General features: G+C 62.0%; 49 protein-coding genes and 4 pseudogenes (2 of these 53 only partly in view). 26 read left to right on the top strand and 27 right to left on the bottom strand.

Annotated features, from left to right (window positions below; all coding sequences use genetic code 11):
* The 9 genes and pseudogenes from N7E02_RS11650 to N7E02_RS11605 all read right to left on the bottom strand — a co-directional run.
* Positions 1–2,178: the 5' portion of a tetratricopeptide repeat protein gene (locus tag N7E02_RS11650; protein ID WP_286582087.1), read on the bottom strand. 555 nt of this gene lie to the left of the window's left edge; the window shows 2,178 of its 2,733 coding nt (coding positions 1–2,178); it begins with the start codon at positions 2,176–2,178; its stop codon lies off the left edge, out of view.
* On the bottom strand, positions 2,175–3,281 hold the full coding sequence (locus tag N7E02_RS11645) for an alginate lyase family protein (protein WP_286582085.1): 1,107 nt from the start codon (positions 3,279–3,281) through the stop codon (positions 2,175–2,177). The genes N7E02_RS11650 and N7E02_RS11645 overlap by 4 nt, the downstream gene beginning before the upstream one ends.
* Positions 3,274–6,894, bottom strand: a complete 3,621-nt coding sequence (locus tag N7E02_RS11640; RefSeq protein WP_286582084.1) for a NosD domain-containing protein — start codon at positions 6,892–6,894, stop codon at positions 3,274–3,276. Before N7E02_RS11640 ends, N7E02_RS11645 begins: the two co-directional genes overlap by 8 nt.
* A 145-nt stretch (positions 6,895–7,039) precedes the next feature.
* Positions 7,040–8,311 carry a mannose-1-phosphate guanylyltransferase/mannose-6-phosphate isomerase gene (locus N7E02_RS11635; RefSeq protein ID WP_286582082.1) on the bottom strand — a complete coding sequence of 424 codons (1,272 nt, stop codon included), beginning with the start codon at positions 8,309–8,311 and terminating at the stop codon, positions 7,040–7,042.
* Entirely contained in the window at positions 8,308–9,423 is a 1,116-nt protein-coding gene (locus N7E02_RS11630) for an HlyD family secretion protein (RefSeq protein WP_286582081.1), read from the bottom strand. Before N7E02_RS11630 ends, N7E02_RS11635 begins: the two co-directional genes overlap by 4 nt.
* Before the next feature lie 27 nt (positions 9,424–9,450).
* On the bottom strand, positions 9,451–10,587 hold the full coding sequence (locus N7E02_RS11625; RefSeq protein ID WP_286582080.1) for a glycosyltransferase: 1,137 nt from the start codon (positions 10,585–10,587) through the stop codon (positions 9,451–9,453).
* Entirely contained in the window at positions 10,527–10,949 is a 423-nt protein-coding gene (locus N7E02_RS11620) for a hypothetical protein (RefSeq protein WP_286582079.1), read from the bottom strand. The genes N7E02_RS11625 and N7E02_RS11620 overlap by 61 nt, the downstream gene beginning before the upstream one ends.
* Positions 10,933–12,242 (bottom strand): annotated as a pseudogene (locus tag N7E02_RS30300) (nucleotide sugar dehydrogenase). Before N7E02_RS30300 ends, N7E02_RS11620 begins: the two are co-directional and overlap by 17 nt.
* 140 nt (positions 12,243–12,382) lie before the next feature.
* Positions 12,383–13,078, bottom strand: a complete 696-nt coding sequence (locus N7E02_RS11605; protein WP_286582077.1) for a Crp/Fnr family transcriptional regulator — start codon at positions 13,076–13,078, stop codon at positions 12,383–12,385.
* A 372-nt stretch (positions 13,079–13,450) separates the two neighbouring features.
* On the opposite strand from N7E02_RS11605, the gene N7E02_RS11600 reads away from it, so the two are divergent.
* The 13 genes from N7E02_RS11600 (at position 13,451) to N7E02_RS11540 (ending at position 26,164) form a co-directional block, all read left to right on the top strand.
* Positions 13,451–14,545 (top strand): AGE family epimerase/isomerase, encoded by a 1,095-nt coding sequence (locus N7E02_RS11600; protein ID WP_286582076.1) that lies wholly within the window; start codon positions 13,451–13,453, stop codon positions 14,543–14,545.
* Positions 14,521–14,721 (top strand): hypothetical protein, encoded by a 201-nt coding sequence (locus tag N7E02_RS11595; protein ID WP_286582074.1) that lies wholly within the window; start codon positions 14,521–14,523, stop codon positions 14,719–14,721. The genes N7E02_RS11600 and N7E02_RS11595 overlap by 25 nt, the downstream gene beginning before the upstream one ends.
* The gene (locus tag N7E02_RS11590; protein WP_286582073.1) at positions 14,718–16,223 is read left to right on the top strand and encodes a phosphomannomutase; all 1,506 of its coding nucleotides are present in this window, start codon (positions 14,718–14,720) and stop codon (positions 16,221–16,223) included. The genes N7E02_RS11595 and N7E02_RS11590 overlap by 4 nt, the downstream gene beginning before the upstream one ends.
* Before the next feature lie 103 nt (positions 16,224–16,326).
* The gene (locus N7E02_RS11585) at positions 16,327–16,728 is read left to right on the top strand and encodes a Ros/MucR family transcriptional regulator (RefSeq protein ID WP_286582072.1); all 402 of its coding nucleotides are present in this window, start codon (positions 16,327–16,329) and stop codon (positions 16,726–16,728) included.
* 5 nt (positions 16,729–16,733) lie between these two features.
* Positions 16,734–18,518 (top strand): type I secretion system permease/ATPase, encoded by a 1,785-nt coding sequence (locus N7E02_RS11580; protein WP_286582071.1) that lies wholly within the window; start codon positions 16,734–16,736, stop codon positions 18,516–18,518.
* On the top strand, positions 18,518–19,030 hold the full coding sequence (locus N7E02_RS11575; RefSeq protein WP_286582069.1) for an HlyD family secretion protein: 513 nt from the start codon (positions 18,518–18,520) through the stop codon (positions 19,028–19,030). Before N7E02_RS11580 ends, N7E02_RS11575 begins: the two co-directional genes overlap by 1 nt.
* Positions 18,951–19,838, top strand: a complete 888-nt coding sequence (locus N7E02_RS11570; protein ID WP_286582068.1) for an HlyD family type I secretion periplasmic adaptor subunit — start codon at positions 18,951–18,953, stop codon at positions 19,836–19,838. Before N7E02_RS11575 ends, N7E02_RS11570 begins: the two co-directional genes overlap by 80 nt.
* Positions 19,839–20,310: 472 nt before the next feature.
* Positions 20,311–21,543 (top strand): glycine betaine/L-proline ABC transporter ATP-binding protein ProV, encoded by a 1,233-nt coding sequence (gene proV / locus N7E02_RS11565; protein ID WP_286582067.1) that lies wholly within the window; start codon positions 20,311–20,313, stop codon positions 21,541–21,543.
* A gap of 37 nt (positions 21,544–21,580) precedes the next feature.
* A complete protein-coding gene (locus N7E02_RS11560; RefSeq protein ID WP_286582066.1) occupies positions 21,581–22,462 on the top strand; it encodes an ABC transporter permease in 882 nt (293 codons plus the stop codon).
* Between the two features lie 158 nt (positions 22,463–22,620).
* Positions 22,621–23,436 carry a glycine betaine ABC transporter substrate-binding protein gene (locus N7E02_RS11555; RefSeq protein WP_286583778.1) on the top strand — a complete coding sequence of 272 codons (816 nt, stop codon included), beginning with the start codon at positions 22,621–22,623 and terminating at the stop codon, positions 23,434–23,436.
* A gap of 87 nt (positions 23,437–23,523) precedes the next feature.
* Complete coding sequence (locus N7E02_RS11550; RefSeq protein ID WP_286582065.1) at positions 23,524–23,763, top strand: helix-turn-helix domain-containing protein; 240 nt, start codon at positions 23,524–23,526, stop codon at positions 23,761–23,763.
* 190 nt (positions 23,764–23,953) lie between these two features.
* Positions 23,954–25,318 carry an FAD/NAD(P)-binding protein gene (locus tag N7E02_RS11545; RefSeq protein ID WP_286582064.1) on the top strand — a complete coding sequence of 455 codons (1,365 nt, stop codon included), beginning with the start codon at positions 23,954–23,956 and terminating at the stop codon, positions 25,316–25,318.
* A gap of 186 nt (positions 25,319–25,504) precedes the next feature.
* Positions 25,505–26,164 (top strand): peroxiredoxin, encoded by a 660-nt coding sequence (locus N7E02_RS11540; protein WP_286582063.1) that lies wholly within the window; start codon positions 25,505–25,507, stop codon positions 26,162–26,164.
* A gap of 177 nt (positions 26,165–26,341) precedes the next feature.
* Here N7E02_RS11540 and N7E02_RS11535 read toward each other — a convergent pair whose 3' ends face one another.
* From N7E02_RS11535 to N7E02_RS11500, 9 genes and pseudogenes are all read right to left on the bottom strand, one after another.
* On the bottom strand, positions 26,342–27,283 hold the full coding sequence (locus N7E02_RS11535; protein WP_286582062.1) for an ABC transporter substrate-binding protein: 942 nt from the start codon (positions 27,281–27,283) through the stop codon (positions 26,342–26,344).
* 16 nt (positions 27,284–27,299) lie between these two features.
* Entirely contained in the window at positions 27,300–28,325 is a 1,026-nt protein-coding gene (locus tag N7E02_RS11530) for a FecCD family ABC transporter permease (RefSeq protein ID WP_286582060.1), read from the bottom strand.
* Positions 28,322–29,317, bottom strand: a complete 996-nt coding sequence (locus N7E02_RS11525) for a FecCD family ABC transporter permease (protein WP_286582059.1) — start codon at positions 29,315–29,317, stop codon at positions 28,322–28,324. Before N7E02_RS11525 ends, N7E02_RS11530 begins: the two co-directional genes overlap by 4 nt.
* Complete coding sequence (locus N7E02_RS11520) at positions 29,314–29,883, bottom strand: ABC transporter ATP-binding protein (RefSeq protein ID WP_286582058.1); 570 nt, start codon at positions 29,881–29,883, stop codon at positions 29,314–29,316. The genes N7E02_RS11525 and N7E02_RS11520 overlap by 4 nt, the downstream gene beginning before the upstream one ends.
* A gap of 20 nt (positions 29,884–29,903) precedes the next feature.
* Positions 29,904–30,026 carry an ATP-binding cassette domain-containing protein gene (locus N7E02_RS29620; protein WP_353622907.1) on the bottom strand — a complete coding sequence of 41 codons (123 nt, stop codon included), beginning with the start codon at positions 30,024–30,026 and terminating at the stop codon, positions 29,904–29,906.
* A 95-nt stretch (positions 30,027–30,121) separates the two neighbouring features.
* The gene (locus N7E02_RS11515; RefSeq protein WP_286582056.1) at positions 30,122–32,485 is read right to left on the bottom strand and encodes a TonB-dependent siderophore receptor; all 2,364 of its coding nucleotides are present in this window, start codon (positions 32,483–32,485) and stop codon (positions 30,122–30,124) included.
* 95 nt (positions 32,486–32,580) lie between these two features.
* Positions 32,581–33,537: a FecR family protein gene (locus tag N7E02_RS11510; RefSeq protein WP_286582054.1), complete on the bottom strand. Its 957-nt coding sequence runs from the start codon at positions 33,535–33,537 to the stop codon at positions 32,581–32,583.
* Between the two features lie 81 nt (positions 33,538–33,618).
* Positions 33,619–34,131 carry an RNA polymerase sigma factor gene (locus N7E02_RS11505; RefSeq protein ID WP_286582052.1) on the bottom strand — a complete coding sequence of 171 codons (513 nt, stop codon included), beginning with the start codon at positions 34,129–34,131 and terminating at the stop codon, positions 33,619–33,621.
* 195 nt (positions 34,132–34,326) lie between these two features.
* A pseudogene (locus tag N7E02_RS11500) lies at positions 34,327–36,887 on the bottom strand (GcvT family protein).
* A 256-nt stretch (positions 36,888–37,143) separates the two neighbouring features.
* Between N7E02_RS11500 and N7E02_RS11495 the strand changes: the two are divergent.
* The 5 genes and pseudogenes from N7E02_RS11495 to N7E02_RS11475 all read left to right on the top strand — a co-directional run bounded on the left by N7E02_RS11495 (position 37,144) and on the right by N7E02_RS11475 (position 42,273).
* Positions 37,144–38,010: a metallophosphoesterase family protein gene (locus N7E02_RS11495; protein WP_286582050.1), complete on the top strand. Its 867-nt coding sequence runs from the start codon at positions 37,144–37,146 to the stop codon at positions 38,008–38,010.
* A complete protein-coding gene (locus tag N7E02_RS11490; protein ID WP_286582049.1) occupies positions 38,007–39,176 on the top strand; it encodes an ABC transporter ATP-binding protein in 1,170 nt (389 codons plus the stop codon). Before N7E02_RS11495 ends, N7E02_RS11490 begins: the two co-directional genes overlap by 4 nt.
* 1 nt (position 39,177) lies before the next feature.
* Positions 39,178–40,110, top strand: coding sequence for a carbohydrate ABC transporter permease (locus N7E02_RS11485; protein WP_374730717.1), 933 nt, complete (start codon positions 39,178–39,180; stop codon positions 40,108–40,110).
* Positions 40,107–40,954 (top strand): annotated as a pseudogene (locus N7E02_RS11480) (carbohydrate ABC transporter permease). Before N7E02_RS11485 ends, N7E02_RS11480 begins: the two are co-directional and overlap by 4 nt.
* Before the next feature lie 50 nt (positions 40,955–41,004).
* A complete protein-coding gene (locus N7E02_RS11475; protein ID WP_286582044.1) occupies positions 41,005–42,273 on the top strand; it encodes an ABC transporter substrate-binding protein in 1,269 nt (422 codons plus the stop codon).
* A gap of 532 nt (positions 42,274–42,805) precedes the next feature.
* Here N7E02_RS11475 and N7E02_RS11470 read toward each other — a convergent pair.
* Positions 42,806–43,762: pseudogene (locus N7E02_RS11470) on the bottom strand (substrate-binding domain-containing protein); the annotation flags it as partial.
* A gap of 58 nt (positions 43,763–43,820) precedes the next feature.
* On the bottom strand, positions 43,821–44,621 hold the full coding sequence (locus N7E02_RS11465; RefSeq protein ID WP_286582042.1) for a potassium channel family protein: 801 nt from the start codon (positions 44,619–44,621) through the stop codon (positions 43,821–43,823).
* A 182-nt stretch (positions 44,622–44,803) separates the two neighbouring features.
* Here N7E02_RS11465 and N7E02_RS11460 point away from each other — a divergent pair, with 182 nt between their 5' ends.
* Both N7E02_RS11460 and eutC read left to right on the top strand, forming a co-directional pair.
* The gene (locus N7E02_RS11460; protein ID WP_286582040.1) at positions 44,804–46,195 is read left to right on the top strand and encodes an ethanolamine ammonia-lyase subunit EutB; all 1,392 of its coding nucleotides are present in this window, start codon (positions 44,804–44,806) and stop codon (positions 46,193–46,195) included.
* A 2-nt stretch (positions 46,196–46,197) separates the two neighbouring features.
* Complete coding sequence (gene eutC, locus N7E02_RS11455) at positions 46,198–47,001, top strand: ethanolamine ammonia-lyase subunit EutC (protein ID WP_286582038.1); 804 nt, start codon at positions 46,198–46,200, stop codon at positions 46,999–47,001.
* Positions 47,002–47,004: 3 nt separating this feature from the next.
* On the opposite strand, the gene N7E02_RS29615 is transcribed toward eutC, so the two are convergent.
* The 3 genes from N7E02_RS29615 to leuC form a co-directional block, all read right to left on the bottom strand.
* Positions 47,005–47,238 (bottom strand): 3-isopropylmalate dehydratase small subunit, encoded by a 234-nt coding sequence (locus N7E02_RS29615; RefSeq protein WP_353622874.1) that lies wholly within the window; start codon positions 47,236–47,238, stop codon positions 47,005–47,007.
* Positions 47,239–47,258: 20 nt separating this feature from the next.
* On the bottom strand, positions 47,259–47,534 hold the full coding sequence (locus tag N7E02_RS29610) for a 3-isopropylmalate dehydratase small subunit (protein WP_353622873.1): 276 nt from the start codon (positions 47,532–47,534) through the stop codon (positions 47,259–47,261).
* Positions 47,535–47,616: 82 nt separating this feature from the next.
* Entirely contained in the window at positions 47,617–49,032 is a 1,416-nt protein-coding gene (gene leuC, locus N7E02_RS11445) for a 3-isopropylmalate dehydratase large subunit (RefSeq protein WP_286582037.1), read from the bottom strand.
* Between the two features lie 148 nt (positions 49,033–49,180).
* Here leuC and N7E02_RS11440 point away from each other — a divergent pair, with 148 nt between their 5' ends.
* Positions 49,181–49,915: an SDR family NAD(P)-dependent oxidoreductase gene (locus N7E02_RS11440; RefSeq protein ID WP_286582036.1), complete on the top strand. Its 735-nt coding sequence runs from the start codon at positions 49,181–49,183 to the stop codon at positions 49,913–49,915.
* A gap of 61 nt (positions 49,916–49,976) precedes the next feature.
* On the opposite strand, the gene N7E02_RS11435 is transcribed toward N7E02_RS11440, so the two are convergent.
* From N7E02_RS11435 to N7E02_RS11420, 4 genes are all read right to left on the bottom strand, one after another.
* Positions 49,977–50,405, bottom strand: coding sequence for an organic hydroperoxide resistance protein (locus N7E02_RS11435; RefSeq protein WP_286582035.1), 429 nt, complete (start codon positions 50,403–50,405; stop codon positions 49,977–49,979).
* A gap of 19 nt (positions 50,406–50,424) precedes the next feature.
* Entirely contained in the window at positions 50,425–50,976 is a 552-nt protein-coding gene (locus tag N7E02_RS11430) for an NAD-dependent epimerase/dehydratase family protein (protein WP_286582033.1), read from the bottom strand.
* Positions 50,977–50,981: 5 nt separating this feature from the next.
* Positions 50,982–51,389, bottom strand: coding sequence for an NAD-dependent epimerase/dehydratase family protein (locus N7E02_RS11425; protein ID WP_286582031.1), 408 nt, complete (start codon positions 51,387–51,389; stop codon positions 50,982–50,984).
* Positions 51,390–51,569: 180 nt separating this feature from the next.
* Complete coding sequence (locus N7E02_RS11420; RefSeq protein ID WP_286582029.1) at positions 51,570–53,387, bottom strand: oxidoreductase; 1,818 nt, start codon at positions 53,385–53,387, stop codon at positions 51,570–51,572.
* 172 nt (positions 53,388–53,559) lie between these two features.
* Here N7E02_RS11420 and N7E02_RS11415 point away from each other — a divergent pair, with 172 nt between their 5' ends.
* From N7E02_RS11415 to N7E02_RS11395, 5 genes are all read left to right on the top strand, one after another.
* On the top strand, positions 53,560–54,147 hold the full coding sequence (locus tag N7E02_RS11415) for a GntR family transcriptional regulator (RefSeq protein WP_286582028.1): 588 nt from the start codon (positions 53,560–53,562) through the stop codon (positions 54,145–54,147).
* A 205-nt stretch (positions 54,148–54,352) separates the two neighbouring features.
* On the top strand, positions 54,353–55,564 hold the full coding sequence (locus N7E02_RS11410) for an ABC transporter substrate-binding protein (RefSeq protein ID WP_286582027.1): 1,212 nt from the start codon (positions 54,353–54,355) through the stop codon (positions 55,562–55,564).
* Between the two features lie 131 nt (positions 55,565–55,695).
* Positions 55,696–56,565 (top strand): branched-chain amino acid ABC transporter permease, encoded by an 870-nt coding sequence (locus tag N7E02_RS11405; protein ID WP_286582026.1) that lies wholly within the window; start codon positions 55,696–55,698, stop codon positions 56,563–56,565.
* The gene (locus N7E02_RS11400) at positions 56,565–57,554 is read left to right on the top strand and encodes a branched-chain amino acid ABC transporter permease (protein ID WP_286582024.1); all 990 of its coding nucleotides are present in this window, start codon (positions 56,565–56,567) and stop codon (positions 57,552–57,554) included. The genes N7E02_RS11405 and N7E02_RS11400 overlap by 1 nt, the downstream gene beginning before the upstream one ends.
* A 10-nt stretch (positions 57,555–57,564) precedes the next feature.
* Positions 57,565–57,671, top strand: partial view of an ABC transporter ATP-binding protein gene (locus tag N7E02_RS11395; protein WP_286582023.1) — the 5' portion only. 640 nt of this gene lie beyond the right edge of the window; the window shows 107 of its 747 coding nt (coding positions 1–107); its start codon is at positions 57,565–57,567; its stop codon lies beyond the right edge, outside the window.

Raw genomic sequence — 57,671 nt, 5'->3', positions numbered from 1 at the left:
TGCCGCCCTGGGGTTTCTGTCGACCGCCGAAAACGCGAGCCAGTCCGCTGCGAGCATGGTGGCCTTGGGATTGCGATACTCGCCTTCGGCCCGGATGCTGGTGATGAGATCGGATGCCTGGCGGGCATCGCGCTTGGTGCCGAGACCGACCAGATAGGCTTTCGACAGCAGAAGACGGGCGTCGGGATCCTGCGGATTGTCCTTCAGCACATCCCGCAGGACGCTGACCGCATATTCCTGTTTGTCCTTGTAGGTAACCGAGGAAAGATAGGTCGCCGCAAGAGCGACACGGGCCGGAGCCGCGCCGGTATCCGCCGCCTTCGAAAGAAATTGCAGGCTGCGTTTGGTGTCGGCATCGGATGTGGCCGTCAGCGACAGCAGCCGTCCGTAGGATATCAGCGCTTCCGTATCGAGTTCGCCCTCGTTCAGGGAGGCAAGCATATCCTTGCCGGCAGCCACTTGGGCATCCAGACCGCTTGCGATGAGCAGGGAAGCAAGCTCGATCACATCACGCGGTTCCTGCACTGCCTGCCGTGCCTGCGCCAGCGTGGCAGCGTCAAGATCGTTGTCCTGCAGCCGGTAACCGACCATGGCCAGCGCAGCACGAGGATCTCCGTCGTCGAGCCTTTCGAGATAGAAGCGTTCGCCGGCCGTTCGTTCGCTTTGGTCGTCGCCCTTGAGTTGCAGAGCCGCCAGATCCCATGAGGCGCGTTCGACGGCCTGTGCCTTGGCACCGGCCAGCCAGCGCTTGGCGAAGGTGACGCTCGGGGCGAGCTGGTCGCCTTGCAGGTAGAGCTGGCCGAGCTTCCACATGGCCTGGCCGACCTTGGCATCGGCGGCATTCATGAGAAGCTCCGTCGCCTCGGCCTTGGAAACCAATTCTTCAGAGAGCCTGCCATCGAAGGCGAGATTGGCGATCGAGAAATTCGAGAAACCGGCCGTACCCAGGCGGTTGTTGCGCAGGCTGCCGACCAGTGCTTGGGCGACGTCTTCCGGTAAAGCTTCACCGTTGGCCTGCAGCCAGGCATTATAGGCAAGACCGGCAGCCGGGCTACCCGCCAGGGCCTGTTCTCTCAGGAGCGGTAAAAGGGAAGGACCGATGAGCTTGGAGTTCGCCGTCTTCCAGTGGCGATTAGCAAGGCTGGCCAGGGCATCTGGATCGCGTGCGATCGGCACGAGGGCCGCCTCGATCAGCCGCGCCTTTTCCGCAGGCGAGGCGTTGGAGGCGAGTGCCAGCCCAAGATCGATGCTGGAAATTTCGACGGCCGCACCGCGCATGCCGACTTCCGCCGCCCGTCGTAGCCAGAGGCGTCCTTCCTCGACGCTGACGCCTGTCGCCGGCCCGGCATTGCGGCCGAGCGCCATGGCCGCGGTGGTGCTACCCGCCTCGGCCGCCGTCCTGAAGAGCGTTGCGGCACGGATCGGATCGGCTGCGACATCGGTGCCACGCAGAAGGTGTTCCGCATAGCGCTCGATCGCGGCCACATGGCCCTGATCACAGGCGAGAGACAGCCATTTCATGGCAAGTGCCGGAGACCGCTCGACGAGCATGCCCTGGCGGTAGATCTGGTAAAGCGCGAAGGATGCCGGCGCCGACCCTGCTTCGGCACGCTGCTGCAATGTCTCGACCGAGGTTCGGGCGATCGTCCCGCCGGACGCCTCACCGCTGGCTGCGAGATCCAGTACGGCGGACATGCTGCCCATCATCGCCGCCGCCTCCAGCCGGGGTACGACCTCGTTTGGCGGGAGTTTCTGGTTCTGGGCCGCATCGAGTGCCAGAACATAGGCAGCATCGCCATTGCCCTGCAGCATCAGTTTGCGCAGAAGCGGCATCAGGGCGGTCAGGCCGTCGCTGTCGTTCTTGCGCAGCAACAGGCGTGAGAGGGCGACGGCGGTGGCGGCGGAATCGTCTCCGGCGGCCATGGCGCGGCGGTAGGCGGCGATTGCGCCGTCACGATCCGCGCGCCGAAGCGGGTTGTCGATGCTGACGACCAGCCCTTCGCGCAGAAGTTCGGCAAGCTCACGCTGGTCTTCCACCGCCCCGCTGGCGCCGAGCCGCGCGACGAGCGCCTGCTCGTCGGCAAAGTCGAGCGAGGGCGCCGGTGTCTGCGCTGCAAGCGGCGATACGGAAATCATCCAAACGATGCTGCCGATAAGGCCGTGACGGATAGCTTTCATGGCTGCCCCCAGAAACAAGTTGCGTTGCCGCCTGCAAATTCGTCGATGAGCGGGCGTTGCTTGGCGATCGTGCGTGAAAACATGCCGTTCAGCCGCTGGTATGCGATGCCGTCGCTGGCAACGATCGCGGCCTCGGCCCAAGCCATGTAGTGGCGACCGTGACCACGGGTCTCGAGGAAGCCGAGATCCGGTTTCAGGTAGTTCTTCTCGGGGCCGGGAATGTGGTTTTCCGCCGAATAGACCGCGACCAGGACCGGTGCGTTCAGGCCGTTCATCAGCGCGCCGATCAGCGTCGCAAGATCATGGCCTTTCGGGCTCGCCCGGCCGTAGAGATCGATGCCGGCACCCTTGGCCGTTTCAGCCAGAACGACCATGCTGGACAAGGTCTGCCGCTGATACCAGAGCGCCCGCGCGCCGCGGCGTGCCTCTAGCTCGAGCGTTCCGTCCGGTCGGGTCTCCGAAAGGATGATGTCGTATCGGGAGAGGCCCTTCGTCATCATCGCCTCATCGTCGGTGATCGCTCCCCAGACGGCAAGCACGCTGTCGGCGAGCACGCGGTGATTGTTGCGATCGACGTCGCCGTCGAACTCCCGGTCGATGCGCCTGACGAGCGGATCTATCCAGTTCTTCAACCTCGTGGCGCGGCTCTCGTCGAGCGAGGGGAGCAGAATCTCGTAGGCGACCGCGATAGGCAGCAACTGCCGCTTCAGGGCGTAATAGGCGTCGTTGACCTGTTCGGTCTGGGCAAAGGCATTAGCGTCGGCCCAGCGCAGCATCAGCTCGGTCAATGCGGTTCTGGCCGCCGCGTCCCCTGCCAAGGTCCGGCCGGACAGGACCATGACGGCCCAGGAGAAATCCTCCGCCCGGTTGTCGGAACCGTAGCCTTCGGTCGTCGACAGGCCGAGTACGGGGGCGAGCCTTGTCCATTTTCGATCGGCCGCGATCTTCAGGCAGGCGTTGCGGATCGAGGCATAGCGCGGCGTCTTCAACGCTTCAGCGCGCGCCTGGACATCCAGCAGACCCTTCCATTCGTCGGCCTGGGCGGGAGCGGCGGAGAAAGCCGCAATCCCGGCCAGGGTCATGAGTGTTGCCCACTTAGCCATTGTTCGCCACTCCACCCGTGACAGCGCCGTTTGCAGGCGGCGACATGCCGGTGCACATGACATTCGGGCGTTCCAAGCGCATCAGGTCGCCGAAGCGGCACTCGTCCACCTTCGGCTGCGGCTGGCAGGCCATGCCGACCAGCATCGCCGAACTCTCGCCGATCTGCAGCAGATAGGGGGCAAGCGGGCGCAGGTCTCCGCCGTAGATATAGCTGCGCTGGTCGCGGAAGCTGTTGCCTTCGAGGATGGTCTCCAACGCGCCGGCCACGTTGATCGCATTGCCGTTGCCTGTGAAGCTATTGCCGCTGATGACCGTGCTTGAGATCGGCTGATACGGATCGAGGTCGAAGTTCCTGCTGCGGCCTTCGGGCGACTGGCGCAGGTCGCTGACATAGACGTCGGCACCATTGATGCGGTTGCCGTGGATCTGGTTGTCGTAGACTCCCACGTCGGTGCTGTTGCGCACCTTGATCCCCGCGCGCTTGTTGCCGCTGAATTCGTTGGCGACGGCGATGTTGCAGCCGCTTTCGTAGAAGGTCAGACCGTCACCGCTATTGGCCATGCCGGTATTGGCATAGACGACGTTACGTCTGCTGGTACGGTCCAGCATCAGGCCCGAGCCCTTGTTCCAGACCGAGACGTTGCCGACGATGAAGCTGTCATCGACCTCGCGGGAAACGATGATCCCGTGCTTCTTCTGTGAGCCATAGGCGGTGTTGAGGGCGATCAGCAGGTTGTGCGACCGATCGTGCGGGTCGATGCCGTAGACGATGTTGTCGCGATATTCGTTGCCGATCAGCTGAACGTCGGTCGCCTCGTAGCTGTAATAGCCGTAGCGCAGGTTCTCGAACGTGTTGTCGATCAGGTTGCCCTTGGGCCGGTTTTCTTCCAGCGTATAGAGCGACTGGACCGCCGCGCCGCTGGATTGGGTCACGCCGAAAGCCTTGCTGGAATCGTAGCCGAGCATGGCGAGCCGGCTACCCGCGATCTGCAGGTCACTGCCGCCCCAGCCGGTTATGAACGGGCGGAAATTCGCCTTGGTGGCCTCAGTCGCCTTGGCCGGTGCGTTGGTCTGTTCGTCGTAGCCGACGAGATCGGCGTCCTGCACCACGAGCTTTCCTGCAACGGCCAGGAAAGCGCCGGACTGGGCGCCCAGCTGATACTGGGAAAATTCCTTGCCGGACAGAAGAAGTGTGGCCCCCGGCAGCACGATGATCGGCACGCGGACCAGCAGCACGTCTCCCTTGTCGACCAGGAGGTTGCGGCTCGTCGTTTCCGGCAGGTCGCGCATCAGTTCCCCGAGGGTGACGACGCCACCTTCGACGGCGATGTAATGCGGCCAGGTCAATTGCTGGGAGATCTGAACCTGATGGATGGCGGCGGTGCCGCCGCTGGTCAGCTTGAACGCTTCCAGGCTGAACGGGCTGAAGCCGAGAATGGCGAGATGTGCGACACCTCGGCTGGGAGAGGGCGCCTTCGCGCGCATCGCAGCGGTATCAAGCGAGAAGATGTCCGGCATGCGGATGCCGTCGGTCGAGCGGGTGGAGGGCGCGGGCGCTTGCACGATATGCTGCCCGACGAGGAAATTCGCTTTCTGCAGCACGTCGGGCTTGTATTCGACGGCCAGCGGATCGATCGCGGGATTGGTCAGCCAATTCTTCTTGTCGAGAAGGCGGGCGCGGGCTTCGGCCATCTGCCGCAGGGCTGGAACGCGGATGGTATGGGGCAGGTCATGGACGGCGGAGATCAGGGTATCCACCTTGCCATCCTGCTTGAACTGGGCAAGAGCAATCGCTGCAAGCATCTCCGGCCGGCTCTCTTCCGAAAGCCCCGCCAAGCGGGATTTCGCATCGTCGAGCGCACCCTTCTGGACGAGGAATTCCGCTATCCGTCGGGCTGTTACATCGCGCAGCTTGCTGTCCGATATGCCTTCGAGGATCGTGTCCGCCCGGGGCATATCCCCGATCTGCGCATAAGCGACGGCGATATCCGCCAGATCCCTGGGAGCATCCTGGTCCTTGAAGAGATCCTGGGCCTGTTTCAAAGCCGCACTTGCGGCGGCGTGGTCGGTCTCGTCGAGAGCAAGCGCCAATGTGATCAGGATGCGGCTTCGAGCGCCGGTCGTCGTCACCTCGGAGAGAGATTTGCGCAGCTCGTCGATACGGCCGGCCTTGGCGTCGAACCTTGCAAGGTCTTCCAGGACTTCGTCACGCCCTTCGCCGGCTGGCATGCTCTGCAGGATCGGCTGGACGGCCTCCGGTCCCTTGGTTTTGAGAAGAGCCTTGGACAGAGCCGAGCGGGCAAACGAAAGATCCTCCTCGTCCGTCACCTGAGGCAGGAGTGCTTCGGCCTGCTCCAGTTTGCCATCCTCGGCATAGCTTTTGCTCAGACGAGAGTAGGCGAAGGAACGCTCCTTCTTGTCAATGATCCTTTCGGCCAGCGCTTCGGCCTTGTCATGTAGCCCGAGCTTGCCGAATGCGGCCACCAGTTCTGCCGCGGAATCGGCATCGTCGGTCGGAGAAACCGTCAACGCCGTCAAGATGTCGAGTGCCGCCTGCCGATAGCCCTCGCGATCGAGCGCGGTTGCGATAGCAATCTGCGCATCGTTGCGGGCATTGTCCGTCAGCATCAAAGGCACGAATTCCATCGCCCTGATCGGCCTGTCGCGCTCAAGGCGCAGGCCCACGAGCTTGCGCAATGCGCGGTTCTGATCGCGGTCCCGGGACATCGACTTCGCAACCTGAACGCCCAGTTTTTCGTCGCCATTTTCCAGAGCCGTCTTGAAGAGGGTGTCGAGCAGGTCAGCGCGGCGGTCGTCGTCGCGCTCCATGGCCTGGGCCGCCTGCAGCGCCTGCGCGTAGCGATCGCCGGAAAGCGCCTCTTTCGCGATGTCCGCCAGGTCATCGCGCGAAAGCTTGCGGTCGCGGGAGAGCGCTGCCAGGGCCTTGAGGCGCAGGATTTCCGAACGCGCATTGGCCGTTGTCATCGCGTTGGTTGCAATCTCGATGATACCGGGCCGGGCTTCGCTAGCCGGGAAGACCAAGACGGCGGCGCGTAATGCACCGTCGCGCGTCTGGCGGCGTTCGATGTGGCGGGCCTCCTCGACGGCGCGCGTGGCAAGCCTTTCCGCTTCTGCCTCCTGCCCGGCATTCATGTGGGCGCGTGCGAGCTGCGTCCACGCGGCCGAGCGATAGGCGGCGTCCTTGATACCCTCAATCATCGCCTTCGCATCGAGATCGCGCTTGAGGCCATCGGCACCAGGACCGATCCCGGCGCCAAGTGCTTCTATCAGGCTCAGCCGCAGGACATCGACAGTGATCGCTTGTTTCTCAAGGTCTGCCAGCGCCTGTCTCGCGCTCTCGTTGCCGATCGGGTCGGCGGCGAGCCGGTCGAGCACGCCGATGGCTTCCACGGCGTCCTTGAGGAGGCCCGTCCGGCTGTCGGCGGCTTTCAACGCGTCGAGCTTGATCACCGCGTCACGGACGATCTGGTCGGCCATGACGATCTCGTCGTTCATCGCAGCCAGAGCGGCTTGCGGCCCCATTGCAGCAAGGATGAAAAACCCTGCGCCGGCCGCCGCCTGGCGAACCGATGAAAAAAGCGATGCAGGCATTGTCAGCTGACCTTTCTCTGATCGGTTTCGGTGCCTTCGCCCGAAAGATTTTCTGCAAAAAGGCTGGTCAGAAGCAGATCGGCCGGCATGGAACCCGGATTAACGAGAACCATGGTCGGGTCGTGCGGCAGGTCCTGGGCGGACCCTATCGCAAGCGGGATGCCGGTGCCCGTGGTGAAGAGAACCGCTTCCCCGACAGCAGGGTGGCAAAGCAGCGCCCGGTGTGATCGACGGGATCAAGCTGCATTTCCCGGCCCGGCAGAACGGTCAGTCGCTCGACACGGTAGTCCTGCTTGGCGTCGACGGTGCGCCGATCTCCGCCGGCGCGCCGGACGATAGCGTGGCTGTCCGCAGCCGGATGACCCGTCTTTGCAAGGTGCTGGGCAACGAACTTGACATCCTGGGACTGGGCGCGCGATGCGACGAGAAGGGCGTCTTCGGTGTCGACGATGACGACATTGGACAGGCCGACGACCGAGACCAGCCGGTTGCTCGCCCTGACATAGCTTCTACGCACATCCTTGAGCACGGCCTCGCCGAGGATGACGTTTTCCTCGGCGTTCTGTTCGCCGACTTCCCAGAGCGCTTCGAAAGAGCCAAGGTCGCTCCATTCCGGCGAGACCGGGACGACGCCGAGGGCGCGGGAATGTTCCATGACCGCGTGGTCGATGGATATTTCAGGTGCTTCCGCAAAGCACGCCGCCAGTTCCACCCTGTTGTCGCGGCGCTCTGCGCGCAGTGCGCCGTTGGCGGCGGCTTCAAGCACTGCCGGCGCGAAGTTTGCAAGCTCCTCCAGAATGGTCGAGGCGCGGAACATGAAGATGCCGCTGTTCCAGGTATGCCGCGGATCTGCAAGAAGCTGAATGGCGCGTTCGACATCAGGCTTCTCGATGAAGGCGTCTACCTGCTCGATGCCATGTCGCTTGCCTTCACCGGCACGGATGTAGCCGAAGCCGGTTTCCGGCGCGGTCGGCCTGATGCCGAAGAGGGCGATGCCACCGGCCATGACAAAGGGAAGTGCTGCCAGATAGGCGTCGAGAAGGCGGTCCGGCCGACCGATGCGATGGTCGCTCGGCACGACGAGCATGACGGCATCCGGGTCCTCGCTGCCGATCACGGTCGCCGCTACAGCGATTGCCGGTGCGGTCGATCGCATGACCGGCTCGACGATGACGAGCGGAGCACCCTGGGGCAGGTCGAGCTGTTCGAGTTCCATCTGGACGCGCGGCTGCTGGGCCGCGTTGACCAGTACGGTCGCCCGGGCGAAGGCTTCATTGGAGAAGCGCTCGATCGTCTCCTGGAAGAGGGATGCTTCTCCCACGAGGCTCTGGAACTGCTTGGGCTCCAGGCGGCGCGACAGTGGCCAGAGGCGGGTGCCGGAGCCGCCGCAGAGAACGACAGGTCTGATACGGGTCATAGCTGCTCTCCCTTCAGGGCCGATGCTTCTCCTGCCCATGCCGAGCTGACGAAGCCGAAGGCGCGGCCGATGAGGCTTTCGTCGAAGAGGTCGAAGGTGACCTCGACGGGCTGGCCGATCATTTCGGTCGAAAGGGCCTTTTCCGGATCGATCACGACCGTCAGCGGCTCGCGCGGCAGGTCCGTCTGGTTTTCGCCCTTGCCGGGCAGCCAGAGAATGTCGGCGTTGCTTACATGGGTGCCGTCGGCATAGACGAGGTTGGCGCTTCTGACGCCGTAAAGGCTCATCATCTTGTCGTCCGGCACAAGGGCTGAGACGACGATCGGTGCATCGTTGCGCATCAGGCGGATGATCGGATCACCGACCTTGACGAAATCGCCGTTGGCGAAGCGCTGATCGACCTGGATGCAGTCGCAGGGAGACTGGATGGTGATCGGGTTGCCGACGGCCGGGTTAATCGTCATCAGGGGTTCACCGAGTGCGACCTCTTCCTTCTGGTTGAGGAAGCCGATCCGACCGACGGCGGGGGAGGCGACGTTGACCGTCTTGGCCGTCACGCTGGCACTGTCGGTGCGCACGACGAACAGCTCGTCATAGACATTGGCCGAGAGGAAGGTCGCGAGCGCTGCGCCGATCGCCAGCACGCCGGCGGAGGCGGCCACGCGCCTGCCGATATGGGCGAGCCTTGCGCCTGTCGTCATGCGTGGCACTGCCGGAATCTGGCGGACCCTGCCGGTATCCTCGCGGCGGGCGACATCGAGGATATCTCCCATCCGGACCACTTCATTGCTCAGCACCGCATCGGTGACATATTGCAGGAGCCCGGCCTGATCCTCGTCCAGCTTGGTGAAGATGAAGCTGGTGCGCTTCATGGGATCGGATGAGTAGAGGACTTCGGCAGACGGATCGATGACGAAGCGGTATCCCTTGAAGGGAATGGTGAGAGCTGCGGTGACAGTCTTGCCGACGCTGAAGCCGCCGGATTCGATCGCAAAGCCGTTCATCGACCAATCGTGGACCTGATAGGTCTTTCCTTCGATGGTGGCCTGCATCGGCAGTTGGTAGCGCGGGTGCTGGCGCTGCAGTTCGGCTTCGTATGACATAGTTCCCATGGTCGTTACTCCAGCGTATCCAATGGCTCAGTTGCCGGTGAGATGTGTGATGCCGATCATCCAGGAGCAGGCGGTGATGAGCGCGAGCACGCTCACCGCCTGGTAGACTTTTGACTCGACGTGCCTGAAGCGCGCGATGTAGCTCTGGTTCGTCCGCGCCAGCGTGGTCTTCTGGCGGGTCCACTTCTGCCGATCGAGGTGGAAGAAGACGAAGATCTTCATCATCGACCCGTAGATCTGGTTGAAGTAGAGAAGCAGCGGCGTGATCACCGATATCCTCTTGCGTGCCGACAGCAACGAGAGCGTCAGGGCGTAGCGAGAAGCGAGGATCCAGACGGCGTAGACGAGGATCGTGAAGGGCGAGATCAGCAGGGTTGCCAGGATCGCGCTCGTCAGTCCGACAAGGCATGTCCACATGGACAGCCGCTGATCGAGGATCGCCCACCAGACAAAGAAGCCGATGCGCCGCGGGCCGAGGGCCAGTGCCCGTCCGTTGGTGCGCAGCATGTTGCCGTACCAGCGGACCATCAGCATCGCAGCCGAGCCGAGGAAGCTCTTAGACGGCGGGTCCTCGATCGTGGTGACGACGACATCCGGCAGATAGAGCATCTGGTAGCCGTTCTTGAGCAGCCAGAACCAGCTCGACTTGTCGTCGCCGGTCAGAAACTTGAACCGGCCCAGGCGCGGGTGGTCGATATAGTCGAGCTCAACCTGGCTCATGAAAGTGGGGTCGCAGATGATAGAGGCCCTGAACATCGACATGCGGCCGGTAAGGGTCAGGACCCGGCGCGACAGGCCCATCGACGACATCAGGATATGCCGCTGAGCGAAGCGCAGGGCATACCATTGCGCAAACAGCCAGCTTCCATGGACCTTGGCGATCTCGTCGGTGGTGAGCGCGCCGACCTTGGGATCATGGAAGAATGGTGCGCATTTCTCCACAAGATCCGGCGGAACGATGCTGTCGCCGTCGATTACCGCGACCATCGCGTCCGGTGCAGGTAGCATGCGGGCGATCGCCCGGAAGCCGCTCGCCAAGGCATCGCGCTTTCCAGTACCCTCGATCCGCAGGATGACGAGGTCGACCTTGTCTTCATCGCGGATCATCGAGGCGAAAAGCTTCTTGATGATGCGCTGATCCGAGAGGTCGACGATCGATGCCACGACCGTTGCGGGGCCGGGGCATTAAGTGCGGCCGTGAAGGCCGCACGATAGACTTCGATCGTCGTTTCCGTCGGAATGCGGAAGCTGGTGACTAGGAAATAGGACGCAAAGCCCTTGCGCTGTCTCGCCTTGGCCTCCCGCTGCAATCGCGGATAGACCCATGAGCGATAGACGATACTGCGCAGGAAGTGCAGGACGCCCCATCCATATCTCCAGGCGCCGATCACCCCGATTGCAAGACCCGTCTTGCTGTCGATGATCGCATAGGCCTGATCGGGCAGCGATGTTGCCACCGCCGCTATCGCCAAGATCATCAGCGCGTGGGCGGCCGGCGTCTGGGAGAAATCACCAGCAGATGCCATGGTAATTCCCCTCGGTCCGCATGGCCTTGTCGACGCGCACGAGGTCGATGATGTGCGCGTGTGGGGCGATCTTCTCCAAGGATCCGTTCATCTCGGCCCGGTTGCCGACAACGATGATGTCGGAGCTGTCGATGACGGTATCGATGTCTTCGTTGAGCAAGTCGGCAAGATGCGGCAGACGCGACTTGACGAAGCTCGCATTGGCGCCCGTCAGGCGGTTCATCCGGATGTTCGGATCGAAGATCTTGATCTGGAAGCCGCGTCCATAGAGCCGCTCGGCGAGCTCCACCAGCGGGCTTTCGCGCAGGTCGTCGGTATCAGGCTTGAAGCTCAGGCCGACGAATCCGACCTTGCGGCTGCCGTGGTTGGCGACCATGCTGTAGGCCCGGTTGATCTGCACTTCGTTGGCGGAAAGTGTCGCCTCCAGCAGCGGAGCAGGCGTGCCCTGGCGGCGCGACATGCTGATCAGCGCCCGAAGATCCTTCGGCAGGCACGAGCCGCCAAAGGCGAAGCCGGGCGTCATATAGGCCTTGGAGATGTTCAGACGGTCGTCGGCGCACAGGATGTCGAGCGCGACATGGCTGTCGATGCCTGCCCTGCTGAGGATGTTGCCGATCTCGTTGGAGAAGCTGATCTTCAGCGCATGCCAGGCATTGTTGGTATATTTGATGCCTTCCGCGGTCTTGATGTCGACGACATATTTCGGTCGGGCAAGATGCTGATGTATTTCGTGCAGGCGATCGAGGGTAAACTTGTCGACCGTGCCGAATACGATCACGCCCGGATCGTAATAGTCCTTGATTGCGGTGCTTTCCCGCAGGAATTCGGGAAGATAGGCGATGCCGAAGTCTTCCCCGCCTTGAGACCCGAGGCCTTTTCCAGAGCCGGCACCACGACGCTTTCGGTCGTGCCGGGCAGGCATGTCGAGCGGACGACGACCGAGTGATAGGTGTTCTTAGTCTTCAAGGCTGCGCCGATTTCCTCGGCGGCACGCTTCAGATATTCGGTATTGAGGCTGCCGTCCGGCCGCGACGGCGTGCCGACGCAGATCAGAGAAAGGTCAGTCTCCGCCAAGGCGCTCGCAGCGTCGGATGTCGCGGTCAGACGGCCGGAAGCAACGCCTTCGCTGATCAGTTCCTCGAGGCCGGGCTCGATGATCGGCGACTTTCCAGCCAGGAGAGGCTGGATCTTGTTGGGATCGGGGTCGACGGCGATGACCGTGTGGCCGTCCTTCGTCAAGCATGCAGCGGATACCGCGCCAACATATCCGGCGCCAAAAATACTGATCTTCATGGTCAGGTCCTCATTGCACTAAAGCAAGTAGAACACTGTATTTCCAAGTTTACGTTAACTAAAATTAACTATAGGTAAAAATTACAAAGTATTATTTTGAGATATATACGAATTGAGGCGGGCATGGTTGCCCGCCTCCTTTATGCAGCTTCGATTATCTCTTCCGCCATTCCGGCGAGCCAGCTCATGTCCCTGATCTGGATGCCGCCACGGCACGTATCGACGATGCCCCGGCGCACCAGTTCGCTGACAATCCGATTGAAATGGATGTGCGTGACACCAACGGTATCGGCAAGCAATGACTGGGTAACGGGTATCATCACCGGCTCATTGCTGCCCTGGGGGCCGAGCCGCTTGACCATCTCCATCAGCAGCATGATTACGCGCAATCGCGTGTCGGCTCGGCCAAGACTGGTAATGTGATCCCGCATGATGGCGTTCTGTTCTTCCGCCAGCGTCCAGAGGGCTTCATTCATGCCGACGATTGTATTCGTTAGATGAATCAGGCTCTCGCAATCAAAGCGATCGATACGTACGGGGGTTACGGCTGCGACATAGTGATCGATCGTGGCCGGATAAATATGCGGGTTGCAGATGTCGCCCGGCATCAGGAACATGATGACTTGCCGGCTGCCGTCCGGCAGGATGCGGTAGCGCATCGCTATGCCCTGACCGATGGTCAGCACTTGCTTGCCTGTCCAGCCGACGCCGAGGATTTCGGTCCCCTTGGTCAGGAACATGCTCTTGTAATTGATCGTCTCAAGTGCCGGGTTCATCAATCCGGGTGACGGCAACAACGCGGTCACACGCCGGATGAAAGGCGAAATCTGCATCATGACAGGAAGCCCACCAAAAAGCCCAACAGGGTCGCAGGCGGCTGCCGGACCTCTGCATTACAACTGCATATGAATGCGAATTAGAAGCACCGAATAGCAAGCTACGGCGGAAAGCCGTGTATCGAAATGCAACCCTGGAATTTCCCCCATGCCCCAATGGAGTAAGCCTGTCACATTTCTTTCCGTCCCAGGCTCATTGGGCGCATATTAACAATGAAATACTAATCTATCAGAATAGGCAAGTCACAGTTAATAAAAAATTATTCTGTCCATTTTGGATGAATTGAGTTTTTGTTAATCCATATTAACGACGGATATTAAGCGCGCCCCATACTCATTTTTATATGTCGATTTTTGGTAGTGGGGCGGAAAATGGACGTTCAAGGCAGAAACTCTAATATTGATATACAATCAATGGACGAAATACTTCTGTCTCTTGATGCTGTTTCCAGTGATTTAACGCAGGTTCTCTTCGAAGACATAATTCCTATATGGTCGACGATCGGATTTAACCATGTCACCGGCGGCTTTAATGAGAGTATAGATTCAGAAGGAACAGTTCCTGAATGCATGCGTCGCATTCGTGTCTCTGCTCGGCAAGTCTACGTCTTCTGCGAGGCGTCTAGGCTGGGCTGGAACAGATTGGCGGCAACGACTTGCTTGCGGCATGGCCGCGATTTCCTGTTCCTTCACAGTAACGCTGAAGGTTTGATCCATCACAATCTGTCTTCCGACGGTCGACACACAGCAACCGGCCACGATCTCTATGATCAGGCATTTCTGCTATTCGCCTACGCCAATGTGTTCGCGCATATGAAGCAGGATGCCGACCTCCAGCGCGGGCGCGATCTGCTCGCCGCGATCCGGCGTAATTTCACCCACGGGAGAGGTGGGTTCATAGACCATACTGAAAAACCGTTTCCGTTGCGCTCCAATCCTCATATGCACCTGCTTGAAGCCGCGTTGGCCTGGATTGCCATCGACGATGACCCTCGGTGGCGCATCCTGGCGGATGAGATCGTATTGCTTTTCCAGCAGCATTTCTTCGATGAGGCCAGCGGCGTGGTGAGAGAATATTTCACCGCAGATTGGAGCCCTATCCGCGACGATGGACAGTGCCGGATCGAGCCAGGTCACAATTACGAATGGGCGTGGCTGCTCATGCGGTGGGAAAAGCTCACCGGAGGCCACGCCGGAGACTGTGCCGATCGGATGATCAATTTCGCCGAGACTTATGGTTATGATCCGGTGCGGCATGTTGCGATCAACGAGTTATGGACCGACGGGCGGCCTTGTGACCGGACTGCCCGGCTCTGGCCGCAGACCGAGCGCTTAAAGGCGTGGCTTGCAGTCGCCGAGGCCAGCCACGGGCTCGAACGGCGGCAGGCCGAGCTGCGAGCACTGGATGCGGCAAACGGGCTTTTAGCTACCTGGAGACAGGCGTGCCGGGGCTCTGGCATGATATGATGCTTGAGGATGGCGGCTTCCGCCGCGAGGCTGCGCCCGCAAGCTCGCTTTACCACATCATCTGCGCGATCGGCGAGCTTTCACGCTATCTGGCCAATCCGCAGACCGTTGCCGCCAACAACGACGTTCCAGTCAGTTTTCCTGCCAATTCCCCGGTTCTGGAGTTGACGGCATGAGAACCGATCTGTCTCTTTCGGCCGACGACCGGGCTCCTGCCATGATGTCTGCGACGAGTAGCCTGAAATTCGGAACGAGCGGATTGCGGGGGCTGGTTACCGAACTCTTGGGATTGCAGAGCCGCGCCTACTCGATGGCATTCACGCGTCACATGCTTGCTCTTTTCGGAGCAGATGGGGTGACGGAAATCCTGATCGGTCGCGACCTGCGATCAAGCAGCCCGGCGATCACCACGGACTGTGCGGCCGCGATACGCTTCTGCGGGCTGGTTGCGGTCGATTGCGGTGAATTGCCCACTCCGGCGCTTGCACTGGAGGCTCAGCGTCGCGGGTGTCCGGCAATCATGGTAACGGGAAGCCATATTCCCGACGACCGTAACGGGCTTAAATTCTATCGCCCGGACGGCGAGATCACCAAGCGAGATGAACTGGCGATACTGGCCGAATATGACGCGCTTGTGCCGGACGAGTTGAGTTCCCTGGCTCTTGCCGCATCCTCTGTCGATCACGCCGGAGACGGCCCAATCCGTCGCTATATCGAGCGATACTTGGAATTCCTCGGTCCCGCCGCGTTGGCCGGCCTGCGGGTGGGTGTCTACCAGCACAGCTCGGTCTCGCGCGACATCCTCGTCGAAATCCTTTCGGGTCTCGGCGCGATGGCGGTCCCACTTGGACGTTCTGCGCATTTCATTCCCGTCGACACGGAGGCTCATGATCCCGGCCAGAGTGCGATGATCCAGCGCTGGGCAGAGGAATGTGGTTTTGCCGCGATCGTTTCGACCGATGGCGATGCCGACCGACCTCTCGTTGCCGATGAAATTGGCGCCATTCTTCGCGGAGACGTGCTCGGTCTCCTGACCGCGGATTTTCTCTCCTTCGACACGATCGCTACGCCGATCACGTCGGGGTCGGTTATCGAGCGTTCCGGTATCGCTACCCATGTTTTGCGTACCCGGGTCGGCTCGCCTTATGTCATCGAGGCCATGCAGTCGGCACCGCCGGGCAGCACGGTTCTCGGTTTCGAGGCGAATGGAGGTGTGCTTCTCGGCTCGAGCGCGGTCCGCCACGGCAAGAGCCTGGCGTCGCTTCCGACGCGGGATGCAGTGCTGCCGATCCTCGCCGCGCTTTGCCTCGTGGCTGAAAGGGACAAGCCACTGGGCCGGATCGTGGCCGAGGCCAATGTCGGCTTCGTGCTTGCCGATCGGCTGAAGGATACACCCTCTGCGCAATCAGGCGCGTTTCTCGCGCGTCTTGGGGAAGATAGCGCCTATGCTGAGTCATTTTTCCGCGATGTGGGCGGATTTGCTGGCCTTAGCGCAATAGACGGGCTGCGTTTTGAGCTGCAGGACGGTTCCATCATCCACTACAGGGCTTCGGGAAATGCACCGGAATTGCGCTGCTATGTCGAGGCGCCGCGGCAGGAAAGAGGCGAGGAATTACTGGCATGGGGTCTGCGGGCGGCGCTCCATGCGATGGAGCCTGCGCAGCAAAGGCCGGTTTGAGTTTCATCGGGGGCGGCAGCGATGCTGGGACGATATGCAGAGAGAAGGTTCGGACGCGACATCAGGAGAGACCTCTGCACCCACGGACGGGGCCGCAGATCACATGACGGAGCTGACCGTCAACCTCGTGCGCGCCTATCTTGCCAACCATACTGTGCCGCCGGCGCAGCTCGGAATTTTGCTGGAGCAGACGCACCGCACGGTGCTTGGCCTGTCGAATTTTCGGGCCGAGCCTGTGGAACCGGTCGCCATCGCCTCGTCGGTGCGTGCTGAATGCATCATCTGCCTTGAGTGCGGCAAATCCTTCCGATCTTTGAAGCGCCATCTGGCAGCCCATCACGGGCTGACGCCGGAGCAGTATCGGGCCCGATGGAGCTTGCCAGCGGATTATCCGATGGTTGCGCCTGACTATGCGGCAAGCCGTTCCAAGCTGGCCATATCCATGGGCCTCGGCGGCAAGCTCGGCCGGAAGGGCAGGCGATCCTCGACAGAGCCGTCGGAGTAGGCGCGATGGTACACACGCCCGAGGCGACCCTTGCGACGCAGCTCTCTTCGGCTGTACGTCAATGCCGAATGGCCTTCGTCAACGTCGCGGCAATCAGCGCCGTCATCAACGGACTTTTCCTGATCGGCCCGCTGTTCATGCTCGAGGTCTATGATCGCGTCCTGCCCAGTCACAGTGTTCCAACCCTTGTTGCCCTGCTCGGCATTGTCGTCGCACTCTATGCCTGTCAGGGCATGCTGGACCTGTTGCGCAACCGAATTCTTGCGCGCACCGGCGCTGTGATCGGTGCCTCGGCGTCGTCGGCCGTCTTCCGGGCCTCGATTCTGGCGTCGCTGCGCCCCCGCCAATCGGGTCAGGCGACGGAGCCAATGCGCGATCTCGACCAGATCCGCGCCTTTCTCGGTGGCCCATGCCCGGGGGCATTGTTCGATCTCCCATGGATCCCGGTCTACATGGCTGTCTGCTTCGTCTTCCACGCCTGGATCGGCTATGCCGCGCTCGGCGGCGCCGCATTTCTGCTGATGTTGACCTGGCTGACCGACATTGCGTCGCGCAAGCCTGTTCTCGTCGCGGGCAGGCACGCGACACTGCGGAACGCGCTGAGTGAGGACAGCTGCCGCAATGCGGAGGTGGTTCGTGCGCTCGGGCTGGAGGATCGTCTCGCAAGCCGTTGGAGCGTACAGAACCATGCATTGGCATCGGCGCAGATGCGGCTCAGCGACATAGGCGGCGCGTTCGGCTCGCTTTCGAAGTCGTTCCGCATGTTCCTCCAATCCGGCGTGCTTGCGCTTGGGGCCTATCTTGCCCTCGGCGGCGAGGTCTCGAGCGGTGCGATCGTGGCGAGCGGCATCCTCGTGTCGCGGGCGCTTGCGCCGGTGGAATTATCGATCGCCAACTGGCGCAATTTCATCGCCGCGCGCCATAGCTGGCGACGTCTGACCGAAAGCCTGAGCGACAAGGATCTTCGGCAGCGCATGCCCCTGCCTGCGCCGGTGAGCGCGTTGCAGGTCGACAATCTCGTCGTTGCCGCACCCGACAGCGACCGCGTCATTCTGAGCGACGCAAGCTTTGCCGTGGAGGCGGGCACGGCGGTGGCAATCGTCGGGCCGAGTGCGGCCGGCAAGTCGTCACTCGCCCGCAGTCTCGTTGGGCTCTGGATCCCATCGAGCGGGACGGTCAGGCTGGATGGCTCTTCGCTCGATCACTGGGACAGGCGCGATCTCGGCAGGCATATCGGTTACCTGCCGCAGGATGTCGAACTGTTTGCCGGCAGCATTGCCGAGAATATCGGCCGACATGATCCCGAGGCGCGCAGCGAAGACGTCATTTCAGCGGCGCGGGCTGCCGATATTCACGACATGATCCTCGGCCTGCCGCTCGGCTACAATACACCGATCGGTCCGGGCGGGCGGACGCTTTCTATGGGCCAACGGCAGCGTGTCGGGCTTGCGCGCGCGCTTTACGGAAATCCGTTCCTCGTCGTGCTCGACGAGCCGAACTCCAACCTCGACGCAAGCGGGGAGGCGGCGCTGACCCGCGCCATAGGCTCGGTGCGCGACCGCAAGGGCATCGTCATTGTCATCGCCCATCGCGCAAGCGCGCTTTCCGCATGCGACGTGGTGATGATGGTCTCAGAGGGACGGGCGAAAATGCTCGGCCGCAAGGATGATGTGGTGCAGACCATCCGCCCGCATCCGGCGCGATCCGATCTGGCGATCCTCGGAAGCGTTGCCGGTGGCGCGCCGGCCATCAGCGAACCCCATGCCGGGGAGAAGGTGGAACGGGTGTGATGGAAGCCAGTTCTCTCGCGATTGCCGACAGGGTCCGATCGCCTGCCGATTTCCAGCGCTCCCTGAGGCTGAACACCTTGGCCGCGGTCGGTATGTTGTTCATGCTCGCGGGCCTGTGCGGTGCTGCCTCCTTCGTCGAGATTTCCGGTGCGGTGATTGCTGCGGGCAAGGTCGTCGTCAACTCGGAGGTCAAGAAGGTACAACATTCGACCGGCGGCGTGATCGGCGAAATCTTCGTTGTGAACGGCCAGACGGTGTCTGCAGGGCAAGTCGTGGCAAGGCTCGACGCGACGGCCGCCAAGGCCAATCTCGGCATAATCTCGAAATCCCTCGACGATCTGACTGCCAAGCGAAGCCGGCTGACGGCTGAGCGGGACGATCTGCCGGCGATCATCTTCGAGCCCGATCTGGTGGCCAGGAGCGACAGTGACGATGTGCGCCGTGTCATCCGGACCGAGGAGGGGCATTCCTTCTTCGCCGACGTGCGCGCGAAGGCGAGAAGGCGCAGCTGAGGAGCGCATACAGCAGCTCCGCCAGGAGATTTCCGGTCTGAATACCCAATCCCAGGCGACGTCCGATGAGTTGACCCTGCTGAACACCGATCTCGACGGGGTGAGGAAACTGTGGGCTCAGAAACTGGTGCAATATGCAAAGCTGAACGGGTTGGAACGCGAGGCGACGAAGCTGAAGGGCACGATCGGTTCGCTCAGCGCGTCGGTCGCCCAGACCAAGGCCCGGATGGTCGAGACCGAGCTGCAGGTGCTGCAGGTCGATCAGGATTTTCGTCGCGACGTGGCCAAGGAAATGAGCGAAGTGGGTGCCTCCGTCGCGGAACTCGAGGAACGCAGGATCGCCGCGCAGGACCAGTTGAACCGGATCGATATCCGCGCGCCACAGGCGGGTGTCGTCCATCAATTGGCGGTGCATACGATCGGCGGTGTGGTCGGGAGCCAGGAGACCCTGATGCTGATCGTGCCGCAGTCGGATCTTCTGGTGATCGATGCGCGGGTCTCTCCCAATGATATCGACCAGGTTTATCTCGACCAGAAGGTCTTTCTCAAGTTTCCGTCCTTCAATCAGAAGAGCACGCCGGAGCGCCAAGGCGTTCTGGAGCGGATATCTCCGGACCTGATCGTCGACGCGAAGACCGGACAGCAGTATTACGAGGTGCGCATTTTGCTTGACGGAGACGAGACCCAATTTCGGCTCGTGCCCGGCATGCCGGCCGATGCATTTCTCCAGACTGGCGATCGCAGCATCCTGTCCTATCTAATCAAGCCGATCGCGGACTTTTTCGCACTGGCGTTTAGGGCGACTTAGCGCGTTGATGAGATAGATATTCGGTCGTGATTTCAGTAATGTAACAGTCCGGCTGTGAACATCGTGCGGCATGAAATGAAGCCGGATAATGAAGCGATCCTCAACGATCGTATTCTTGTGGTGGAGTGTGCCACTTCTACTGTCGCAACCTGCAAAATAAACGCGCTGATTCCTATGTTGCTCATCGAAAGTTGAAGCGCGCCGCACAGACGATTATGATTTTTTTATGGACTTGTTACCATCGGGACCCTAAATAACGGCCATCTCATTGGGGGATGGGCGGCGCTTGGCGTCTTTGCCTCTCCGTTTAAAAACGACGCCCCGCGGCCTTTGCCGCCGAGGGCGGAACAATCGCTGACGGTTCTTTAACCGTCTAAGACAACGATGAAGCGCTCAAGCTTTGAAGGTTTTCTTCAGCGCGAGGTTTCACAGAAGGAGTATGCCCGCGCTATCGAGCCCGGGCCAAGATTGAATGGCTTTTGCAACTGAAAATGACGCGCCGCTCGAAGCGGCTTCGACCAAGATCAGTCTAAAAAACGTATACAAGATTTTCGGTGAGCGCCCCGACAAGGCTCTGGAGCTTATCCGCGCCGGAAAGACTAAATCCGAAATCCACGCCCAGACCGGCTGTTCGGTGGGCGTCAATGATGCGAGTTTCGACATCAAGGCCGGCGAAATCTTCGTCATCATGGGCCTGTCGGGCTCCGGCAAATCCACCCTGCTTCGCCTGCTAAACCGCCTGATCGAGCCGACTTCGGGGTCGATCGAGATCGACGGCAAGGACGTGACCAAGATGTCGCGCCGCGAGTTGATCGATGTGCGCCGCCGCGACATTAGCATGGTATTCCAGTCCTTCGCGCTGCTGCCCAATCGCACGGTCATCAACAATGCCGCCTTCGGTCTCGAAGTGGCGGGCGTCGGTGAAGCGGAGCGCAAGGCAAAGGCGCTTGCGGCCCTGAAGGCCGTCGGTCTCGACGGTTACGCGGATAGCATGCCGGACCAGCTTTCCGGCGGCATGAAGCAGCGTGTCGGTCTTGCCCGCGCACTTGCCAGCGAGCCGACCATTCTTCTGATGGACGAGGCGTTTTCCGCTCTCGACCCGCTGATCCGTACGGAAATGCAGGATGAACTCGTCCGCCTCCAGGCAGAGCACAGCCGCACCATCGTCTTCGTCAGCCATGATCTCGACGAGGCGATGCGCATCGGCGACCGTATCTGCATCATGCAGAACGGCAATGTCATCCAGGTCGGCACGCCTGACGAGATCGTCATGAGCCCGGCCAATGACTATGTCCGCTCCTTCTTCCGCAATGTCGATGTCAGCCAGGTCTTCAAGGCGGGCGATGTCGCCCGCAAGACCCAGGTGACGATCATCGAGCGTCAGGGCACGACTGCTGCCGCTGCACTTGAGCGGATGAAGAATTTCGACCGCGAATACGCGATCATCCTTGGTCGCGACAAGACCTACCAGGGCGTCGTCAGCCAGTCCTCGCTGGTGGAAAAGATGCGCGCCAAGGACGCGGATCCCTATCGCGCGGCTTTCCTGTCGGAGATCGAACCGATCCCCGCAGATGAGCCCCTGTCGAACGTGCTCGGCAAGGTCGCGGCCAGCCCTTGGCCGGTGCCCGTCATCGACGATACCAAGCGCTATCTCGGCTCCATCAGCAAGTCGACGCTGCTCGAAACCCTCGATCGCGCCAGCTGATCCTCCCTTTTAACCGGCCCAAACACCGGAGACTGACATGAATTTTGATATCGGAGACGGCATAGACGCCGCCGTCAATTACGTTCTGGACAATTTCTCGCCCGTACTGGACTTCATCGCCGCCGTGATCGGCTCGGTGACCGGTACAATTCAGGGCGCACTCGTCGCCATTCCGATGCCGGTGGGCATCGCCATTTTCGTGGCTCTATCGCTCTGGCGGGTCAGCCTCGGCTTCGGCGTACTCACCGGCGTGGCGCTCTGGCTCGTCGATCACATGGGCCTCTGGGGCGCCATGATGGAGACGTTGTCGCTCGTTATCGCTTCGACGCTGATGGCGATGGTTATCGGCCTGCCACTCGGCATCGCCATGGCGCGCAAAGATTCCGTGGCGACGGTCGTGCGCCCGATCCTCGACCTGATGCAGACCATGCCGGCCTTTGTCTATCTCATCCCGGCTGCGATGTTCTTCGGTCTCGGTGCCGTTCCGGGTGCAATCGCCACCGTCATCTTCGCCATGCCGCCGGTGGTGCGTCTCACCAATCTCGGCATCCGCCAGGTGCATGCAGAGTTTATCGAGGCCGGCAATGCCTTCGGCTGCACGTCGTCGCAGCTGCTGTTCAAAGTGCAGCTGCCGAATGCCATGCCCTCGATCATGGCCGGCATCAACCAGACGATCATGCTGTCGCTGTCCATGGTGGTGATCGCTTCGATGATCGGTGCCGGCGGCATCGGCAACACGGTTCTGACCGGTATCCAGCGTCTTGACGTCGGTACCGGTTTCGAAGGCGGCCTTGCGGTCGTCATCCTGGCGGTCATCCTCGACCGTCTGACCCAAAGTCTCGGAAAGCCCCGCGCCACCTTCTGGTCCGTGCTTTTCAAGAGGAATGAGCGCGAGGATCTGGCAACGGCCACCGCCTGAGCCCGTCACCGCGCCAACCATGCGGGTGCCGAACCCGCGAACCCAAACTCCCAAAAGGAGAACGCATGTTGAAGACACTTTTCACCTCCGGCACCACCCGCCGAGCCACTCTGGGCGCAACGCTTGGCCTCGCGGCCGCGCTTGTTGCCGGTTCGGCCATGCCGACGATGGCGCAGGACGCCAAGACCGTAAAGCTCGGCTTCGCGCCCTGGTCCGACGCCGAATTCGTCACCAAGCTTGCCGCCAAGCTGATGACCGACAAGCTCGGCCAGAAGGTTGAACTGGTTCAGACCGACGTCGCACCGCTCTACCAGGGTGTGAGCCGTGGTGACATCGATGCGATGATGATGGCCTGGCTGCCACAGACGCATGCGGACTACTATGAAAAGGTCAAGGATCGCGTCGAAACGCTCGGCACTGTCTATGACGGCGCAAAGCTCGGATGGGTCGTTCCGACCTATGTTCCGGAAAGCGAAATTGCTTCGATCGAAGATCTGAAAAAGCCGGAGGTCCTTGAAAAGCTTTCGGGCAAGATCGACGGCATCGATCCGGGCGCCGGCCTGACGCGCTTGTCGCAGCAGGCTGTCAAGGACTACGCGCTTGACGACTACAAGCTGCAGATCTCCAGCGAGGCCGGCATGCTGACCAGTGTGGATCGCGCCTATCGCGGTGAGAAGTGGTTCGTCGCCACCTCGTGGAGCCCCCACTGGATGTTCGGCAAGTACAAGCTGCGCTATATCGCAGACCCGAAAAAGTCGCTCGGTGAAGCAGAACATGTCGACATTCTGGCCTCCAAGGACTTCAAGACGGAAAACCCGAAGGCTGCGGAATTCCTGTCGCGCATGAAGGTGCCGCTCGATGATCTTGAGGCAGCTATGTTCGCTGCGCAGGAAACCTCCTACGACGAGGCCGTGGCGAAGTACATCACGGATCACCCGGACCAGATCAAGGCCTGGGTCGGCGACGAAGGCTGATTGAGAAACTGGCGGCCCTGCCAACATATCGGTGGGGCCGTCTTCTTTCTTTCGAGGGGATTATCCGATGTATGATTCACGACTTGATTGAGTTTTGCGGCCGACGACACCGTCGGTGGGCGGATTTCTCTTGCCCGCGATGCCTGCGGTCTATCGCTGGAAGACGCTGCCGGCGTCGTCGGGGTCGATGCGAAGACCTGGCGGCACTGGGAAAATGATCAGATCGCGCTACGGCATGATCGTCTCGACAAGATCGCCGGGGTGCTGAAGGTCAGCCTTGCCTGGCTGCTCAGCGGTGTCGGAAAAGGGCCGATCGCAGCCGTTTGACACCTTCATGACGATATCCGGGATGGCGGCTTTTGGGCCGCCGCCGGCGCGACCTGAAGCCGCGCTGCAATTCCGGTTCGGCGTAAACTGAACCGCGCCGGTCTTGTCCTCGCGAGCCTTTGCCTATCTAGTTGGAGTTGGAATAAGCAGCTCACAGGCTTCCAATCTGGCCGCCACATGGGAGGACGCCTTGATTTATGACGTCGTTATCGTCGGCGCGGGATTTTCCGCGATTGCTGTCACCTGCAACCTCATCCAATCCCTTCCGCCGAGTGCTTCGATCGCCGTGATCGGCGACGATCCAGGTTTCGGGCGCGGCACTGCCTATCGCACCGAGCTCTATCTTCATCGTCTCAACGTGCCGGCCGGACGCATGAGCCTGCACCCGGACCATCCTTCCGATTTCGTCGACTGGCTGAAGAGCCGAAACATTCCACTGCAGGAAGGCGATTTCGCGTCGCGCGGCGACTATGGGCTCTATGTTCGCGATACGCTCGCGCGGCTTCTGCGCAAGAAGAACGAGCGCTGCCGGGTCGATTTCATCAAGGCCAAGGCCTCCGGCTGTTTCGAGCAGACAAGCCGCACGCTGATCTTCGACCTGAACAATGGTGACCAGATCGGCGCCCGCAACGTGGTTCTCTGCACCGGCGTGGGCAATGCCAGCCTGCCGGCAGATGTTGCCGCGTTGTCGTCTTCGGCGCGGACGCGGGTGGTGGAAAATCCCTGGCGGCTCACCTGGATGAACCGTGTCAGGCCGGATGATCGCGTCTGCATTCTCGGATCGGGCCTGACGATGATCGATCAGGTGCTTGCCTTGCAGGCGCATGGTCATCGCGGACCCATCGATGTCCTGTCGCGTCGCGGGCTGGCACCGCACGGGCATGTGCGAACGCCTCCCGCGCCCGTCGAATTCGATATCGATACAATGCCGACCCGATTGAGCGAATTGCTCAAGCTCTTCCGGGCCAAAAGCAGATCGGTTGATGACTGGCGTGCCATCATGGATGGCCTGCGTCCCTTCACCCAAAAGCTCTGGCAGCGTCTGCCGGTCGAGGAGCGGCGTCGTTTTCTCCGTCATGCGCTGCCTTGGTGGAGCATACACAGACATCGCGTCGCGCCGGATGTCTATCTGCGCTTCAAGGCACTGCTGGATGCGGGCACCGTACAACTCAGGGCAGGGTTCCTGCAGTCGATCGACGCCGATGGCGAAGGGCTGCAGCTTTCCTATCGCAGGAGGGGAAGTCAGGCTGTCGAACAGATCGAGGCAGGCTGGCTGATCAATTGCACGGGCATGGAGCGTGCCGGTATAGCGCACTCGCCGCTGCTGGAGGAAATGACCAGGCAGGGTCTCATCGAGGCTGATCCCCTGCGGCTCGGTATTCGGGTGAACGATCGGTCACAGGTCATTTCCGAAAAGCTGAACAAAGGCATCGGTGCCTATGTCGTGGGCGCCCTGGCGGCAGGGCAATTCTGGGAAATCACGGCGGTTCCCGATATCCGGGTCCAGGCCAGGAAGGTTGCGGTGGAACTGACGGAAAAAGTGCCGGCATCGTGATGCAGCGATCGGCCACTACGATACCTCTCAATCCCCCGGGACGTTGACTTAAGCCTATAGAATTATATCTGCAATTTGGTTTCGATTGACGGGAGTTTATTTTCTTCTTTCTTATGCTGAGAGCATTCTGGAACTCGTTTCCGTCATCATTCCGCGGTCTAATCGCGCGTTCATTGGAGGACCAAAATGAGCTTACGTATCAACGATATTGCCCCTGATTTCCAGGCGGAGACGACGCAGGGGACGATCTCCTTCCACGAGTGGATCGGAGACAACTGGGCGGTGCTGTTTTCGCACCCGAAGAATTTCACGCCGGTCTGCACGACCGAACTCGGCACGATGGCTGGCCTTGAGGGCGAATTCCGCAAGCGCGGCGTCAAGATCATTGGCATTTCCGTCGATCCGGTCGAAAGCCATGGCAAGTGGAAGGACGATATCCGCACCGCCACCGGTTTCGACGTCGAATATCCGCTGATCGGCGACAAGGACCTCAAGGTCGCGCAGCTCTATGACATGCTTCCGGCCGGTGCCGGCTCGTCGTCCGAGGGCCGCACGCCGGCAGATAACGCCACCGTGCGCTCGGTCTTCGTCATCGGTCCGGACAAGAAGATCAAGCTCGTCCTCACCTATCCGATGACCACCGGCCGCAACTTTGATGAGATCCTGCGGGCGATCGATTCCATCCAGCTGACGGCTAAGCACCAGGTCGCGACGCCGGCCAACTGGAAAAATGGCGACGACGTGATCATCACCGCAGCGGTTTCCAACGAGGATGCGGTCCAGCGCTTCGGCTCGTTCGATACGGTCCTGCCTTATCTGCGCAAGACAAAGCAGCCGACTGCCTAGGGCTCTCGTCGGTAGAAGTACCCCTCCCAACCCTCCCCACGAGGGGAGGGCTTAACCCAGCCTCACTGCCTTAGCTCACATCGAGTGAAGTTCAGTACCGCAGGTTTTCTCCCCCTTGTGGGGGAGATGGCCGGCAGGCCAGAGGGGGATTTTTGGCAATCCTGCTCGCTTCGGCGTCTACTTCAGCTTCTGCTCGAACTGATCGAGCAGTAGGTCGGCGCCGCGAAAGCTGGTCGGATAGACCTCGTAGCGCGAAAAGCTGAAAATCCTTTTGTCCGCATAGGCGCGCAGGAAGTCGCGATAGCCGGGCGCGATGCGGTCGAGATCGTCGAACACGGTCTCGGGCGTGCCGCCGCTTTCCGGCAGGTAGGACGTCACGATCAGGTCGGCGTCGAGTTCGCCGATCAGTTCCGCGCCGATGGTCATCCGGCTGGTGCCTGCGGGAACGGTTTCGGTGAGCGGGATGCGCTGGAAGCCGAGATCGTCGAGTACGGTCGTCAGCACGCCATATTCCTTTAGAACGGACAGCGTCCCGTCCCGACCGTTGGTCAGGATGGCGGCATAGGTGCTATCGCCGACCGCATCGCCGAGTATTTCATGCAGGGCCTTGATGCGAGCGTCATAAGCCGCCTGCAGCTCTTCGAACCGCGATTCCTTGCCGATCCAGCCGGCAAATTCCTTGTAGAGCTCGAAGCCCGGCTTCCCGTTCTCCGGATTGAACATCAGCGTCGGCGCGATGGTCGAAAGCTGCTCCGCCAGCGCCGAATAGTCGCCGGCATTGGCGACGATCAGATCCGGCTTCAGCGTCCGTATGCGCTCGAGATCCGGCTTGCCGTGAACCGAAGCAAGTTCGACCTTGGTAAAGTCGAGGTCGAAGAGTTCGCGGGCGCCGCGGATGAACATGCTGCCATCCGCTGCGAGGCGCCCATTGCTCGCGACAAGCGGCGCGCCGAGTTCGATGGCCATCACTGTCAGCGTCCAGTCATGTAGGGAGATGATCCGCTGCGGCGCGTCAGGCACTTCAACGGTGCGGCCGTCATGGTCGGTCACGCTTCTCGCACTGGCCGTTGCGGCCAGAGGCGAGATCAGAAGCAGGAAGGCCAGGAAAACGCTACGCATCGGAAAATCCTCTTGTCTAGCGTGACGGGCGCGAGAGCCGCGCGGCGATGAGAAAGGTGACGACGCCAGCGACCGAGACCAGGATGCCGGCGGGCACGATGACGGGCAGGAAGAGCGTGCGGCCGGCCGTATCGGCGGCGAGAAGCAGCAGAGCGCCGGAGAGCATTGCGACCGGCAGAACGGTGGCGGGGCGTTCCCCAACGAGGCGTCTGGCGATATGCGCGCCGATCAGGCCGAGGAAGGAGATCGGCCCGACCGCCGCGACAATCGGCGCAACGAGGGCAGCTGCTAGCACCGTGAACAGCGGCAGCAGATATCTCGGCGAGGCACCGATGCCGGCCGCCTGTTCAGCGCCGAGCAGAAGCGGCATCATCTGGCGCGACATGCCGAGAGTGAGCGGCAGGAGGACGACGGCCCAAAGCGCGACCATGGTCACACTGCCGGCTGAGGCGACGGTCAGCGAGCCATGGGACCAGGCGAGCCATCGGGCAAATTGCAGGATGCCGCCCTGGACCATGACGATCTCGATCATGGCGCTGAGCACGATGCCGACGGCGAGACCGACGAGGATCAGGCCGGTAGGGGAGGCGAGCAGCCGGGCCAGCATCAGCACGCCGATGGCCGTCGCCATGCCGCCCGCAAGTCCCGCAAAGGCCAGCCATTGCGGCGGGATGGCAAAGACCGCGGCACCCAGAACGACCGCCGCCATCGTGCCCTGCGAAATGCCGAGCAATCCGGGATCGGCCAGCCCATTGCGGGAGACGACCTGGAGAATATAGCCCGAAGCAGCGATCATCGCTCCGCCGAGAATGGCCATCGCCACCCGCGGCCAGCGCAGCAGCATGATGGCCGAGGTCTCATCGTCGGAGGCGATAAATGGCAGCATCCAGTGGATCAGATCCGTGGTCGATAGGGTCGACGAGCCCAACTGGAGAGCGAGGGAGGCGCCGAGCGCCAACATGACGCAGAGGCCCACAATGACGATTGCAGAGCGTGACTGACGGAAACCGGAGCCTGCGGAATTCGTGGCGATATCGCTCATGCTCTCCGCCTCCGCTGCGTCGAGATGATGATCGCCAGAAAGGCGATGCCGCCCGCCAGCGCCATGACTGTGCCGACATTGAGAACGCGGGGCGCGAGCAGGGTGCGTGAGGCGATATCGGCGCCGATCACCACGATGGCGCCGAGGAGCGCGGTAAAGGCGATCGCCACACGTCCCGTCTCGCCGATCAGAAGTCGGGCCATATGCGGCGCCACGAGCCCGACAAAGCCGATCGGCCCGACGATGCTGACGGCGGAGATGGTAAGCGGGATGGTGATGGCGAGAACCGCCCAGCGGACGATGCGGCCATCGGCGCCGAGGCTTGCAGCCTGTTCTTCCCCGAGTGTCTGCAGATCGACGGCGCGGGACAGCGCCAGGGAAAACGCGATGCCGATCAGGCCGATCGGCCAGAGATAGGCGAGTGGCTGGTAGTCAAAATTGCCGATATCGCCTACGAGCCAGCTCATCAGATCGCCGAAACGGTCAGGGTCAAGCGAGATCACGAAAGTGGTAATCGCGGAAAAAAGCGTCGCCGTCATGGAGCCGCCAAGCACCAGCGACAGTGGATCACGCTTCTGGCCGCCGACAAGGCCGGTGATCAGGAAAGTGACGCAGATGGCGACTGCGCCGCCGATCAAAGCCGGCCAGAAGACCTGCACACCGTCGAGGCCGAAGAGAAAGATGCCGAGGATCGCGAACGTTACCGCGCCGCTGTTGATGCCGAGCGTCGAGGGCGAGACGAGATCGTTGCGCAGGATTTTCTGCAGGAGCAGGCCCGATACGGCAAGAACCGCACCTGCATAGCCAGCCACGACCAGTCGCGTCAGCCGCTGTTTAACGATGACGACATGCTGGTAGTTGCGCGGGTCGTAGTCGAAGAGTGCCTGCCAGACGAGATCCGGGCCGAAAAAGCGGGCACCGGAGACCAGATGGAGACCTGCCAGCAGCAGCGTCGCCAGCCCCATGGTCGCCAGCAGTATCCATGGCTTCATGGCAGGGCGCTTTCGGGAAGCAGCACGACGGCGCGGCCGATTTGTGTCGACGTGGTGCGGATACCGTAGACTGCTTCCACGCGCTCGACCGTCAGAACCTCGCCCGGCGATCCGTCGGCGACGATCCCGCCCCTGTCCATCAGGATGATGCGGTCGGCATAGAGGCTTGCCTGGGTCAGGTCGTGCAGCACGGCGACGACCGCGCGCCCAGCCTTCGCCTGCTGTCTCGCAACATCCAGAAGCGCGTATTGGTAATTGAGATCGAGGTTGTTGGTCGGCTCGTCGAGCAGCAGGATATTGGCATCCTGCGCCAGCGTCATCGCCATGCGGCAGCGCTGCAATTGACCGCCGGACAATTCGCCGACGCGGCGATCGGCGAAGGATGCGACATCCATGATGCGCATGGCGTCGGCAATCTGTCGCTGGTCTTCCCCCGTGCCGCTTGTGAACCAGCCTTCATGGGCAAAGCGTCCCATGCCGATCAGATCGCGCACCAGCATTCCCGCCGGCGCCTCGTTCGATTGGGCGAGAAGCGCAAGCTCGCGGGCAATCGCCTTGCGCCGCATGGAGGTTACCCGTTTTCCCTTCAGCAGGACATCGCCGGCGGAAGGGCAAGAAGCCCGGCCATCAGCTTCAGGGCCGTACTCTTGCCGCAACCGTTCGGGCCGACGATAGCGAGAAATTCGCCATGCCGGAGCGAAAGCGAAATCGCTTCGATGACGGGGCGTGATCCGTAATCGAAGCTGACTTTCTCAAGGAGAGAACGGAACCGTCCCGTCTGTCGGTCGAACTCATGCAGGGGTCTCAGAATGTTGCCTTGACCGCCGCCATGAAGTTTATCGGGGCGCCCGGATGGTTTTCGGTCCTGCTGGCCGTGCTCTCGATATAGTCCTGATTGGTCAGGTTGCGGCCGATGAGCGAGAAATCGAGGTTGTCAGTGACCTTGTAGGAGAGTGACGCATCGACCCGGTAATAGCTGTCGACGAAGAAGCTGTTTTCGAGGTCGCCGGTGCGCTCGCCGACTGCGGTAATGCCTGCACCGAGCTTCAGCCCCTCAAGCTTGCCTGTCTGGAACTCATAGGTCGTCCACAGGCTGCCGCTCCAATGGGGCGTGCCGATCAACTGGTTTCCGACTTCATAGCTGTCGTCCTGGGTGATCTCTGCATCGACGTAGCCCAGGGAGGCGATGACCCTCCAGCCATCGGAGATCTCGCCGGTAATATCGATCTCTGCGCCGCGCGATCGCTGTTCGCCGGTCAGCTCCGAAAAGTCGGTATCCTCGATCGGCACGGCGACATTCTTCTTGGTAATCTGGAATATGGAAAAGGTTGCCGACAGTCGGTCGGTAATATCGGCCTTCACGCCGGCTTCGACCTGCCAGCCTTCCTCCGAATCCAGCACCTGGCCGTCGGTGCCAAGGGCGCTTTGCGGCATGAAGCTCGTGGCATAGCTCGTGTAGAAGGCGAGCTGGTTGGTCGGCTGGTAGACCAGGCCGGCACGCCATGTTACTGCACCATCGCTGAAGGGCGGCTCCTCGCCGCCGACGCGCTGGTCGACCTCGTGGTCGTAGTAGTCGTAGCGGAAACCGAGGAGCGCCTTCCACTGCTCGGACAGATCAACCTGATCCTGCAGATAGACCGATGTGGTGACGATGTCCTGGACATAGACGTTATTGATCGCCGTCGGCGTCTTCGGTGCGCCATAGACGGGATCATAGATATCGATCGGATCGATATTGGCGCGCGCAGACCAGAAATCCATGCGGGAGCGGACATGCTCCACTCCTGCCAGGACCGTATGGCCGATCGTGCCGGTGTCGAAGGTCATGATGCCTTCAAACTGCAGGTCCAGATTGCTCATGTCTTCGACGCGATCGGTATAGCGACGGCCAAGCGTGCGGCCGTCATCCTCGAGGTCGCGGAAATCGATGCCGGTATCGTGGGTATATGCGTCGTCGTAGCGGACGGTGCTGCGGAATTTCAGCCATTCCAGGGCCTGATGTTCGGCCGTCAATGCGACACGGGTCTTGCGGCTGTCCACCATCGACCAGTCTTCGCCCAGGAAGCGATGATAGGGGCCTACGATTTCGTTGTCTGGCCCGACGATCAGGCCACGGTCGAAAGGCTGCTTCTGGTGGGTGTTATCGACGCTCAGGTTGACGCGCGTGTCTTCATCCGGCGACCATTCCAGTACGCCGCCGATATATTGCCGCTCGCTGTCCTGCCGATAGTCGATGAAGCCGCTTTCACGCTGGGCGGCGCCGGTGATGCGGCCGGTCCAAGCGCCGTCCTCGCTGAGCGCGCCGCTCGCCGTCGCCTCGGCGCGGCGGAAGCCGTAGCTGCCGATCTGGGTGGTCGCTTCCGCGGTCAGTTCCTCGGTCGGCCGACGTGTCACGATGTTGATCAGGCCGCCCGGTTCGCCACGGCCGTAGAGGACCGAAGCAGGGCCTTTGAGCACTTCCACCCGCTCGACGCCTGCAAGATCCGGATTGACTTCCGGCCGGCTGCCGGTGGCGTTCAGCACCGAGCCGTCGATCGCATAGGTGTTGGAGGCGAAGCCACGGGTGATGAAGGTGGCCGCGCGATTGCCGGCGGTGGAGCTCTCGCGGACGTTGGAAACGTTCTCCAGCGCCTGGGTCAGGCTCGTTGCCTGCTGGTCTTCCAACACGCTGCGCTTGACCACCTGGATCGACTGCGGCACGTCGCGCAGCGGCGTATCGGTCTTGGTGCCGACGGAGCTTTCGGTGGCTTCGTAGCTGCCGGGCGCATCGCCGCCCTGAAGGACGATCGCTTCCAGCGTCGTGGCATCGCCACCGGTGGCCACCGAGTCCTGCTGCGGCGCGATGATGGTGACCGTGTCATTGGCGCCGAAGCGGTAGGAAAGGCCGGTGCCGGCGAGAAGCTGGCCAAGGGCCTGCTCCTGCGAAAGCTGACCGTTGACGGCGCTGCTTCTCAGGCCGCCGGAGAGTTCGCCGTCATAGACGAGATTGACGCCGGTCAGCGTCGAGTAGCGGACAAGCGCGGAAGAAACGGAATGGGCGGGGATCGAGAACTGACGTACCGTCTGGGCGATCGCGTGCGGAACTAAGGTCAGGGTTGCGACGGTGCTCAACAGAAGAGCGCCGAGCCCGGCCTTTGCTACATTCATCCTGGTCTTATGCACTGTCATCGCATGCCCCCGCACTACAACTCTGTCCCCGGCAAACAAACGCCGTTGCCGTTGATTACGAACGGGGCGGAGAAAAACCTGAGTGGATCGGTAAATTATTTTCTGGCCGACACGAGCGTGATCAGCGGCGTGTAGCTTGTGAGGGTGATCGGCAGGCCCTGTTCGAGCGTCAAGTCGATACCCTCGATGTCCTTCAGGTCGATGACGATGGTGATGCGGCGGCTGGCGAGTTGCGGATCGCGGAGGATGAGATTGCCGCGCCTCCAGCGGTTCACCTCAGTGATCACTTCGCTTAACGGCCGGGCCAGGAAGACGAGCTGTCGAGAGCGCCAGGCAAGCCGGTTTTCGGCTTCACCGGTGCCGATCGTACCAAACCTGCCGTTTTCCACGTCGATCGCATCGCCTTCGCCAAGATCGATATGCCGGCCGCCCGCATCGACACGAACCGTATGCTCGGACACGGCGACGCTGGTGCGTTCCGATGTCATGGCTACGGAATAGGCGGTTCCGAGCGCTGTGGCGCGGACGTCGCCCGCCTGGACGATGAAGGGACGCGCCGGATCTTCGACCACCGTGAAAAACGCTTCGCCACGGTGCAGCGTGATGTGGCGGGCGGAGGCGGCGAAGTCGACGGAGATCGCGCTTGCGGCTGAAAGCTCGACGCGCGAACCGTCTTCCAGCGCCACGGTCTTCAGTTCGCCGGTGCCGGTGGAATAATCGGAATGATCGAGCAGCGTCCAGCCCGTCAGGCCTCCACCTGTTAGTAGGATCGCGGCGCTCGTCGCCTTCAGGAGGCCTCGGCGCGACACGCCCTTGTCCGTATGGCTCTTGTGAGAGGGGACGATTTCGCTCCCGGCCGCGGCCCAGAGCCTTTCGAGCCTGGCATAGGCCTGCGCATTGCGCTCGTCAGCGTCCAGCCAGTTGCGAAAGAGCGCGTAATCGGTCTGCGGCGTGTCGTCATCAAGCAGGCGTGCGAACCACAAGGCCGCTTCGCTCGAGGCGCGGTCACTGACTTCTCCATCACTGCCCATTTCGGCCGGTCCGCCCATCATGTCGTGCCCAGTTGTGCCTGCATGCTTATCTTAACGAGCCGACATCCTGAAAATCTGGGTCGGGTTTCGATCGAAATCGTATCAGCGTGCAGATTGATGTGCCTGATCCAGGCGTTCCAGTGCCACGACCATGTGGCTGAAGACCGTCTTGGGGGAAATGCCGAGTCTCTTGCCAATCTCGACATAGGTCAGGCCGTCAATGCGGGCCATGACGAAGACTTCCCGGGCACGGGGCGGGAGGGATGTGATGGCATCGGAAATGACCCGCAGGTTCTCGCTGGCGATCGTGTGATCCTCGGGCGTCGGCGTCGGATCCTTGATGAACTGCAGGTCTTCGATGCCGCCGACGAAAGGCGCGATGCGCTCCCGGCGCTTGAAGTCGATGGCAAGGTTTCGGCCGATGCGGACGATGTAGCCCGGCTGCAATGGCCGATTGCGAAGATCGGCCTGCCGCTCCCACAGTCGCAGGAACGTGTCCTGCACGAGATCTTCCGCCGTCGTCGGTGATTTCACCATCCTGGCGATGGTCGAAAGAAGGACCTTTCGCAAGCCGAGGAAGGTCGAGACGATTTCTGCGGAATAGGCCGTTTGCATGACCTTCCGGCTACCAGCCGTGTGCACTGCACACAAGAAATATTCATCGTTTTGTCAAGTTTTCGGACGGCTGTACGCCGTGACTGTTGCAGCAACGCAATTGGTTGAGGGCAAAACGGAAAAGCCGATGATTGCTGCTGCAATCACCGGCTTTTCGGACGCTTGTTCTAAAGCTTTCAGTTGCTGACGCTGCGATCAGGTTCTCGGTTTCAGATTCTCCGGATCGTAGATCGGCTTGTAGCCGACGCCGACCACCTCGACCGGGTAGGTCTCGGCAAAATACTCGACATTCAGCTTGCGGCCGACCTGGCAATAATCCCATGGCAGATAGGCGAGCGCGATGTTCTTGCCGATCGTCGGGCCATAGGCGACCGAGGTCGTGTAGGAAATACGGCCGAGTTCATCGACCAGCGTCTTGCCGGTCTCCGGATCGACTACCGGCATGGAACCCACCGGATAGCGCTTGACGCCCTTGGCATCGGTATTCTCGGTCATGACGAGGGTGCAGAGCATGGCCGGCTGGTTGGCACGCGCCTTGTATTCCAGATGCTTCGCCTTGCCGCGGAAATCGGCTTCCTTGACCTTCGGACGGGCCAGATCCGCCTCGATCAGGTTATACTGGGTGAGCAGGTCACCGTTCTGCAGGCGCAGCGATTTTTCCATGCGGCGCGAATTGGCATAGGTCTCGACGCCGAAGGCCATCACGCCGGTGGCGCGCAGCGCGTCCCAGACGGCAAGGCCGTCCTCGTATTTCATATGCAGTTCCCAGCCCTGTTCGCCGACATAGGAAATGCGGAAGGCGGAGACCTTCTTGCCGGCGATCTCGATCGGCTTGATCGCGGCGAAGGCGAAGTTTTCGACATCGAGGCCGGCCGGATCGGCAACCACCTTCTTCAGCGTATCGCGGGCATTCGGGCCCCAGATGCCGATGGTGACGAATTTTTCCGAGACGTCGGTAATGGTGACGTCGAGGCCACGATCCTCGGCGACGCGCTTCATGTAGTGGAAATCGCGCGGACCGGCATCGGCGCCGTTCACCAGACGGCCACGGTCCTCCATGCGGAAGACGGTGAAATCGGCGCGCACCATGCCCTCGTCGTCGAGGAAGTGGGTATAGATGCCCTTGCCGATATTGGCATCACCGCCGATCTTTGCCGCACAGAGCCATTCCAGCAGCTCGACGTGATCCGGGCCTTCGATATCAACCATGTGGAAATGGGAGAGGTTGACGATGCCGCAGTCCTCGCTCATCGCCAGATGTTCGGCATTGGAAACGCGCCAGAAATGGCGGTTGTCCCATTCGTTCTCACGCACCGGCACCTGATTGGCGTATTTCTCCAGCAAGTGCTCGTTGGCGGTATAGCCGTGGGCGCGCTCCCAGCCGCCGAGTTCCATGAAGTAACCGCCGAGCTCCTTCTCGCGTTCGTGGAAGGGCGATTTTTCGCGCCGCGGCCGGTCGCGTAGGGCTCGCGCGGGTGAACGGCCGGGAAGTAGATCTTCTGGGCGGCCTCGCGGGTGCGGCCCTCGATGAACTCTTCCGTCAGCTGGTGCGGGTAGAAACGGGAATAGTCGATCGAATTGTGGTCGATCTCGGTGCGGCCGTCCGTCATCCAGTCGGCGATCAGCTTGCCGTAACCGGGGCCGTCCTTGACCCAGATGGCGACGCAGTACCAGAGGCCGCGCACTTTCTGACTTTCGCCGCAGGACGGGCCACCGGCCGCCGAGACCTGCAGCAGGCCGTTGAACGAATGGCCCTCGTTATAGCCGAGCTCGCCGAGGATCGGCGTCAGTTCCATCGCGCGCTCGAGCGGCGTCAGGATCTGTTCCATGTCGAGATCGCGCTGTGAGGGCGACAGGCGCGCCTCGTGCTTTTCGAGAATGTCGCGTGGGTGGCAGAGGCGCGGGTTGTCGGTCTCGTAATAGCCCCACTCGATCTGGCCACCTTCCGTCGTGTTCGGGTCGCCGGTATCGCGCATATAGGCGGAATTGCCCTGGTCGCGCAGCAGCGGATAGCCGATTTCCTTGCCGGTGCCGACGAATTCGTTGTAGGGCCCGAAGAAGGTCAGCGGATGGTCGACCGGCATGACCGGCAGGTCTTCGCCCACCATCTCGGCGATCAGTCGGCCCCAGATGCCCGCACAGACGATCACATGGTCGGCCATGATCGTGCCGCGATGGGTGACGACGCCCTTGATGCGGCCGTTCTCGACGATCAGCGAAGTTGCCGGCGTATTGCCGAATATCTTCAGCTTGCCGGCCTTTTCGGCAGCGTCGACCAGCTTGCCGGCAACGGTTTGGCTGCGGGGAATGACGAGGCCGGCGTCGGGATCGAACATGCCGCCCTGGACCTGATCCTCCTCGATCAGCGGGAAGAGTTTTTTGATCTCCGCCGGCGAAACATAGTGGGCGCGGGTGCCGAATGCCTTCGCAGACGTCAGCTTGCGCTTGATCTCCTCCATCCAGCTGTCGTCGCCGGTGCGGGCCACTTCCAGGCCGCCGATGCGGGCGTAGTGGCCCATCTTCTCGTAGAAATCGATCGAATACTGCGTCGTCCAGACAGACAAGTAGTCGTGGCTGGTCGTGTAGCAAAAGTCGGAGGCATGGGCGGTCGAGCCGATATCGGTCGGGATGCCGGACTTGTCGATGCCGACGATATCGTCCCAGCCGCGCTCCACCAGATGGTGGGCGATGGACGCACCGACGATGCCGCCCAGACCTATGATGACCACTTTTGCCTTGGTTGGAAATTCTGCCATTGCCCGACTCCTGAATATGCGGACGGACATTAGCGACAGTTCGTGGCGCAGCCCAGTCGATATACGACACGCGACGCCCCTTCCTCCGTCATCGGATCTGTGCCCGGCACCGGGGAAAAGTCGGTCATGAAGAATTTATGAACAAAATGAAAGACGGCTGGAAAGCGCTGTTACCTGCCTGACATGGGAGGGGACTAAAGAGGCCGCCAAGACCGCCCCGGACGAGGGGCGCCATGAAGGCAAAGAGCGACCAGCAATGAAAATCATCCAGATCACCGACACCCATTTCAGCCCGGAAAAGACTCATTTCAACGGCAACTGGGCGCCACTCCTGACCTGGATCGAAGACCAGAAGGCCGACCTGATAATCCATACCGGCGACCTTTCGGTCGATGGCGCCGACAAGGCGGACGACATCTCCTTCTCGATGGACCTGATGCGCCAGGTCTCGACGCCGATGCTTGTCGTTCCCGGCAATCACGATGTCGGTCATTTCGCCGACATGAGCCAGCCGGTGAATGCTGAGCGCCTGACGCGCTGGCGCGATCTGACAGGTGGCGATCGCTTCGTAGAGGATAAGGAAGGCTGGCGTTTCGTTGGGCTCAACGCGATGCTTCTCGGTCAAAAGAGCGAGGAAGAAGAAGCACAGTTCGAATGGTTGCGGACCACATTCGAAGAGCGCAACGGACGCCGGCTTGCCTTGTTCTCCCACAAGCCGCTTTTCGTCGATGAGCCGCATGAGGGCGACACCGGATATTGGGGCATGCGCCCTGACGAGCGCAAGCGCTTCTACGACCTGATGGCGGCACATGACGTCGCGCTGTTTGCCAGCGGCCATCTCCACTGGGCCTGGAAGGGCCAGGTCGGCAATACATCCGTCGTCTGGGGCCCGTCGGCCGCCTTCATCATCGATACGCTGGAGCGCGAAATGCCGGGCGAGCGTCTGGTCGGTGCCGTCGTCCACGAGTTCAAGGACAATGTGACGAGCGAGATCGTCGCGGTGCCGGGCATGACCGCCCATTACATCGATGACGTGATCCACGAAGTCTATCCGCAGGCCGTGCCGAAGGGCGGCCCGCTGGCAAAGTCCCTGCGACGCATCAACGAGGAGGCCGCGGAATGACCACGCTCAGCCTTTCCAATATCCAGAAGTCCTTCGGCGGCAACCAGATCCTCAAGGGCGTCAGCCTCGAGGCGCAGCCGGGCGAATTCATCGCGCTGGTCGGTCCGTCGGGCTGCGGCAAGAGCACGCTTCTGCGCATCCTCGCCGGTCTTGACAGCGCCGATAGCGGCGAGATCGTCATTGATGGCCGCGAAGTCTCCCAGGTTCAGGCCGCCGATCGCAACATTGCCATGGTCTTCCAGTCCTACGCGCTCTACCCCCATCTGACGGCGGCGCAGAACATTGCCGTGCCGCTCGTCATGCGCCGGCTGACGCGCGCCCAGCGCATTCCCTTCGTCGCGCCGCTCATGCCCGGTCAGCGCCAGGCCGTTGCCGATATCCATCGCGACGTCCGCGAGATGGCGGCGTCGCTGAAGATCGACCATCTTCTCGACCGCAAGCCAGGGCAGATGTCCGGCGGGCAGCGGCAGCGCGTGGCGCTTGCGCGCGCCATGGTGCGTCGTCCGGCCGTGTTCCTGATGGACGAGCCGCTGTCCAACCTCGATGCCAATCTGCGCGTCCATGCGCGCGGCGAAATCGTCGAACTCCATCGTCGTGCCGGCGTGCCGACCGTCTATGTCACCCACGACCAGGCCGAAGCCCTGTCGATGGCCGACCGCGTCGCCGTGATGATCGGCGGGTCGCTGCTGCAGCTCGCCCCGCCGCAGGTCATCTATGACGATCCGCAGCATATCGAGGTCGCAAAATTCGTCGGCCAGCCGCGCATCAACCTCGTCTCCTCGCATGTTGGCTCGAACGGCATCGTGACGCTCGGCACGGAACGCTGCGTCCTCGCCGACCGCAATCTGGCCGCCGATACGCCGGTCACGCTCGGTGTCCGCTCGGAATTCGTGCAGATCTCGCGTTCGGGCGAAGCGGGACTTCCCGCCCATGTCGAGCGCGTCGAATTCCTCGGTTCGGAGATCATCGTCTACAGCAAGCTCGATGCGATCGGCGAAACCATGATTGCCAAGGTGTCCCCGGCGGAAGGTGCCGGTCTTACCGCCGGCATGCCGATCCGCCTTTCCGCATCCGCGGAGCACATCTTCGTCTTCGGCGCCGATGGTGTCCGCCTTCCGTCGGCACCGCTCGTCGAGAATGCGGTCAAGGAGGCGGCCCATGGCTGACATGGCCGTAACCTCGATCGGTCAGGTGCCCGTAGCTTCGAAAGCCCGGCGCTCCGTTGCCGAACGGCAGGAGGCCCGTGCCGGCCTGATGCTGTCGCTGCCGGCGATCTTCCTCGTCTTCCTGTTTATCATCCTGCCGGTCGCCGCCGTCATCTTCCTCGGCTTCACCAATTTCGAACTCGGTTATCCGACCTTCGAATTCGTCGGCCTGGAAAACTATGTCGAACTGTTCGACGATCGCACCTTCCTGAAGTCGCTATGGAACACGACCGTCTATGCGGCGATCGTCACCCCCATCTCGATCTTCATGGCGCTCGGTCTCGCGATGCTGATCGAGGCGGAAGGCATCGGAAAATCCTTCTTCCGCACCGCCTACTTCCTGCCGGTCGCCTCGCTGCTCGTCGCCATGGCCACCGTCTGGCAGTACCTCTTCCATCCGACGATCGGCCCGATCAACACGATGCTGTCGATGATCGGCATTGCCGGTCCGAACTGGCTCGGCTCGGCCGGCATGGTGCTCTACAGCCTGTCGATCATCGGTGTGTGGCAGTCGGTCGGCTTCAATCTCGTGCTTTTCCTCGCCGGCCTCACCGCTATTCCGCGTGAACTCTATTCGGCGGCCGAAATCGATGGCGCAAAGTCCTCGTGGGATCGGTTCCGTCTGGTCACCTGGCCGATGCTCGGACCGACCACGCTCTTCGTCACCACGATCAGTGTCATCAATTCGGTCAAGGTGTTCGAGACGGTGAAGACGCTCACCGAAGGCGGCCCCAACAAGGCCTCCGAAGTGCTGCTCTACACGATCTACCAGGAAGGCTTCGTCTACCTGCGTGTCGGCTATGCCTCGGCCATGACGGTCGTCTTCCTCGCCATCCTCGTCGTCCTGATGTTCATCCAGTACCGCGTCCAGGACAAGCAGGTGCATTACTCATGAGCGCGAACGCCTTCACTCCCTCCTTTTCCCTTGGGCGCGTCGTCCGGCTCTCCATCCTCAGCCTCGGGGCCTTGTTCTTCCTGGCGCCCTACATCTTCATGATCTCGACGGCCGGCAAGGCGCAGAGCGACATCTTCACCTCGTCTCTGAACCTCATCCCGCAGCAGTGGTTCTACATGGAGAACTTCGCCAAGGCCTGGTCGCGCGTGCACATGCCGACGCTGCTGTTCAACGGCGTGATGGTCTGCCTGCTGATCCTGGTCATCCAGGTCGTCATCGCCATCCCCTGCGCCTATGCCATGGCGAAGCTGAAGTTCCGTGCCGCCAAGGCGATGATGGTGCTGGTCATGCTCGGCCTGCTGGTGCCGATCCATGCCACTTCGCTGCCGCTCTACGTGGCCTTCGACAATGTCGGTGCGCTCAACAGCTATGTGGCGCTGGTCGCCCCGTTCTCCATCTCGGTCTTCGGCATCTTCCTGTTCCTGCAGTTCTTCCGCGCCATGCCGGACGACCTGATCCATGCCGCGCGCCTAGACGGCATGAGTGAGATCGGCGTCATTGCCCGGGTCATCGTGCCGAATGCCTGGCCGGCGATCACCGCGTTTTCGATCTTCTCGGTCGTGGCCCACTGGAACGATCTCTATTGGCCGCTGATCGTCGTCTCGAACCAGGCCTATGCCACGCCGCCGCTCGGTCTTCTCTATTTCCGCGCCGCGGAAGCGGGCGACGACTACGGCGCGCTGATGGCCGCTACCCTGATCATCACTTCCCTCTCGTCGCAGCCTTTCTCATTGCGCAGAAACGCTTCGTCGAAGGGATCACCATGACCGGTCTCAAGGGCTGAACCCGAAGCCGGTCGTCCATACCAAGCCGCCCCGAAACAGGAGCAATGCGATGAAGCATTTCACCAAGATCCTTGCCGCTGCAACCGTCGCAATGACGTTCTCGCTGCCGGCCCATGCCGAAACCACGCTCAACGTGCATTACCCGATGCCTGGCTTCTTCAAGGACGTGATGGACACGATCTCGAAGAAGTTCATGGAAGAGAACCCGGATATCAAGATCCAGTTCGCCAACCCTTCCGCGACCTACGAGGAAGGCATCCAGACGATCATGCGCCAGGTCGGCACGTCCGAAATGCCGGACCTGACCTTCATCGCTCTCAACCGTCTGCGCATGGCCAACGAGCGTGACATTCCGGTCGACATGGGCCCGATGATCGCCAAGGACAAGGCGACGATGGCCGAGCAGGGCTTCTCGGACAACATTCTGAAGCTCGCCCAGGTCAACGGCAAGCAGGTCGGTCTCGCTTTCGCGACGTCGAACCCGATCATGTACTACAACGCCGATCTGGTTAAGGCTGCCGGCGGCAACCCGGACCAGCCTCCGAAGACCTGGGACGAGGTCATTGCACTCGGCGCCAAGATCAAGGCACTCGGCAACGGCGTCGATTCCGTCGACTTCCGCTGGCAGGGCGACGACTGGATGTTCTCGGCCCTTCTGTTCGGTGCCGGCGGTTCGATGCTGTCGGAAGACGAAAGCAAGGTCACGTTCAACGACGAAAAGGGCCAGAAGGCGATGCAGGTCGTCGACCGCCTCGTCAAGGAAGCCGGCATGCCGGTCTTCACCAAGCAGGCCGGTGAGCAGGCCTTCGTCGCCGGTAAGGTCGGCTTTGCCTTCCAGACCACCGGCGCGCTGCGCAACACGATCAAGAATGTCGGCGACAAGTTCGACCTGCGCACGGCCGAAATCCCGCTTCTCGACCCGGAAAACGGCAAGCTGCCGACCGGTGGCAATGCCGTCGTCATCCTGACAAAGGACGAAGCCCGCCAGGAAGCCGCCTGGAAATTTGCCAAGTTCGCCGCCGGCCCCTACGGTGCCTCGGTCGTCGTTCCGGGCACGGGCTACGTTCCGAACAACGAACTGGCCGCCAAGTCGCCTGATTATCTCGGCGAGTTCTACCAGAAGAACCCGCTGTTCCAGGCCGGCCTGAAGCAGATGCCGCGGATGATCCCGTGGTACGCCTTCCCAGGTTCGAACGGCGTTCGCGTCACCCAGACGATCGTCGACAACACCGCCCGCGTCGTCGACCAGTCGGCCACGCCGGAAGAGGCTCTCGAAGACGCTGCCAAGGAAGTCAAGCGCCTGCTGCCGCGCGGCTAAGCTGCTGCTCTTCTCCAATCATCGGCCGCCGGATCGAAAGGTCCGGCGTTTTTTTCGTTTTCGCATGTCCCTTATCGTCCACCCCATCCGAACCTGTGCCTACAATCCCTCTGCTTCCGTCGCCGGAGTGTTTCGCGAGACGTTCGCGGGCAGGCGGGAGCCGGCGCTTTCGTTTGAACCGTAACGTGCGGCAAGGGCGAAAGGGGTGAAACTCATGGAGGGACTGTCGCAAGGCGGGCTTTCCTATCAAGCCTCCCCCGGCAGCCATGCCGGGTTCGGTTGAGCCGTCCAAGCACCGGCGAAATCCGGTGTGCAGCGAGGCGAGAGGATCACCCGTAGGGACCGGAAGTCCCGAAAAGACGCCGAAGGCCACGCATATGCGGAGCCACATTACTTTAATTTCCCTGAGGCCCCGCATATGCGTGCGCTTCTCCGGATCGGGTTCTGACACCTCGGCAGGGTGCTGCTCAGGGACGACTTGATGCGTTTGCGATCTAGCCGTGTTGCCGTGCGCTTCAAATCGCCCGCACCGTCCCCCGCGCCTGAGCGAATAGGCCACCTCCAGATGGCGGGGCTGGGCGGCGTTTTCGGCGATGTCGAGCAGCAGCGAGGCGGCGGCGGCGCCCATGCTCGCATCGGGCATCTCGATCGTCGTCAGCGGCGGATCCATCAGCCGGCCGAGCGATATCCCGTCGAAGCCGGCGACCGAGACGTCACTCGGCACGGACAGTCCCTCGCGGCGCAGGGCGCCGATGACGCCGAAGGCGAGAAGGTCGTTGGAGGCGATGATCGCGGTCGGACGGATATCGGCCATGGTGGTGCTGAGATCCAGCATGTCGTAATCGCCGACGAAGGAAATCTGCATGGCGGGCAGCGGCATGACGCCCGTCTCCACCATCGCCTGCGTATAACCCTGATAGCGCAGGCGGGCGCGGTCGGAGGCTGCAAAACTGCCGGAGACGAAGAGGATGCGCTCGTGGCCGAGCGCCCGCAGCATGGCCGCAAGCTCGTGCCCCGCCTTGAAATTATCGACCGTCACGGCAGAGGGGAAACGTTCGGTTGGGCGATTGTGAAGCAGCACCGTCGGCGGCAGCGGCAAGCCCAGCACATCGCTTTTATCGGGACTGCAAAGGGTGAGGATCAGGCCGGTCGGCTTTTCATTGAGAAGTGCCGCCACCGCATCCAGCTCGCGGGCCGGGTCGTAGTGGGACTGGGCGATCAGCACGCCATGCCCGGCCATCAGCATGCGGTTCTCGATGCTGGAGAGCGATGAGGAAAAGACCGGGTTGGTGATGCTCGGGATCAGCACGCCGATGACGAGGCGGCGGCCGGATTTGCCCGTCGCCGCATGGCGATAGCCGAGTTCGGCCGCCGCCCGGCGCACCTTGCGCAGCATCGCTTCGCTGACCGAGCCCTTCAGCGTCAGGGCCCGGCTTGCTGTCGCGGGCGAACATCCGGCTCTGGCCGCGACTTCCTGCAGCGTCGTCAAATACTGTGCCTCTTCTGTCTCATCAGCTCGCTATAGCACAGTTTTACAAGACGCGCGGTTAGTGGCCTTCGTCGGGAATATTGAGCAGATGCCCGCAGGCCTTGCAGTGTACGGCGTCGGTGTCATGCCGCTGCAGGCCGCATTGCGGGCAGGGGAAGCGCACCTTGTTCGGCCGCACGATCGCCTGCGCCAGCCGCACGAAGAGCGAGATGCCGATGATCATGGTGACGACCGAGGTCAGCTTACCGAGCGTGCCGGGAAGTGTGATGTCGCCAAAGCCGGTCGTGGTGATCGTCGCAACGGTGAAATAGAGGGCGTCGACAAAACCCTCGCCGCCATCGCGATTATAGAAGAAGGTCGTGTAGACGAAGCCCGTGACCATGAACAGGAAGACGAGGAAGTTCAGGCAGGCCCGCGTGACGTCCTCCAGATGCAGGCAGCCGAAGCGGCGCATGACTTCCTTCAGTAGTGGGCTCCGGCCGATCGCCCAGATGCGCATGACACGCAGAAAGGCAAAATTGAACAGCGTGTCCGGAAACATGAGTGTAGCCAGGATCACGAGATCGACCCAGGTCATCGGGTTCTTCACGAACCGGCCAAGAGACGGTGCCGCCAGCGACCGCGCGATCAGTTCGGCTGCGATCCAGACGGCGATCATGTAGTCAATGATCAGATAGGACGGTCCGTCGCGGAGATAGGGGCCAAGCAGGAAAAAGGCGAGGATGCAGATGTCGATGAAGGCGAGCAGCGCCTGCCAGCGCAAGGCCCAGGTGTCTCGCCCCTTGGCGATGCGGCGGATGGTGTCGCGCAGGGCTTCGATATCGAAACGCGAATTGGTTGGTGTGCCTTGAGAATCCATGGATCCTAAATATTAGGCGCAGGCGATAGGTCAAGCACGCCAGTCTTGCGGGCGCATGGTAATATTGAACTTGAAATTGCGTCCGGTTCTCGTGCTTAATTCCGCAAGGGGCACAGGTCGGAGGAAGCTCGCGTCCCACGGGAGGCCTATATATTCTAACCGTTCTGGCGGGTTGATCATCCATGGGTTTTACGACGACGATCGAGCAGACAGTATTCCGCTTCGATGATTTGAAGGATCTTCTGGCAAAGGCGACGCCGGAGCGATCAGGTGACCAGCTCGCGGGAATTGCGGCCGAGGGGCCTGTCAAGCGACTGGCAGCGCAGATGGCGCTGGCGGACCTGCCGCTCAAGGCGTTTCTGGTCGAGGAGGTGATTTCATCAGACGATGACGAGGTCTCCCGGCTGATCGCCGCGCGGCATGATCCGGCAGCCTTTGCCGCCATTTCCTCGCTCACCGTAGGCGAGTTGCGCGAATGGCTGCTCAAGCCCGAGACGACCCATGACCGGCTCGAAGCGGTCACCTGGGGCCTGACACCGGAAATGGTGGCGGCGGTATCGAAGATCATGCGGCTACAGGACATGATCGCGGTCTCGGCCAAGCGTCGCGTCGTCACCCGTTTCCGCAACACGATCGGGCTTGCCGGCCGGCTTTCAACCCGCAACCAGCCCAATCACCCGACAGACGACAGCCGCGGCATCATCGCCTCGGCCATCGACGGTCTGCTGATGGGCTCCGGCGATGCTGTGATCGGCGTCAATCCGGCCACCGATGCGGTGGACGATTACATCCGCATCGTTTCGTTGCTGGACGAATTGCGGGAAAAGCTCGCCATCCCGACCCAGACCTGCTGTCTCGGCCATGTGACCACCGCGATCCAGGCGATCGAACGCGGCGCGCCTGTCGACCTCGTCTTCCAGTCGGTGGCCGGCTCACAAAAGGCCAATCACGGTTTTGGCGTCGATCTTGCGGTTCTGAAAGAGGCTCACGAGGCGGGGCAATCGCTGAAGCGCGGCATGCCGGGGGCGAACGTCATGTATTTCGAGACGGGACAGGGCGCGGCCCTCTCGGCCGACGCGCATTTCGGCGTCGACCAGCAGACGATGGAGGTGCGGGCCTATGCGGTGGCCCGTGAATTCGATCCGCTGCTCGTCAACACCGTCGTCGGCTTCATCGGGCCGGAATACCTGTTCAACGGCAAGCAGATCATCCGCGCCGGCATCGAGGACCATTTCTGCGGCAAGCTGCTCGGTTTGCCGATGGGCGTCGACGTCTGCTACACCAACCATGCCGATGCCGACCAGGAGGACATGGATACGCTGCTGACGCTGCTCTGCGCGGCCAATGTCAATTTCGTCATCACCGTGCCGGGCGCGGACGACATCATGCTGAACTACCAGTCGCTCTCCCATCACGACGCCGTCTATTGCCGCGAGACCCTGAAACGCCCGCCGGCGCCGGAATTCGAGGCGTGGCTCAAAGAGATCGGGCTGACTGATCGCGACGGTGCTCTCGTCGGCGAGCCGGCGGCGCTGTCGAGCTATATGCACACAGCCAGATTGATCGGGGCGTGACGATGGGAAAGATAATCGAACCCGCAGGCGGTGCGTCGTCAGATTCCGATATCTCCGAAACCGGCCAGACACTCGACCTTCGCCAGATGACCGATGCCCGCGTTTCGCTCGGCCGCCATGGTGCCGGCTTGCCGACACGGGCGCAGCTCTCCTTCCTGCTCGACCATGCAAGAGCCCGCGAGGCGGTGTGGACGAGCGTCGACCGGGCGGGACTGGAGGAACGGCTCGCCGCGGGCGGGTTCACGACCGTGCATGTGGAAAGCGAGGCCGGCGACCGGAGCACCTATGTGCGCCGGCCCGATCTCGGGCGGCTGCTCGGTCAAAACTCGACCAAAACGCTGACGGCGCTGGCTGCGGGCGAGACATTCGACGTCGCGATCGTCGTTGCCGACGGATTGTCTTCGAGCGCTGTCGATCTCAATGCCGTGCCGCTGATCGAGGCGCTGGCGCCGAAGCTGACGGCGGTCGGGCTGGTGCTCGCACCGATCGTGCTTGCCGCTCAGGCGCGGGTGGCGCTGGGCGATCCGGTCGGCCATGCGCTCGGTGCGAAACTTGCCATCGTGCTCGTCGGCGAGCGCCCCGGCCTTTCGGCGGCCGACAGTCTCGGTGCCTACATCACCTACGGCCCGAAACCGGGAAACCCGGATTCCGGCCGCAACTGCGTGTCGAACATCCGCGACGGCGGCCTGCCGATCGCCGAAGCCGCGACCATCATCGCCGCGCTGGTCAAGGACATGACCCGAACCGGCGTCAGCGGCGTGGCGCTCAAGGCAGCCGTGGCAAAGCTTGGATCATCGGGTGTCTGAGGCCTACTCCGCGCCCGGTTGCTGAAGCCACGGATGCCGTTCGCGATCGGCTTCGCCATAGCGGGCGATGTCGGCGGCATAGCTTGCCGTGAGGTCCAGATCGTCCCAGCCGTTGAGCAGCTTCGTGCGCCAGACCGGTTCAATCTCGAGACGGAAGACGTGATTGGCGAGGCGGATTTCCTGCGTCTCCAGATCGACCGAAATCGTCTCGTGACCACCCTCCAGCAATGCCAGCATTTCCTCGGCATCCTCCTCGCTCACCCGGGCCGGGAGCAGGCCGTTGTTGACCGAATTGGACGAAAAATATCGCCGAAGCTTGGGGCGATGACGCAACGGAAACCGTAGTCGACCAGAGCATAGACCGCCGCCTCGCGCGACGAGCCGGCGCCGAAATTGCGGCGGGCGACGAGGATCTCCGCGCCCTGGCGGTTCGCCGCATTGAGCGGGAAATCGGCGATCGGCCTGCCTTCGCCGTCGAAGCGCATGTCGTGCAGCAGGTACTGGCCGTAGCCTTCGGAGCGCGAGCGCTTCATGAAGCGGGCGGGGATGATCTGGTCGGTATCGACGCTGGCGAAGGGCAGGGGGCGGCCTTGGCGGACAGGGAAATGAAGGGTTTCATGCGCGTCCTCCCATCAGGTCGCGGACATCGGTCAGGCGGCCGGTGACGGCGGCGGCCGCGACCATCGCGGGCGACATCAGATGCGTGCGGGCCTTCGGGCCCTGGCGGCCCTTGAAATTGCGGTTGGTGGTCGAAGCGCAGCGCTCGCCGGGCGCCACGAGATCGCCATTCATGCCGACGCACATGGAACAGCCGGAATCGACCCATTCGAGACCGGCATCGATGAAGATGCGGTCGAGCCCTTCCTGTTCGGCACGCTGCTTGACGACGGAGGAGCCGGGCGAGACGAGGCCGGGAACGGCTGCCTTGCGGCCGCTGAGCACGGCGGCGGCGGCGCGCAGATCCTCGATGCGGCTATTGGTGCAGGAGCCGATGAAGACGCGGTCGATCGCAATCTCGGAGAGCGGCTGGCCGGCTCTCAGCCCCATGTAATCGATTGCCTCGCGGATATGCGCCGAACGGGATTCGTCGTGGATGGCGTCGGGCACCGGCACTATGCCGCTGATCGGCAGCGCATCTTCCGGGCTGATGCCCCAGGTGACGATGGGTGCGATGTCGCGGCAGTCGATGGTGATCTCGCGGGCGAATTCCGCGTCTCCGTCGCTGTCGAGCGAAAGCCATGCCTCGATCGCCTCATCGAAGATTTGGCCCTGCGGTGCCAGCGGCCGGCTGCGGAGAAAATCCACCGTCGTCATGTCGGGTGCGACCAGACCGCAGCGAGCACCGCTTTCGATCGAGAGGTTGCAGAGCGTTAGGCGGCCTTCCATGGAAAGCGCCCGGACTGCCTCGCCGGCATATTCGATCGCGTGACCCTGCGCGCCGTCGGCGCCGATCGTGGCGATCATGGCGAGCGCCATGTCCTTGGCGCTGATGCCGAGGCCGAGCCTGCCGTCGAAGCGGACGCGCATCGTCTTCGGCCTCTTCTGCCACAGCGTCTGCGTCATCAGCACATGGGCGACTTCCGAGGCACCGATGCCGAAGGCGATGGCGCCGAATGCGCCGTGAGTGGAGGTATGACTGTCGCCGCAGACGATCGTGGCGCCGGGAAGCGTGATGCCCTGTTCGGGGCCGACCACATGGACGATGCCCTGGCGGGGATCGTTCAGCCCGTAGATGCGCACGTCGTTTGCCAGACAGTTGGCCTCAAGCTGGGTAATCATGCCGGCGATGGCCGGATCGGTGTGGTTGAGGTCGCGGGTCCGGGTCGGGGCGTAGTGGTCGACCATGCCGAAGGTGAGGTCGGGGCGGGAGACCTTCGCCTGCTTTTCCTTCAGCTTGTTGAAGCCGTGGAACGAGCCTTCATGCACGAGATGGCGGTCGATGAACAGCAGTTGCTGGCCATCCGCCTGGCTGGCGACCACATGGTTCTGCCAGATCTTGTCGAACAGGGTGCGGGGTTCCGCCTTGGTCATTCTTCCTCTCCACTCGCCACTCTCACCATTGTCTCGGCGGGTAATGGCCCCAGAATCTGTATTGTTAATAATACAGATTTAATTTGCAAACGATTTCGCGATCGGCCAGTTTCGGGCCATTCGCAATTCTTGATGAAAGGTCAGCCCCATGTCCGAGAACCAGCCGCTGAAGGGCCGCGTCGCTATCGTCACAGGCGCCGGCGGCGATATCGGCTATGCGATCGCCAAGCGCTTTGCCGAGGCCGGCGCTTCGGTGGCGCTGCTTGACCTTCATGCCGTCGAGGCGAACGAACTGATGCTTTCCATCGCCTGCGACATCGCCGAACCGACATCTGTCGAAGCTGCGATCGAAAAGGTTGTCGCCAAGTTCGGCCGCATCGATATCGTCGTCAACAATGCGGCGGCCGAAACGCCGCTCGGTAGCGTCTGCGAAATTCCGCTCGAAAGCTGGAAGCGGACGCTCGACGTCAACCTGACCGGCGCCTTCCTGCTCTGCAAATACGCTATTCCTCACATGCGGGTGCAGGGCGGCGTCATTCTCAACATCGCCTCGCAGCTCGGCCATGTGACGACGCCGGGCAGGGCTGCCTATTCGGCCAGCAAGGCGGCGCTGCATTCGCTGACCAGAAGCCTCGCGCTCGATCATGCGGGTGATGGCATTCGCGCTGTCAGCCTGTCGCCGGGTGCGGTTCTGACCACTCGCGTCACCCGTCAGGCGGGCGGCGAAGAGCAGGCGGTTGCCGCCCTTGCGCCGCTTCATCCGATCGGCCGCATCGGCACGCCGGAAGAGATCGCGGCGACCGCGCTCTTCCTGGTGTCCGATGGTGCGGCCTTCATCACCGGCACGGATGTGCTGGTCGATGGCGGCTACACGGCGCGATAGCGGCTCTTTGATCTTACGCAATTCCGGACGCAAAACCGGCTTCCACTTTTGCTGGAATTGCTTATTCCGCAAGGCTGAGCGTGACCTCGACATTGTTGCGGATGGCGTTGGAATAGGGGCAGGTCTGGTGCGTCAGTTCCAGCAGCGCCTCGGCGTCGGCTTTGTCGATGCCGGGAATGGTGACGGTCATCCGGACGGCGAGGCCATAGCCCGGAGCATCCTCGCGGGGGCCGATATCGACCGCGCATTTGATTTCCGGCGTGCCGATCTCGAGCTTCTTCTGCTTGGCGAGAAAATCCATGGTGCTGATGAAGCAGGCGGAATAGCCGGCGGCGAAGAGCTGTTCCGGATTGGTGCCGCCAGTGCCGGGGCCAGCCATGCTCTTCGGCTTGACGAGGGTGAGCTTCAGTTCGCCCTGCCCGTCGGTCGCCTCGGCTGTGCCGGTGCGTCCGCCCTTCGCGATGGCTTCGGCGGTGTAGATTACCTTCATCTGTCTCTCCTTGGATGTGTCAGTGGGTCTGGTTCGCGAGCCATGCCGCATAGTCGTCGCAGGCCTCGGCCGGTGGCATGAAGCGGAAGCCGAAATCGCGTTCGAATTTGGCGCCCGAAATCGGCTGGCGGGCTTTCGACAGGTCGTCGTTGAAGGCGATCGCGCTGTCGCTGGCGTCGTCCTTGCCGGCCTCGTAGGTCCAGCCCGGATAGGCCTTCGACAGTCGTTCGCAGAGCGTGCCGACATGCCAGGTCTCGCCGAGGCTGAGGTTGTAGAGGTCGGACGGCAGGGTTTCGGCGGTCGCGAGGATCGCGAGGGCATGGGCGATGTCGCGGCTGCTCGTCCAGTCGCGCGCGCCGCCGGCCGGCAGGCGAACGGTTTCGCCGGATGCGGCCTTGGCGGTCAGCTGATAGGGCGGACTCATCGTCTCGCGCACGCCGGTCTCGTGCTCGTGCGGGCCGAAGACGGCGGTGATCCGGGCTCTGGCGACCGAGAGACCGAAGCTCCTTGCGGCCTCGACCACCAGCCGCTCGCTGGCAAGCTTGGTGAAACCGTAAAGCGTCGTCGGCATCGGGTTCACGTCTTCGGTGACAGGAGCGCCTTCGAAGGGGCAGCTCCATAGACGGCCGATGAACTCGGGTAGACGAAGCGGGTGATGCCGGCCTTTCGGCCTTCTTCGAGCAGCATCGCCGTCGAGACGGTGTTGACGTCGAAGGCATCGGTGGCGGTGGCGATGGCGCTTTTCGGGCCAAGCGTGATGGCGGCGGCGTGGATGATCGTCCTGATGCCATGGCGGGCGAGGATTGTGGCAACGGCGGCACGGTCACGCACATCGGCGCTCTCGACCGCAAGGCCCTTCATCGCGGCGAAGGCGGGTGGCAGCGGGCGGTTGTTGAGGGCAACGACGCTTTTGCTATCGGCCAGCAGGACCTCGATGAGATTGAGGCCGATAAAGCCGCCGGCGCCGGTGATCAGGATGGTCATGGCTGGTCTCTTCTCCCTAATTCAGTTCTCAATTCAGTTCTCTGGCGGCCACATGGGCGTGGTAGACGGCTTCGAGCGCCGTGCGTGGCGCAAGATTGTCGCCGATCTGGCGCACGGGGACGCCGAGGGCGCGAAGCTCGCGGAACAGTGTCTGGTCGGCGAAATTGTGCTCGGCGGCGATCAGGGCGGTGACGCCCGAATGGGTCTCCTCTCGCCGGTCGAAAGATCCTCGACGGTGAGGGTGCTGCCGTCATAGGCGGCGACGCGATGCAGGGTAGCGATTTTCACCTTGCGCTCGCGCAGCCGTTTCAGATTGGCGAGCGTCGAATAGATGGTGGTACGCCAGGCGATGCCGCCGATCGGCGAGTAGAAGGTGACGCGCTTGCCGAGATCGGCGAGATGTTCGGCCAAAGTCAGCGCCGCCCATTCGCCGGTGCGATCGAAGAGGGCGACGTTCTCCCCAAGTGCTTGCGGGTTCTGCAGGGCTTCGACGATGGTGAGCGCCTTGCCGCCGGGGATGGCTGCGGACACGGGCGTCGAACCGATGGCGAGAAACACGGCGTCTGCATCGAAGGCGGCGATCGCCGCGGCATCGGCCGGCTTGCCGCATTCCACCGTAACGCCCAGCCGCTCCATGTCGGCGATCTGCTCCGCCATCAGCGAAGATAATTTCGAGCGCTTCGGCATTTTGATCGCGTCCCGCAGCTGACCGCCGAGGGCATTGCCCTTTTCCCAAAGCGTGACCTTGTGGCCGCGGGCGGCGGCTGTTCGGGCCGCTTCCAGCCCGGCCGGGCCTGCGCCGACTACTAGAAGCGTCTTCGGCTGCGTCACCACCGTCTCCGCCAGATCCATCCATTCTCCTTCCAGCCCCGCGCGCGGGTTGACGAGACATCGGATCGGCAGGTTCTTTTCCAGCATGCCAGCGCAGCCCTGGTTGCAGGCGATGCAGGTGCGGATCTCGTTTTCGCGACCCTCGACGGTCTTCTTCACGATCGCTGGTTCGGCGAGATGGGCGCGGGCCATGCCGACGGCATCGGCGCCGCCACTCGCAATCATCGCCTCCGCCTCGTCCAGCTTGGTGAAGCGACAGACGGCGAAGACCGGCATGATGTGGCCGGCGGCATGCAGGGCGGCGCGGATGCGGGCGGGGAGTTCGCGAAACGGTGCGGGATCGATCGCCATGTCGGCCATTTGCGAGGCGAGCGAATAGGAAGCATGATAGGCCGAGTGCGAGATGTTGAAGAAATCGATCTTCGATGCTGCAGCGATCGCCGGGGCGATCATCTCCGCCTGGTCGATGGTCATTCCGCCTTCGACATATTCCTCGCCGCTGAGGCGCACCCCGAGACAGAAGTTTTCGCCGACTTCGGCCCGCACGGCGCGCAGCACCTCGATCGGAAAGCGCATCCGGTTTTCCAGCGAGCCGCCGTAGTCGTCCTCGCGCTTGTTCGAGAGCGGCGAGAGGAACTGCTGCAGCAGGTGGCCGTGGGCCATCTGCAACTCGATGCCGTCGAAGCCGGCGGCGACGAGATGGCGGGCGGTGAGCACATGGCCCTCGATCACCGCGTCCATGTCGTCCCGCTCCATCGGACGGGGCGGCAGGGCGGAGGTGGACCAGGGTAGGGGCGAGGGGCCGAAGGAGACGGTGCGCTCGAAATCGCCTTCCACCTGGCGGCCGAGATGGATGATCTGGCCGAGGATGCGGGCACCTTCCGCCTTCACCGCATCGGTGATCTTTCGAAAGGGCGCGATGCAGGCCGGGTCGAAGCCGCAGACGGCCTGGGGGCGTCCGAGCGAATTGGCATGGACGCGGATCGATTCGAAGATGATGGCGCCGACGCCGCCTTTTGCTCGCTCCCGGTGATAAGCCAGATGCCGTTCGCTCGGCAGGTGGTGCTCGCCGAAATTCGTCGTGTGGGCCGGGACGATGATCCGATTGCGAAAAGTGAGGTGTCCGACCTCCAGCGGACTGAGCGCATGCGAAAAAGCTTGCATCATCGCGATTTCGTTCCCGTATTATATTGCACTGCACATAGGCAATCTTTGTTGTTGGCTGTTATATGGGCATTGACGATATCTGTCATCTACAATATACAAAAGCTGTATTAAAAATAAGATAGATTGGGGAACTGGCTTGAGGCCGGCAACTGAACCGCTGAAGACACAGAAAGTGTATCTTCTGCTCCGCGACAGGATCGTCTCGGGGGAGTTGAAGGCGGGTGTTCGTCTGCCCAGCGAGCTTGCGCTCGCAAGCCAATACGAAGTCTCGCGCGTCACCATCAGGCTGGCGCTCGACCTGCTTGCAAAGGAAGATCTCGTCGAAAAGCGGGTCGGATCCGGCACCTATATCAAGGGTGCCGTCTTCGGCCAGCCGGTGACGGCCGACCTTTCCAATGCCTTTGCGCATCTGATCGAAATGGGGCGGTCGACGGCCGTTCAGCTCATCTCGTTCGAATATGTCGAGGCGCCTGCAAGAATTACCGAGGCGCTTCGTCTCGAAGATGACGAGCGCGTGCAGAAATCCGTACGCGTGCGTTCCTTCGATGATGTTCCCTTCTCCTATCTCACGGCCTACGTGCCCGAGCGTATCGGGCGCGGTTATTCTCGCGAGGATCTCGCCAATCTTGCCCTTCTCGAGCTGATCGAGCGCTCCGGTCTGAAGACCGAAACGGCATGGCAGGAAGTGGGTGCGGTCCTTGCGAATCCGGAAGTGGCTGAGGCGCTCGGCATCGGTGTGGGGTCACCCTCATCGCGCTGACCCGCGTCGTCTACGGAAGGGGCGGGCAGGGCATGGAGTATCTTCAGGCCCTCTACCGTCCCGATCGTTACAGCCTGCAAATGAACCTCGTACGCAAGGGCAGTGAAGGGAGCCGGCACTGGAGCCCCACGTCCGAGGTCTATCGGAGCGAGCGCGATAACGGCCCCCGCGCAGGCAAGAGGATGGTGAAGAAATGAAGACGCTCATGAACTCCGTATCCCGGCGTACGCTGCTGCAGACCGGCGGCGCGCTGGCTGCAACGCTTGCCGCACCCGGCCTCATCCGGGCGCAGGCGCCGACCGTCAAGATCGGTCTCCTGCAGCCGATGACCGGGGCTTTCGCCAATGACGGCGACCTCGCCAAGATCGGCGCGGAATACGCCATCAAGGAAATCAACGACGCCGGCGGTATCAAGTCGCTCGGCGGCGCCAAGCTCGAACTGATCGTCGGCGATAGCCGCTCCAACGCGGAAGCCGGCGCGCAGGCGACCGAGCAGCTGCAGGCCGATGGCGCTGCGATCGTCGTGGGCGGTTTCGCCAGCGGCATCGCGATGACGGCGACGCAGGCTGCGGCCCGCTACGAACTGCCCTTCATCATCGACTGCGCCGTTTCCGACGCGCTGATGACCCGCAACCTGAAGAACGTCTTCCGCTTCAATCCGAGCTTCTCGATGGCGGCGGATGTGGCGCTCAAGAACCTCGTCATCATCAACGATGCTGCCAGCAAGGCTGCCAAGACCGTCGCGATCGTTCATGAAGACGGTCTTCTTGGTTCGGGTCTCGCCAAGCTGATGCAGGCGCGCCTGCCGGAACTCGGCTTCGAGGTCGTCGAGACGATCTCCCATCCGACGCCGGCCCGCGACATGAACAATGTCGTGCTGCGCCTGCGCTCGCTGCAGCCCGATCTCATCATCCCATCGCATTATTTCAACGAATTCGTTCTCTTTGCCCGCACGCTGCAGCAGCAGCGGGTCAAGCCGAAGGGTATCTACGCCCTCTTCGGCGGCGCGGCGTCGAGCTACAAGTTCGTCAGCGAATTCCCGGAAGCGGCCGAAGGCGTCATGGACGTCAACCACTGGGGCGATCCGAAGAACCCGATCAACGACAAGCTGATGGCAGCCGTGAAGGATGCCGGCAAGTTCTACGCCTACAACACGCCGATCAATTACTCGGTCATCCAGGTCGCCGCACAAGCGCTGGAAATGGCGAAGAGTGCCGATCGCGGTGCGATCACCGAAGCGCTCGCCAAGAACGAGTTCGACAGCGGCGTGATGCCCTACGGCAAGTCGAAGTTCGACGCCACCGGCCAGAACGTCAATGCGCTGCCCCTCAACACCCAGGTTCAGGGCGGCGAGATCAAGGTCATCTACCCGGATCAGTTCGCCCAGGCGAAGCCGAAATTCCCGGCCAACGGCTGATCCCTTGACTACGGCAGGTCCGGGGCGGCGCTTTCGCCCCGGACCACCCCGGCAATGCAAGTCCGGCAACTGAACTCGGCAAATGACCCAGCATGGGAAATCCGGCCTGGGAAGTCCGGTAAGGGAAGTTCATGTATTCACCGATCATCATCGTCGAAGCGCTGGCCAACGGATTGATGCTCGGGGCTGTCTATGCCCTGATCGCTCTCGGCCTGACGCTGATCTACGGCGTTCTTCACATCGTCAATTTCGCCCACGGGGCGCTTCTCACCGTCGCCATGTATGTCGTCTGGCTGGCATTCGAGAAGTTCGGCCTCGACCCTTATCTTTCCATCCTGTTCGTGACGCCCTTGATGTTCGCGCTCGGCTATGCCTTGCAGCGCTTCATCATCGGCCCGGCCAGCCATGGCTCTGACAACGGCATCCTGCTCGTGACGCTCGGGCTTTCCATCGTCATCCAGAACCTGCTTCTTGCGGGCTTCAGCTCCGATACGCTGACGATCGCCACCGACTACGCATTCGGCGTGGTGCCGATCGGACCGCTGCTTCTGTCGCTGCCGCGGGTGATCGGGCTCGGCGTCTCCATCCTGACTGCGGTTCTCCTCTGGTTCGTCCTCAACCGTACCGATATCGGCAAGGCGATCCGGGCGGTGGCCAAGGAGAGGTTTGGTGCAAGCCTCGTCGGCATCAATGTCGCGCATGTCTATGCCATGACCTTCGCGCTCGGCACGGCCTGTCTGGCGATCGCCGCCGGCCTGCTGATGCCGACCTTCTATGTGAGCCCGACCACCGGCGCGGCCTTCGTGCTCGTCGCCTTCACCATCGTCGTTCTCGGCGGCATGGGGTCGATCCTCGGGGCGTTGGTCGGTGGATTGCTGATCGGTGTCGTGGAGGCGGTGTTCAGCCTGTTCCTCGGCGACAGCCTCGGCCAGATCGGCATCTTCCTGATCTTCATCCTGGTCCTGCTGTGGAAGCCGACCGGCCTGTTTGGAGCGCGATGATGATTATGAAGAATATCGAATTTATCTGCGCGCTCGCCTTCCTCGTCCTGATCGGCGCACTCGCGCTTGTCGGCCTGCCCGGCAATATCCTCAACCTCCTGATCTTCATGATGATCGTCGCCTTGACGGCACAGGGCTGGAACATGCTCGGCGGTTACGGCGGCCTGTCCTCCTTCGGCCATGCGGCCTTCTTCGGTACCGGCGCCTATGCGACGACAATCCTGCAGACGACTTTCGGCATCAATGCCTGGATCGGGCTCTTTTGCGGCGTGGTCCTCGGCGCGCTTGTCGGTGCCCTAATAGGGTTCCTCAGCTTCCGGGCGGGCCTCAAGGGGTCCTATTTCGCACTGATCACGCTCGCCTTCGCGGAAGTGCTGCGCATTCTCGCCAATAGCTGGGAGTTTACCGGCGGCGCGGCGGGCATGATGGTGTCGCTGAAGAACGGCTTCTGGGACCTGCAGTTCTCCGACCGCAGCTACTTCCTGCTCATCCTGATCGTCTTCGTGGCGCTCGGCCTGTTCCTCACCCGCTGGCTGGAGCGCCTGGCCTTCGGCGCCTATCTGATCGCGTTGCGTGAGAACGACCAGGCAGCGCAGGCGCTCGGCGTCGATATTTTTAGGGTCAAGATGCAGGCGATCACGCTGTCGGCGGCGGTCACGGCACTTGCGGGCAGCCTCTACGTGCAGAACTTTCTGTTCATCGATGCCAATGTCGCTTACGGATCGTGGATCTCCATCGAGGCGCTGTTTGCGGCGATCGTCGGTGGGGCGGGTACGATCGCGGGGCCGCTGATCGGCTCGGTGCTGCTCTTGGGCTTGGGCGAGATCACCAAATCCTTCTCCGGCGGCGTTGCCGGTATCGACCTTGTCGTCTTCGGCATCGTGCTCGTGCTCTGTGTCGCCTTCGCGCCGAACGGTATCCGCGGCTTCGTCGCCGATCTCTATCGCCGGCGGACTAACCGTCCCCCAACCAGCACCAAGATCGTGTGAGGAGAGAGCCATGTTGAAGGCACACAATCTCACCAAGCGCTTCTTCGGCCTCGTCGCGGTCGACAATGCCTCGATCGATGTACCGGAAGGCTCGATCACCGGGCTGATCGGCCCGAA

Source organism: Terrirhizobium terrae, from assembly GCF_030323265.1.
Taxonomy (GTDB): Bacteria; Pseudomonadota; Alphaproteobacteria; order Rhizobiales; family Rhizobiaceae; genus Neorhizobium.
The sequence above is the reverse complement of the archived record's forward strand: the minus strand, read 5'-3'. Positions and strand labels throughout refer to the sequence as shown.

Bases quoted from the DNA above. Each gene is read 5' to 3' on its own strand.
- N7E02_RS11560 (WP_286582066.1), top strand. From the start codon at position 21,581: ATGAATTTTGATATCGGAGACGGCATAGACGCCGCCGTCAATTACGTT.
- N7E02_RS11515 (WP_286582056.1), bottom strand. From the start codon at position 32,485: ATGACAGTGCATAAGACCAGGATGAATGTAGCAAAGGCCGGGCTCGGC.
- N7E02_RS11535 (WP_286582062.1), bottom strand. From the start codon at position 27,283: ATGCGTAGCGTTTTCCTGGCCTTCCTGCTTCTGATCTCGCCTCTGGCC.
- N7E02_RS11540 (WP_286582063.1), top strand. From the start codon at position 25,505: ATGAGCTTACGTATCAACGATATTGCCCCTGATTTCCAGGCGGAGACG.
- N7E02_RS11465 (WP_286582042.1), bottom strand. From the start codon at position 44,621: ATGGATTCTCAAGGCACACCAACCAATTCGCGTTTCGATATCGAAGCC.
- eutC (WP_286582038.1), top strand. From the start codon at position 46,198: ATGGGAAAGATAATCGAACCCGCAGGCGGTGCGTCGTCAGATTCCGAT.
- N7E02_RS11605 (WP_286582077.1), bottom strand. From the start codon at position 13,078: ATGATGCAGATTTCGCCTTTCATCCGGCGTGTGACCGCGTTGTTGCCG.
- N7E02_RS11600 (WP_286582076.1), top strand. From the start codon at position 13,451: ATGGACGTTCAAGGCAGAAACTCTAATATTGATATACAATCAATGGAC.
- N7E02_RS11505 (WP_286582052.1), bottom strand. From the start codon at position 34,131: ATGCAAACGGCCTATTCCGCAGAAATCGTCTCGACCTTCCTCGGCTTG.
- N7E02_RS11620 (WP_286582079.1), bottom strand. From the start codon at position 10,949: ATGGCATCTGCTGGTGATTTCTCCCAGACGCCGGCCGCCCACGCGCTG.
- N7E02_RS29615 (WP_353622874.1), bottom strand. From the start codon at position 47,238: ATGCTGGCATTGCTGGAGGGTGGTCACGAGACGATTTCGGTCGATCTG.
- N7E02_RS11645 (WP_286582085.1), bottom strand. From the start codon at position 3,281: ATGGCTAAGTGGGCAACACTCATGACCCTGGCCGGGATTGCGGCTTTC.
- N7E02_RS11520 (WP_286582058.1), bottom strand. From the start codon at position 29,883: ATGCGGCGCAAGGCGATTGCCCGCGAGCTTGCGCTTCTCGCCCAATCG.
- N7E02_RS11400 (WP_286582024.1), top strand. From the start codon at position 56,565: ATGATTATGAAGAATATCGAATTTATCTGCGCGCTCGCCTTCCTCGTC.
- N7E02_RS11405 (WP_286582026.1), top strand. From the start codon at position 55,696: ATGTATTCACCGATCATCATCGTCGAAGCGCTGGCCAACGGATTGATG.
- N7E02_RS11435 (WP_286582035.1), bottom strand. From the start codon at position 50,405: ATGAAGGTAATCTACACCGCCGAAGCCATCGCGAAGGGCGGACGCACC.
- N7E02_RS11510 (WP_286582054.1), bottom strand. From the start codon at position 33,537: ATGATGGGCGGACCGGCCGAAATGGGCAGTGATGGAGAAGTCAGTGAC.
- N7E02_RS11530 (WP_286582060.1), bottom strand. From the start codon at position 28,325: ATGAGCGATATCGCCACGAATTCCGCAGGCTCCGGTTTCCGTCAGTCA.
- leuC (WP_286582037.1), bottom strand. From the start codon at position 49,032: ATGACCAAGGCGGAACCCCGCACCCTGTTCGACAAGATCTGGCAGAAC.
- N7E02_RS11420 (WP_286582029.1), bottom strand. From the start codon at position 53,387: ATGATGCAAGCTTTTTCGCATGCGCTCAGTCCGCTGGAGGTCGGACAC.
- N7E02_RS11525 (WP_286582059.1), bottom strand. From the start codon at position 29,317: ATGAAGCCATGGATACTGCTGGCGACCATGGGGCTGGCGACGCTGCTG.
- N7E02_RS11580 (WP_286582071.1), top strand. From the start codon at position 16,734: ATGGTACACACGCCCGAGGCGACCCTTGCGACGCAGCTCTCTTCGGCT.
- N7E02_RS29610 (WP_353622873.1), bottom strand. From the start codon at position 47,534: ATGAAGCGCTCGCGCTCCGAAGGCTACGGCCAGTACCTGCTGCACGAC.
- N7E02_RS11410 (WP_286582027.1), top strand. From the start codon at position 54,353: ATGAACTCCGTATCCCGGCGTACGCTGCTGCAGACCGGCGGCGCGCTG.
- N7E02_RS11555 (WP_286583778.1), top strand. From the start codon at position 22,621: ATGCCGACGATGGCGCAGGACGCCAAGACCGTAAAGCTCGGCTTCGCG.
- N7E02_RS11475 (WP_286582044.1), top strand. From the start codon at position 41,005: ATGAAGCATTTCACCAAGATCCTTGCCGCTGCAACCGTCGCAATGACG.
- N7E02_RS11440 (WP_286582036.1), top strand. From the start codon at position 49,181: ATGTCCGAGAACCAGCCGCTGAAGGGCCGCGTCGCTATCGTCACAGGC.
- N7E02_RS11490 (WP_286582049.1), top strand. From the start codon at position 38,007: ATGACCACGCTCAGCCTTTCCAATATCCAGAAGTCCTTCGGCGGCAAC.
- N7E02_RS11460 (WP_286582040.1), top strand. From the start codon at position 44,804: ATGGGTTTTACGACGACGATCGAGCAGACAGTATTCCGCTTCGATGAT.
- N7E02_RS11575 (WP_286582069.1), top strand. From the start codon at position 18,518: ATGGAAGCCAGTTCTCTCGCGATTGCCGACAGGGTCCGATCGCCTGCC.
- proV (WP_286582067.1), top strand. From the start codon at position 20,311: ATGGCTTTTGCAACTGAAAATGACGCGCCGCTCGAAGCGGCTTCGACC.
- N7E02_RS11585 (WP_286582072.1), top strand. From the start codon at position 16,327: ATGACGGAGCTGACCGTCAACCTCGTGCGCGCCTATCTTGCCAACCAT.
- N7E02_RS11430 (WP_286582033.1), bottom strand. From the start codon at position 50,976: ATGCCGACGACGCTTTACGGTTTCACCAAGCTTGCCAGCGAGCGGCTG.
- N7E02_RS11635 (WP_286582082.1), bottom strand. From the start codon at position 8,311: ATGACCCGTATCAGACCTGTCGTTCTCTGCGGCGGCTCCGGCACCCGC.
- N7E02_RS11640 (WP_286582084.1), bottom strand. From the start codon at position 6,894: ATGCCTGCATCGCTTTTTTCATCGGTTCGCCAGGCGGCGGCCGGCGCA.
- N7E02_RS11495 (WP_286582050.1), top strand. From the start codon at position 37,144: ATGAAAATCATCCAGATCACCGACACCCATTTCAGCCCGGAAAAGACT.
- N7E02_RS11485 (WP_374730717.1), top strand. From the start codon at position 39,178: ATGGCCGTAACCTCGATCGGTCAGGTGCCCGTAGCTTCGAAAGCCCGG.
- N7E02_RS11570 (WP_286582068.1), top strand. From the start codon at position 18,951: ATGTGCGCCGTGTCATCCGGACCGAGGAGGGGCATTCCTTCTTCGCCG.
- N7E02_RS11630 (WP_286582081.1), bottom strand. From the start codon at position 9,423: ATGGGAACTATGTCATACGAAGCCGAACTGCAGCGCCAGCACCCGCGC.
- N7E02_RS11425 (WP_286582031.1), bottom strand. From the start codon at position 51,389: ATGACCATCCTGATCACCGGCGCCGGCGGCTTTATCGGCCTCAATCTC.
- N7E02_RS11590 (WP_286582073.1), top strand. From the start codon at position 14,718: ATGAGAACCGATCTGTCTCTTTCGGCCGACGACCGGGCTCCTGCCATG.